Source organism: Halorientalis sp. IM1011 (assembly GCF_001989615.1).
GTDB lineage: Archaea > Halobacteriota > Halobacteria > Halobacteriales > Haloarculaceae > Halorientalis.
This window is the reverse complement of the sequence record NZ_CP019067.1, coordinates 1-55700: the sequence shown is the minus strand read 5'-3', so window position 1 is coordinate 55700 and position 55700 is coordinate 1. Positions and strand designations below refer to the sequence as shown.

52 protein-coding genes, 2 tRNA genes and 7 pseudogenes are annotated in these 55700 nt (G+C 61.8%); 21 read left to right on the top strand and 40 right to left on the bottom strand.

Annotation, left to right across the window (positions count from 1 at the left end; genetic code table 11):
• Window positions 1-61 precede the first annotated feature (61 nt).
• A complete protein-coding gene (locus BV210_RS00260) occupies window positions 62-3550 on the bottom strand; it encodes a PAS domain S-box protein (RefSeq protein ID WP_077204701.1) in 3489 nt (1162 codons plus the stop codon).
• A 232-nt stretch (window positions 3551-3782) separates the two neighbouring features.
• Between BV210_RS00260 and BV210_RS20120 the strand changes: the two genes are divergently transcribed.
• On the top strand, window positions 3783-3935 hold the full coding sequence (locus BV210_RS20120) for a hypothetical protein (RefSeq protein WP_172824863.1): 153 nt from the start codon (window positions 3783-3785) through the stop codon (window positions 3933-3935).
• Here BV210_RS20120 and BV210_RS00255 read toward each other — a convergent pair.
• The 3 genes from BV210_RS00255 to BV210_RS00245 form a co-directional block, all read right to left on the bottom strand.
• Window positions 3929-4390 (bottom strand): DUF5799 family protein, encoded by a 462-nt coding sequence (locus BV210_RS00255; RefSeq protein ID WP_077204700.1) that lies wholly within the window; start codon window positions 4388-4390, stop codon window positions 3929-3931. The two genes, BV210_RS20120 and BV210_RS00255, sit on opposite strands and share 7 nt — an antisense overlap.
• A 316-nt stretch (window positions 4391-4706) precedes the next feature.
• Entirely contained in the window at window positions 4707-5432 is a 726-nt protein-coding gene (locus tag BV210_RS00250) for a metal-dependent hydrolase (RefSeq protein ID WP_077204699.1), read from the bottom strand.
• A gap of 62 nt (window positions 5433-5494) precedes the next feature.
• Window positions 5495-5737: a hypothetical protein gene (locus BV210_RS00245; RefSeq protein ID WP_077204698.1), complete on the bottom strand. Its 243-nt coding sequence runs from the start codon at window positions 5735-5737 to the stop codon at window positions 5495-5497.
• A gap of 62 nt (window positions 5738-5799) precedes the next feature.
• Between BV210_RS00245 and BV210_RS00240 the strand changes: the two genes are divergently transcribed.
• Both BV210_RS00240 and BV210_RS00235 read left to right on the top strand, forming a co-directional pair.
• Window positions 5800-6573 carry a fumarylacetoacetate hydrolase family protein gene (locus BV210_RS00240; RefSeq protein ID WP_077204697.1) on the top strand — a complete coding sequence of 258 codons (774 nt, stop codon included), beginning with the start codon at window positions 5800-5802 and terminating at the stop codon, window positions 6571-6573.
• Window positions 6574-6672: 99 nt separating this feature from the next.
• Window positions 6673-8313 (top strand): GMC family oxidoreductase, encoded by a 1641-nt coding sequence (locus BV210_RS00235; protein ID WP_253741575.1) that lies wholly within the window; start codon window positions 6673-6675, stop codon window positions 8311-8313.
• A gap of 26 nt (window positions 8314-8339) precedes the next feature.
• On the opposite strand, the gene BV210_RS00230 is transcribed toward BV210_RS00235, so the two are convergent.
• Entirely contained in the window at window positions 8340-8798 is a 459-nt protein-coding gene (locus tag BV210_RS00230; protein WP_077204696.1) for a CopD family protein, read from the bottom strand.
• A 93-nt stretch (window positions 8799-8891) separates the two neighbouring features.
• Here BV210_RS00230 and hisC point away from each other — a divergent pair, with 93 nt between their 5' ends.
• The 4 genes from hisC to BV210_RS00210 all read left to right on the top strand — a co-directional run bounded on the left by hisC (window position 8892) and on the right by BV210_RS00210 (window position 11771).
• Window positions 8892-10010, top strand: coding sequence for a histidinol-phosphate transaminase (gene hisC, locus BV210_RS00225; protein WP_077204695.1), 1119 nt, complete (start codon window positions 8892-8894; stop codon window positions 10008-10010).
• Complete coding sequence (locus BV210_RS00220) at window positions 10007-10513, top strand: adenylate kinase family protein (protein ID WP_077204694.1); 507 nt, start codon at window positions 10007-10009, stop codon at window positions 10511-10513. Before hisC ends, BV210_RS00220 begins: the two co-directional genes overlap by 4 nt.
• Window positions 10510-11136 carry a CDP-alcohol phosphatidyltransferase family protein gene (locus BV210_RS00215; RefSeq protein WP_077204693.1) on the top strand — a complete coding sequence of 209 codons (627 nt, stop codon included), beginning with the start codon at window positions 10510-10512 and terminating at the stop codon, window positions 11134-11136. The genes BV210_RS00220 and BV210_RS00215 overlap by 4 nt, the downstream gene beginning before the upstream one ends.
• A 74-nt stretch (window positions 11137-11210) precedes the next feature.
• Entirely contained in the window at window positions 11211-11771 is a 561-nt protein-coding gene (locus BV210_RS00210; RefSeq protein WP_077204692.1) for a multiprotein bridging factor aMBF1, read from the top strand.
• Here BV210_RS00210 and BV210_RS00205 read toward each other — a convergent pair.
• Window positions 11768-12343, bottom strand: coding sequence for a response regulator (locus tag BV210_RS00205; protein WP_253741572.1), 576 nt, complete (start codon window positions 12341-12343; stop codon window positions 11768-11770). The two genes, BV210_RS00210 and BV210_RS00205, sit on opposite strands and share 4 nt — an antisense overlap.
• Window positions 12344-12436: 93 nt before the next feature.
• Here BV210_RS00205 and tpiA point away from each other — a divergent pair, with 93 nt between their 5' ends.
• Entirely contained in the window at window positions 12437-13084 is a 648-nt protein-coding gene (tpiA, locus tag BV210_RS00200) for a triose-phosphate isomerase (protein ID WP_077204691.1), read from the top strand.
• Window positions 13085-13188: 104 nt separating this feature from the next.
• On the top strand, window positions 13189-13899 hold the full coding sequence (locus tag BV210_RS00195) for a class I SAM-dependent methyltransferase (protein WP_077204690.1): 711 nt from the start codon (window positions 13189-13191) through the stop codon (window positions 13897-13899).
• A gap of 13 nt (window positions 13900-13912) precedes the next feature.
• Here BV210_RS00195 and BV210_RS00190 read toward each other — a convergent pair whose 3' ends face one another.
• A complete protein-coding gene (locus BV210_RS00190; RefSeq protein ID WP_077204689.1) occupies window positions 13913-15769 on the bottom strand; it encodes an ATP-binding protein in 1857 nt (618 codons plus the stop codon).
• A 139-nt stretch (window positions 15770-15908) separates the two neighbouring features.
• On the opposite strand from BV210_RS00190, the gene BV210_RS00185 reads away from it, so the two are divergent.
• Window positions 15909-16328, top strand: coding sequence for a hypothetical protein (locus BV210_RS00185; RefSeq protein ID WP_077204688.1), 420 nt, complete (start codon window positions 15909-15911; stop codon window positions 16326-16328).
• A 31-nt stretch (window positions 16329-16359) separates the two neighbouring features.
• On the opposite strand, the gene BV210_RS00180 is transcribed toward BV210_RS00185, so the two are convergent.
• Window positions 16360-16977: a bifunctional 2-polyprenyl-6-hydroxyphenol methylase/3-demethylubiquinol 3-O-methyltransferase UbiG gene (locus tag BV210_RS00180; RefSeq protein ID WP_077204687.1), complete on the bottom strand. Its 618-nt coding sequence runs from the start codon at window positions 16975-16977 to the stop codon at window positions 16360-16362.
• A gap of 47 nt (window positions 16978-17024) precedes the next feature.
• The gene (gene dinB, locus BV210_RS00175) at window positions 17025-18308 is read right to left on the bottom strand and encodes a DNA polymerase IV (protein ID WP_077204686.1); all 1284 of its coding nucleotides are present in this window, start codon (window positions 18306-18308) and stop codon (window positions 17025-17027) included.
• A 22-nt stretch (window positions 18309-18330) separates the two neighbouring features.
• On the opposite strand from dinB, the gene BV210_RS00170 reads away from it, so the two are divergent.
• Complete coding sequence (locus BV210_RS00170; protein ID WP_077204685.1) at window positions 18331-19392, top strand: site-specific integrase; 1062 nt, start codon at window positions 18331-18333, stop codon at window positions 19390-19392.
• Between the two features lie 47 nt (window positions 19393-19439).
• Here BV210_RS00170 and BV210_RS19610 read toward each other — a convergent pair whose 3' ends face one another.
• Window positions 19440-19838 carry a hypothetical protein gene (locus BV210_RS19610; protein ID WP_157525736.1) on the bottom strand — a complete coding sequence of 133 codons (399 nt, stop codon included), beginning with the start codon at window positions 19836-19838 and terminating at the stop codon, window positions 19440-19442.
• Window positions 19839-20065: 227 nt separating this feature from the next.
• Here BV210_RS19610 and BV210_RS19605 point away from each other — a divergent pair, with 227 nt between their 5' ends.
• Complete coding sequence (locus BV210_RS19605) at window positions 20066-20713, top strand: hypothetical protein (RefSeq protein ID WP_157525734.1); 648 nt, start codon at window positions 20066-20068, stop codon at window positions 20711-20713.
• Here the strand turns inward: BV210_RS19605 and BV210_RS19600 are convergent, their stop codons facing one another.
• Window positions 20714-23158: a hypothetical protein gene (locus BV210_RS19600; protein WP_172824862.1), complete on the bottom strand. Its 2445-nt coding sequence runs from the start codon at window positions 23156-23158 to the stop codon at window positions 20714-20716.
• Window positions 23159-23617: 459 nt separating this feature from the next.
• On the opposite strand from BV210_RS19600, the gene BV210_RS19595 reads away from it, so the two are divergent.
• Together BV210_RS19595 and BV210_RS19590 are read left to right on the top strand one after the other, a co-directional pair.
• A complete protein-coding gene (locus tag BV210_RS19595; RefSeq protein WP_157525730.1) occupies window positions 23618-23761 on the top strand; it encodes a hypothetical protein in 144 nt (47 codons plus the stop codon).
• A gap of 194 nt (window positions 23762-23955) precedes the next feature.
• The gene (locus BV210_RS19590) at window positions 23956-24420 is read left to right on the top strand and encodes a hypothetical protein (RefSeq protein ID WP_157525728.1); all 465 of its coding nucleotides are present in this window, start codon (window positions 23956-23958) and stop codon (window positions 24418-24420) included.
• 729 nt (window positions 24421-25149) lie between these two features.
• Here BV210_RS19590 and BV210_RS00155 read toward each other — a convergent pair.
• Both BV210_RS00155 and BV210_RS20725 read right to left on the bottom strand, forming a co-directional pair.
• On the bottom strand, window positions 25150-25461 hold the full coding sequence (locus BV210_RS00155) for a hypothetical protein (RefSeq protein WP_077204682.1): 312 nt from the start codon (window positions 25459-25461) through the stop codon (window positions 25150-25152).
• 279 nt (window positions 25462-25740) lie between these two features.
• Window positions 25741-25869, bottom strand: a complete 129-nt coding sequence (locus tag BV210_RS20725) for a hypothetical protein (protein ID WP_256385543.1) — start codon at window positions 25867-25869, stop codon at window positions 25741-25743.
• A gap of 679 nt (window positions 25870-26548) precedes the next feature.
• Here BV210_RS20725 and BV210_RS00150 point away from each other — a divergent pair.
• A complete protein-coding gene (locus tag BV210_RS00150) occupies window positions 26549-27952 on the top strand; it encodes a hypothetical protein (RefSeq protein WP_077204681.1) in 1404 nt (467 codons plus the stop codon).
• Between the two features lie 129 nt (window positions 27953-28081).
• Here the strand turns inward: BV210_RS00150 and BV210_RS00145 are convergent, their stop codons facing one another.
• The 8 genes from BV210_RS00145 to BV210_RS00115 form a co-directional block, all read right to left on the bottom strand.
• Entirely contained in the window at window positions 28082-28810 is a 729-nt protein-coding gene (locus BV210_RS00145; RefSeq protein ID WP_077204680.1) for a restriction endonuclease, read from the bottom strand.
• A 138-nt stretch (window positions 28811-28948) separates the two neighbouring features.
• Window positions 28949-29353, bottom strand: a complete 405-nt coding sequence (locus BV210_RS00140) for a hypothetical protein (protein WP_157525726.1) — start codon at window positions 29351-29353, stop codon at window positions 28949-28951.
• A gap of 166 nt (window positions 29354-29519) precedes the next feature.
• A complete protein-coding gene (locus BV210_RS00135) occupies window positions 29520-30593 on the bottom strand; it encodes a hypothetical protein (protein ID WP_084802526.1) in 1074 nt (357 codons plus the stop codon).
• A gap of 9 nt (window positions 30594-30602) precedes the next feature.
• The gene (locus BV210_RS19585; protein ID WP_157525724.1) at window positions 30603-31241 is read right to left on the bottom strand and encodes a hypothetical protein; all 639 of its coding nucleotides are present in this window, start codon (window positions 31239-31241) and stop codon (window positions 30603-30605) included.
• 1194 nt (window positions 31242-32435) lie between these two features.
• A complete protein-coding gene (locus BV210_RS19580; RefSeq protein WP_157525722.1) occupies window positions 32436-33512 on the bottom strand; it encodes a hypothetical protein in 1077 nt (358 codons plus the stop codon).
• Window positions 33513-33800: 288 nt separating this feature from the next.
• Window positions 33801-33938: a hypothetical protein gene (locus tag BV210_RS19575; protein WP_157525720.1), complete on the bottom strand. Its 138-nt coding sequence runs from the start codon at window positions 33936-33938 to the stop codon at window positions 33801-33803.
• Window positions 33939-33999: 61 nt separating this feature from the next.
• Window positions 34000-35640 carry an FAD-binding oxidoreductase gene (locus tag BV210_RS00120; RefSeq protein WP_077204675.1) on the bottom strand — a complete coding sequence of 547 codons (1641 nt, stop codon included), beginning with the start codon at window positions 35638-35640 and terminating at the stop codon, window positions 34000-34002.
• A gap of 242 nt (window positions 35641-35882) precedes the next feature.
• Window positions 35883-36716 carry a rhomboid family intramembrane serine protease gene (locus BV210_RS00115; protein ID WP_077204674.1) on the bottom strand — a complete coding sequence of 278 codons (834 nt, stop codon included), beginning with the start codon at window positions 36714-36716 and terminating at the stop codon, window positions 35883-35885.
• 148 nt (window positions 36717-36864) lie between these two features.
• Between BV210_RS00115 and BV210_RS00110 the strand changes: the two genes are divergently transcribed.
• On the top strand, window positions 36865-39117 hold the full coding sequence (locus tag BV210_RS00110) for an NADP-dependent malic enzyme (RefSeq protein ID WP_077204673.1): 2253 nt from the start codon (window positions 36865-36867) through the stop codon (window positions 39115-39117).
• Window positions 39118-39175: 58 nt separating this feature from the next.
• The gene (locus BV210_RS00105) at window positions 39176-39544 is read left to right on the top strand and encodes a DUF2237 family protein (protein ID WP_084802525.1); all 369 of its coding nucleotides are present in this window, start codon (window positions 39176-39178) and stop codon (window positions 39542-39544) included.
• Between the two features lie 34 nt (window positions 39545-39578).
• Here the strand turns inward: BV210_RS00105 and BV210_RS19570 are convergent.
• The 3 genes from BV210_RS19570 to BV210_RS00095 form a co-directional block, all read right to left on the bottom strand.
• Window positions 39579-39756 (bottom strand) — tRNA-Trp (locus tag BV210_RS19570).
• A 45-nt stretch (window positions 39757-39801) separates the two neighbouring features.
• Window positions 39802-40029: a DUF5795 family protein gene (locus BV210_RS00100; RefSeq protein ID WP_077204672.1), complete on the bottom strand. Its 228-nt coding sequence runs from the start codon at window positions 40027-40029 to the stop codon at window positions 39802-39804.
• 49 nt (window positions 40030-40078) lie between these two features.
• Window positions 40079-40924, bottom strand: a complete 846-nt coding sequence (locus tag BV210_RS00095; protein WP_077204671.1) for a DUF5794 domain-containing protein — start codon at window positions 40922-40924, stop codon at window positions 40079-40081.
• A 443-nt stretch (window positions 40925-41367) separates the two neighbouring features.
• On the opposite strand from BV210_RS00095, the gene guaB reads away from it, so the two are divergent.
• On the top strand, window positions 41368-42849 hold the full coding sequence (guaB, locus tag BV210_RS00090; protein ID WP_077204670.1) for an IMP dehydrogenase: 1482 nt from the start codon (window positions 41368-41370) through the stop codon (window positions 42847-42849).
• A 27-nt stretch (window positions 42850-42876) separates the two neighbouring features.
• Here guaB and BV210_RS20720 read toward each other — a convergent pair whose 3' ends face one another.
• From BV210_RS20720 to BV210_RS00080, 3 genes are all read right to left on the bottom strand, one after another.
• A complete protein-coding gene (locus BV210_RS20720; RefSeq protein ID WP_256385541.1) occupies window positions 42877-43002 on the bottom strand; it encodes a hypothetical protein in 126 nt (41 codons plus the stop codon).
• 50 nt (window positions 43003-43052) lie between these two features.
• Entirely contained in the window at window positions 43053-44366 is a 1314-nt protein-coding gene (locus BV210_RS00085; protein WP_077204669.1) for a sorbosone dehydrogenase family protein, read from the bottom strand.
• A gap of 354 nt (window positions 44367-44720) precedes the next feature.
• Window positions 44721-44794 (bottom strand) — tRNA-Lys (locus BV210_RS00080).
• 135 nt (window positions 44795-44929) lie between these two features.
• Here BV210_RS00080 and BV210_RS00075 point away from each other — a divergent pair.
• A pseudogene (locus BV210_RS00075) lies at window positions 44930-46383 on the top strand (DHH family phosphoesterase).
• 18 nt (window positions 46384-46401) lie between these two features.
• Here BV210_RS00075 and BV210_RS00070 read toward each other — a convergent pair.
• The 11 genes and pseudogenes from BV210_RS00070 to BV210_RS00025 form a co-directional block, all read right to left on the bottom strand.
• Window positions 46402-46698, bottom strand: coding sequence for a PRC-barrel domain-containing protein (locus BV210_RS00070; protein ID WP_077204668.1), 297 nt, complete (start codon window positions 46696-46698; stop codon window positions 46402-46404).
• Window positions 46699-47358: 660 nt separating this feature from the next.
• A pseudogene (locus tag BV210_RS00065) lies at window positions 47359-48697 on the bottom strand (metallophosphoesterase).
• Between the two features lie 64 nt (window positions 48698-48761).
• Window positions 48762-49280, bottom strand: coding sequence for a heterodisulfide reductase-related iron-sulfur binding cluster (locus tag BV210_RS20860; RefSeq protein ID WP_077204667.1), 519 nt, complete (start codon window positions 49278-49280; stop codon window positions 48762-48764).
• Window positions 49277-49585 carry a hypothetical protein gene (locus BV210_RS20855; RefSeq protein ID WP_077204666.1) on the bottom strand — a complete coding sequence of 103 codons (309 nt, stop codon included), beginning with the start codon at window positions 49583-49585 and terminating at the stop codon, window positions 49277-49279. The genes BV210_RS20860 and BV210_RS20855 overlap by 4 nt, the downstream gene beginning before the upstream one ends.
• Before the next feature lie 269 nt (window positions 49586-49854).
• Window positions 49855-50094, bottom strand: a complete 240-nt coding sequence (locus tag BV210_RS20850; RefSeq protein ID WP_371340834.1) for a hypothetical protein — start codon at window positions 50092-50094, stop codon at window positions 49855-49857.
• Between the two features lie 97 nt (window positions 50095-50191).
• A pseudogene (locus BV210_RS20845) lies at window positions 50192-50572 on the bottom strand (LUD domain-containing protein); the annotation flags it as partial.
• 49 nt (window positions 50573-50621) lie between these two features.
• Window positions 50622-50954: a hypothetical protein gene (locus tag BV210_RS20840; RefSeq protein ID WP_077204664.1), complete on the bottom strand. Its 333-nt coding sequence runs from the start codon at window positions 50952-50954 to the stop codon at window positions 50622-50624.
• Window positions 50951-51448 (bottom strand): LUD domain-containing protein, encoded by a 498-nt coding sequence (locus BV210_RS00040; RefSeq protein WP_077204663.1) that lies wholly within the window; start codon window positions 51446-51448, stop codon window positions 50951-50953. Before BV210_RS00040 ends, BV210_RS20840 begins: the two co-directional genes overlap by 4 nt.
• 84 nt (window positions 51449-51532) lie before the next feature.
• Window positions 51533-52517: pseudogene (locus BV210_RS00035) on the bottom strand (ArsA family ATPase).
• Window positions 52518-52547: 30 nt separating this feature from the next.
• Window positions 52548-52843 (bottom strand): annotated as a pseudogene (locus tag BV210_RS00030) (hypothetical protein).
• A gap of 82 nt (window positions 52844-52925) precedes the next feature.
• Complete coding sequence (locus BV210_RS00025) at window positions 52926-53162, bottom strand: hypothetical protein (protein WP_077204662.1); 237 nt, start codon at window positions 53160-53162, stop codon at window positions 52926-52928.
• Window positions 53163-53410: 248 nt separating this feature from the next.
• Here BV210_RS00025 and BV210_RS20715 point away from each other — a divergent pair, with 248 nt between their 5' ends.
• Window positions 53411-53536: a hypothetical protein gene (locus BV210_RS20715; protein WP_256385542.1), complete on the top strand. Its 126-nt coding sequence runs from the start codon at window positions 53411-53413 to the stop codon at window positions 53534-53536.
• Here the strand turns inward: BV210_RS20715 and BV210_RS00015 are convergent, their stop codons facing one another.
• Entirely contained in the window at window positions 53537-53716 is a 180-nt protein-coding gene (locus tag BV210_RS00015; RefSeq protein ID WP_253741569.1) for a hypothetical protein, read from the bottom strand. It abuts the gene before it with no gap.
• A 151-nt stretch (window positions 53717-53867) separates the two neighbouring features.
• Here BV210_RS00015 and BV210_RS00010 point away from each other — a divergent pair.
• Window positions 53868-54534, top strand: a pseudogene (locus tag BV210_RS00010) (hypothetical protein).
• Between the two features lie 25 nt (window positions 54535-54559).
• On the opposite strand, the pseudogene BV210_RS20835 reads toward BV210_RS00010, so the two are convergent.
• A pseudogene (locus tag BV210_RS20835) lies at window positions 54560-55683 on the bottom strand (carbon starvation protein A); the annotation flags it as partial.
• Between the last annotated feature and the right edge of the window lie 17 nt (window positions 55684-55700).

The window sequence follows — 55700 nt, the reverse complement described above, 5'->3', positions numbered from 1 at the left end:
GGGGCGTTATCAGTATAACCCGGCCGGGAGAACCGTCTGTTCGAGGATTTCCGGGAGCTACTCATCGATCCAGAGCAGCGCCGTCCACGTCGGTTCCGGAGAGCAACCAGTCGAAGACCGCTCGCTGAGCGACCCTGAGATGTCGGTTCACCGCAGGCTGTGAGACCCCGAGCGTGTCCGCGATATCCTGTCCAGTACTCTCCCGGGGCCGCTCGAAGTATCCGCTCAGGTAAGCCGTCGACAGGACCTCGCGCTGGCGCTCGGTCAGATCGCTCAGCACGTCGCAACGCAGTTGGTCCGCGCTGTGTAATTCGCGGCTCACGTCTTTGCGGGCGATCAGTTCCGTCGTCGGGTACGAGGCCCGGACGGCGTCGACCAGTTCCCGGACGTGAATGTCGTGGGGCACGTCGACGAACAGCTCCATCCCCCCGTCGTCGACGGTGAGATCCCGCGGGAGCCCGCCGTGTTCCAGCAACGTTCCGAGGACGGTCTCGTCGGCGAACTCGATCTCGTACACCTCGCTGTCGCCGTCCCCCACGCGACTGTAGTCGGCGACGGCGACGGTCTCGTTCAGGGCGGTCTCGACGGCCGCCGGGTCGGCGTCGGCGATCGTGAGGAACGCGCGGAGCCCGTCGGCAGTCCAGGTGTTGATGCCTTCGAGCCGGATGGTACAGTCGAGACGGCGACGCAGTGAGACCAGGGGACTCGTCTCGTCGTCGAGGTGGAGTTTGAGCCTGATGGCGTCGTCGCCGAGGAGCGACTGTTTGGTCTCGATGCCGTTGATGGCGTTGGCGATCGTCTCGCCGAGTTCCGCGAACACGGGCCGCTCGGTCTCCCCGAACGCGTCACTGTTCTCGGCGTACACCGCCAGCACGCCGTAGGTGTAGTTCTCGTAGGCGAGCGGGACGGCCACGACCGACCGGAAGTCCCGCCGCAACGCCGCCTGTCGCCACGGCTCCTCGCGCAGGTGTTCCGACACGGGCGAGACGATCACTGACTCGCCCCCGTCCAGCGCGCGGTAGCTCGGTTCCCGCCCGTCCGTCCCGAGCGTGTCGAGGTACTCGCTGCCCTCGCCCGCCCAGGTTCGGGGCTCGACGTCCTCGGTCGCTGGATCGAACTGGCCGATCCAGGCGAACCGGTAGGACCCTTCCGTGACGAGTCGTTCGCAGACGGATTCCTCGATCTCGGCTCGCGTGGTCCCGTCGACCAGCGCCTCGTCGACGCCCCGTAGCACCTCGTTGATCTTCACCTGTCGTTTCAGCCGGCGGTTCTGTCGTTCGAGTTCGGCGTCCCGTGCCCGGAGGTCGGCCTCGCCCTCGACGCGGTCGAGGGCGGCCTCGGCCGAGGTGGCGAACAGTTCGAGGACGTGTCGGATGTCGCCGTCGAGCCCCGTCGGGTCCGGCGAGAGCGCCACCAGCAACGCGTGATCTCCGAGCGGGACGGCCATCCCGCTCCCGATGTCGTCGGTCAGCGACGCCAGTTCAGTGGTGTCGAACACGACGGTCTCCCCGTCGAGGAAGGCGGACCAGATCGTCGTGCCACGGGTGTCGGGGTCCGGGAGGCGCTCGGACGGGAACCGATCGGAGAACTCCGTCGTCGCAGCGGTCCGGGCGAGGTCGCCCCGGTCGTCGTCGAGCAAGAAGACACCCACGTCGGCCTCCGTCAGCACGTCCGCGACCGCAGTGACGACCCGTTCGCACACCTCCGGTCTCGACTCGGCGTCGATGAGTTCGCGAGTCGACGCCTGCAGCGTCGTGAGCAACTGTTCGCGCTCCTCGCGCTCGATGGTATCCAGTGCGTACCCCAGAGTATCGCCGAGTTCGCCCAGCACCGTCTTCTCGCGCTCGTCGAACGCGTTCGGCCGAGCCGCGAACACCGACAGCAGGCCGTAAATCCGGTCCTCGAACGTGATCGGGATGACCGCCAGCGACCGTGCGCCACACTCGAAGGCGGCGGACTCCCAGGCGTCGAGCCGATCGCTCGCCCTGAGATTCCCGACGACCTCGACCCCCCGGGTGCGGATCGCCTCCCGCCCCAGTTCGTCTGGGGCGGATCCCAGGGCTTCCACCACGTCGAGTCGGTCGTGGTCGCCAGCCCCCGTCCGCGGAACGAGGGTGTCGGTCGTCGGGTCGTAGCCCGTGACGATCGCGAATCGGTAGGCCTCCGAGGCGGCCAGTCGATCACAGACGACGTGTTCGGCCTCCTCGCGGCTCCGGGCGCGGATCAGCGCCTGATCGATGTCGCGGATGACGGCGTTGATGCGGTTTAGCTCGTCGAGTTCGTCGCGCTGGCGCTCGATCTGTCGCTCGCGGGCCACACGGTCCGACACGTCTCGGCCCATCCCCGCCACGCCGATCAGTTCGCCGTCGTCGTCGACGACCGGGCCGCCACTGAACTCGTGAGGGATCCGCTCGCCGTCGCTGGTCGCCAGATCCGCCTCCACGTGTTCGATCCGACGGTTCGAGACGACCGTGCCGAGGGTGTCCCTGACACGCTCGCGTTCATCGGGGGCGAGGAACTGGAGTGGGTTCATTTCCTGAATCTCGTCCTCGCCGTACCCGGTGACCTCCGGCACGTAATCGTTCCACCGGAGGAACTCGCCGTTCTCGTCGAAGGCATAGAGCAGGTCGGGAACGGCCTCGAAGATGGCCTCGACGAGAGCCCGTTCCTCTCTAAGCTGGCGCTCGCGCTCCCGTCGTTCGCGCACGTCGCGGATGACGCCGACGTTGCCCAGGAACTCGCCGTCGCTCTCGATGATCGCGAGCCGGTTCTCGCAGGGGATCTCCTCCCCCTCGGCCGTCACGACCGTCTGTTCCAGCGTGCCGACGTGTCGGTCGTCGTCACGCAGGAGGTCCTGAATCAACTGGCGGCCGCGTTCGATGTCTTCCTCCGGGAGGGCGATCGAGACGTGCCGGCCCACCAGATACTCCCGCGGGTACCCGGTCAGTTCTTCACCGGCGTCGTTGACCGCGACGAACCGGCCGTCGGGGTCCATCAGGTAAATCCCGTCTTCGACCGTGTTGAAGATGGTCTCGTATCGCTGTCGATCCGCCTGTGTCGGCGCGTTCGACCCTCCGAGTACGAGACTGCCGTCGTGCTGTCTCGGTACCGTTTGCCCGCCGAGCAGTTCGGTTTCGGCGAGCGACGGCGTCGCAGCCGTATCGCGGTCGCCCCCGCGGACGGAGTCATTCTGTTTCATCTCTGCCAGCAACTCCGGGCCGTCCGGGCCGACGAGTCGTGGCACCGTCTCGGACGTGACGACGCCGGTCGCGCCGGCTTCGAACAGCGCGTCGTCGGTCTCGCTACGCTCCTCGACGACAGCGACGACCGGCGTCTCGGGAACCTCATCGCTGATTCGCTCGACCAGGGTCTCGACCGATTCATCGGTCGCGTTCGCGACCAGTACCGCGATCACACCGTCGGCGATCGCGTCGCGGGCCGCGGTCTCGTCGTCGACGCGTCGGACCGGGGCGGCTCCCCGTTCCTCGATGGTGGTCGGGACTGGCCGCTCGGAGTCGGCGACTAATAGGATCGGATCACGGTCGGTCATGTGAAAGTCGCTCGTCGCTGATGGACCCTGGGGACAGCTATACAAACGCTTGCCTGATCCGGGTATCAAGCGTGAACACGCCGTATCGAGCCCGTGAACAGGCCGATACCGGTCCGCAAGGACGTGGGACAATTACCGGCGAGACGGGCCGGTGATTACACCGACGTCTCCGCGGCTCTGGCTCCCGCGGCGACGTGGAACTTAACTAACTGGGGGCTGTCCATGTAGGTGTATGCCGAACGTGGACCTCGACGAGGAGACGATCGAGCGACTGGACGGCCTCCGGGTGGACGACGAGAGCTACGACGAAGTAGTCAACGAGCTCATCAACATCTACCAGGCCGAAGAACTGACGCTATTCCGGGGTAGCGACGAGGACTACTGACCCGACTCGGCGGCCGCCGCCCGGATCGCGCTCCACTTGCCCGTCTCTTCGAGGTGAGCCTGTAACTCCGCGGCGTACTCGTCGGCCAACCGCTCGGCCGCCGCCAGTCGCTCCTCGTCGAGATCGTCGTCTTCGTCGCTCCCGAGTCCGAGCGCGTCTTTGATCCCACCGAACATACCGCCGCCAGTGTCACCGACGGAGCCGCCGGGGCCGCCCGGTCCGGCCATCGGGTGGTCGTCCATCGAGTCGAGTTCGGGGATTACCGAGGGGAGGGCGCTCGTGTCGGCGACGAGCGTCGCCGCCTCTTGGTCGGTCGGGTTCTCGATATCGAACTCGATCGCTGTCATGACCATCCCCCACTGCTGGCGGGAGAATTGCGACGATTCGACGCGGTCGGTAAACTGCTGGTCGACCGTCATCCGGTCGCCGACGATCCGGTCGGTCCAGTGGTCCATGTCCCGACTGTAACGGCCGACTGGCTTCAGCGTTGTTACCACTGACACGGCGGGTCCGAAGAAACGGCGTCCGCGGCGGACGATGCGTGTCGGTGCCACCCCCACGTGGCAACTGGGTCCCCACCCATGGTGCGTCGTCCGACAGGACGGAGCCTGTAACACGGTGCCCCTCGGTCGCTGGTCCCACCCCCGACCGAAGATGCAATTACAACACTCGCCCCATCCCCACTGATAGTGTCGCCGGTTATGGACGGTCGTTTAATACAGTGGGTGTCGTTGGCACGCCGCCCGAAAACGAGTCGCCGGTCCGTCGCCGTCAGGTGCCCAGGTCGAACGACTCGTCGCCGTCGAGGACGTGGACCTCCGCGTCACTGCCGGTCGCGGCCACCTCGTCGACGAATCGGTCGGGGTCCATCTCGATGGGCGGGAACGTGTCGTAGTGCATCGGGAAGGCGTGGTCGACGTCGAGCCAGTCGACGGCGATGGCGGCCTGCATGGGCCCCATTGTGAAGTGATCGCCGACGGGCAGCGCCGCGGCGTCTGGTTCGAGGTACGGACCGATGACCTCGCGCATCTCGGTCATCAGGCCGGTGTCGCCGGCGTGGTAGAACGTCGTCGAATCCTCGTCTTCGATCTGTGTCGGGACGGTGTCGCTGATGACGTAGCCCGCGCAGTTGCCGCCACTGGGGGCGACGAAGCCTTCGCCCATGCCGTTGGTGTGGTCGGCGCGGTGCATCGTCACGTAGGCGTCGCCGAACTCGACGGTGCCGCCGAGGTTGAACCCGACCACGTCGTCCTCGGCGAAGTCGTGTTCGCCCGAGAGGTGGCCGACGACCTCGGGCGTCCCCGCCAGCGTCGCGTCGGTGAACGCGCCCACGTCGGCGACGTGGTCGTCGTGGCCGTGCGTGACGAGTACCACGTCCGGGTCGAAGTCCCCGGCTTCGGCGTCGGTCTTGGGGTTGTCGAAGAACGGGTCGATCAGGATGTCGGTGTCACCGACCGAAACGTGCCAGGTCGCGTGACCGTGCCATGTGAGTTCCATTGCGTCCGGAGGGTTCGGCCGAAGCCCACTTAACGCTACAGGAGCCTGCAGATCGGACCGCCTCAGTCCCGGAGGTAGCGGTACGTGCCGGCGATCACGACGGCCAGGATGGCCGCCCCCAGTGTGAACCCGGCGAACGCCCCATCTGTGGCGATCACCGTCACATCGGGTGTCGCCGTCTCCGTCACCGTTCCGTCGTCGGGCGTCTGCCCTCCCGGGTCGTCCGTCACGGTGGCAGCCGTCGCCGATGCGGTCGGTGACAGCACTACGACGATCACCAGCAGGTAGAGGGTCCCTCGAAACACGCGAGGAGGTACGGGATGGGCGCTTGTAAACGCTTATCAGGCGGCGATGCGATTCGCGGGACATGAAACGCGTACGCTTCCGGGATTCCGCGGGCAACGTGCGTGGAGGTCGCTGGACCGTCGAGGACGGCGAGGAGGTGGTGACGGCCGCGGCCGGACCGTACGGACGCATCTCCTTCGGCGACGAGACCTTCGCGCCCGACGATGTCGACATTCTCCCGCCCTGTGAACCCACCAAGATCGTCTGTGTCGGCCTCAACTACGCCGATCACGCCGCCGAACAGGACAAGGAGGTCCCGGATCGCCCTCTCCTCTTCCTCAAACCGCCCAACACGGTCACGAGCCACAACCAGGAGGTCACGCTTCCGTCAGGCAAGGAGCGCATCGACCACGAGGCCGAACTCGCCGTCGTCATCGGCGAGCGCTGCAAGGGCGTCAGCGCCGACGCGGCCATGGACTACGTCTCCGGCTTCACCTGTCTCAACGACCTCTCGAACCGCGACGACCAGCGGGTCGAACAGAACTGGGTCCGCGGGAAGGCCTTCGACGACGCCGCCCCGATCGGCCCGCTCGTCGCGACCCCGGAGCACGTCCCCGAGGACGCGACCATCGAGTGTCGCGTCAACGGCGAACTCCGCCAGCAGTCATCCCGCGACCAGTTCATCTTCTCCGTGCCCGAACTGATCGAGGAGATCACGACCTACATGACCCTGGAACCCGGTGACGTGATCTCTACCGGCACCCCCGCCGGTGTCGGCCCGCTCGCCGACGGCGACGAAGTCGAAGTCGAGATCGAGGGTATCGGCACACTCCGCAATACCGTCCACATTCCATGATTCGTCCGTTCTTCCGCCATTTTCGAACCTGTCCAGCCGCCGGTATCACCACTCCGACACCAGAAGTCCTAAGTTTAGGCTAACCTAATCCCGGGCGAGATGAGTGACGCGGTGGACCGGTCGCCGAGCGAGCGGGTCGACGTGTGCGTCGTCGGGGCGGGTCCGGCCGGCGCGCTCGCCGCCCACCGACTCGCGGAGCGAGGCCACGAAGTCGTCGTGCTGGAGGCGGGACCGCGGTTCGACTTCGAGTCACGGCTCGACCGGATGGAGCGAGCCATCAGACCCGCCCACTCCGATACCGAGGTCTGGGACATGGGCGGTGAACGCGACGCCTACAGGAGCAGTGGCGAGCTGTTCTATCCCCTCAACAGCGCTCGCGTAAAGGGGATCGGGGGCTCGACGCTGCACTGGCAGGGGATGGTGATGCGCCACCACGAGGCGGACTTCGAGCGCCGAACCCGGGACGGCGTCGCCGCCGACTGGCCAATCGGCTACGACGACCTCGAACCCTACTACGCCGACGCCGAGACGGAACTGGGCGTCGCGGGGGCCTCGGACAACCCCTTCGCGCCGCCGCGGGAGGAACCCCACCCGTTGCCCGCGTTCGAGCCCTCATACAGCGACTCGCTGTTCGCCGAGGCCTGCGAGCGACTGGGCGTCACGATGCACTCGGTGCCCAACGCACGCAACTCGGAGGGCTACGACGATCGGAGCGCTTGCGTCGGCTACGGCACCTGCAAACCCGTCTGTCCCTCCGGCGCGAAGTACAGCGCCGACGTGCACGTCCGGAAGGCCGAGGACGCTGGCGCTCGCGTGATCGACCGCGCACCGGCACAGGAACTCGTCACCGACGACACTGGGCAAGTGGCGGCCGCTCGCTACGCCACGCCCGACGGCGAGACTCACAGACAGACGGCCCGCGAGTTCGTCGTCGCCTGCGGCGGTATCGAAACTCCCAGACTCCTGCTCATGTCCCGGTCGTCCGATCATCCGGAGGGCCTGGCCAACAGTTCCGGACTCGTCGGCCGATACTTCACCGAACACCTCTTCTGTGGGGCCGGCGGCCTGCTCGACGAGCGGACCCGCCAGAACCACGTCGGGTTCATCACAAGCGAGTGCCACCAGTTCTACGACGACCCCGGACGGGCCACGTCGGGGACGGCGGGCGGAATCCCCGCCAGCGACGACGACCTCGGCCCGATCAAACTGGAGTTCCTGAACTACGCCGGTCCCTCGCCCGTCGAGATGGCGCTGGGAGCCGACGAGTTCGGCGACGACCTGCTCGACTCACTGCAGGGTGCCTACGGCAACAACATCGCCATGGGCGGGCTCGTGGGACAGTTGCCCAGGGAGGAAAACCGGATCACGCTCGACACCTCCACCACCGACGACCACGGCAACCCCGTGCCCGACATCACGTGGTCGCTGGACGCCCGAACGAAGCGGACGATCCGGCGGGCCAACGAGATCCAGCACGCGATCCTGGAGGAACTGGGCGTCGACATCGGCTGGACGGTCGGCCCGGAAAACACCGGGCCGGCCTTCCACCACATGGGGACGACCCGGATGGGAACCGACCCGTCCGAGAGCGTGGTGAACCCACAGCTACGGACCCACGACGTGCCCAACCTCTCGGTGGCGTCGAGCAGCGTGTTCGTCACGCCCGGGGCGCTGAACCCCACGCTCACCATTGCGGCGCTGTCGCTGAAGTGTGCGGAGCACGTCGACGAACGGCTGTGAGAAGTGCGGCGGTGCGACCGCGTACTTCAGATGCCGCCGCCCAGAAGCAGGCCGGCGACGACGAGCAGGCCCAGCGCGGCCACGGAGGCCGCGAGGAAGAAGGGGCGGGCGTCGTTCGCGGGTTCGCGGAGTTTCCGTTCCGCCAGGCCGGAGCTGATCTTGCTGGTACCGATCTCGACTAGCGCGGCCAGTGCCAGCCAGAGGGCGATCATCGTGAGGACCAGGTGCCCGTTCGACGATCCCGTGAGCGTCTCGACGGTGTAGATTCGGCCGGCGAGGTGGCCGCCGGTCAGGAACAGGAGGAGCGCACAGGCCCGCGAGAGCGTGAGCAGGCGGCTCGTGATGTCGGCGAAGGGGTCGGTGTCGATGCTGCCTTCCCGGGCCACCGGGAGGACGCCGTAGGTCATGAACAGGACGCTGCCGGTCCACAGGCCGGCGAACAGCATGTGGAGTACGTACCCGATAGTCAGGTCGATTGACGCCATACCCGAGTGCTGGTGGCAACACCTCTTGAAACTGGTGAGTTTCGGCCGGCTCGTTCAAGCAGACTTAAGAATCGGGGTCCGCTTCCCCCGGACATGGAACCACGGGACCTGTCGGACCACTCCGTCTACCGGGCGGGACGGGGGATCGAAGAGGTCGCCCGGGATCTGGGACTCGATCCCGACGACCTGGTCAAGCTCTCCTCGAACGAGAACGTACTGGGTCCCAGCCCGAAGGCTGCCGCCGCGATCCGCGAGCACGCCGACGCGGTACACCAGTACCCCAAGACTTCACATACAGACCTGATCGAGCGTCTGGCCGACGACTGGGCCGTCGAACCCGAGCAGGTCTGGCTGGCCAACGGCGGGGACGGCGTCCTCGATTGCCTCTCTCGAGCACTCCTGCGCCCGGGCGACCGCGTGCTGGTCCCGAGACCCGGCTTCGCTTACTACGCCATGAGCGCCCGCTACCACCACGGCGAGGTGGCGACCTACCGACTCCCGAAGGCCGAGGACTTCGCCCAGACCGCCGACAACGTCCTCGACGCCTACGACGGCGAGCGGATCGTCGTCGTCACGAGCCCCCACAACCCGACGGGGTCGACCATGCCGCTGTCCGACGTGGAACGGCTGGCCGAGGCGACCGACGAGGAGACGCTCGTCCTCGTCGACGAGGCCTACGGCGAGTTCGCGGACGTCGAGAGCGCGGTGGGGCTGGTCCGCGAACGCGACGACGTGGCCGTCCTCCGGACGTTCTCGAAGGCCTACGGGCTGGCGGGGCTACGACTGGGTTACGGCCTCGTCCCCGAGGACTGGGCCGACGCCTACGCCCGCGTCCACACGCCCTTCGACACCGGCGAACTCTCCTGCCGAGCGGGGCTTGCCGCGCTCGACGACGACGAACACATCGACAGAACCGTCGAGATGGTCGAACAGGCGAGGGAGTACCTCTACGACAATCTCGACGCTCGGACCTGGGAGAGCCACGGAAACTTCGTGCTGGCGGAGGTTGGGGACAGCGAGGGACGCAGTCCCTCCGGCGGGCGGTCGGAGACCGCGAGCGGCGAAGCAGTCACCGATGCCGCCCAGCGCGAGGGGATCATCGTCCGGGACTGTTCGAGTTTCGGCCTGCCCGACTGCGTGCGGATCACCTGCGGCACCGCCGAGCAGATGGAACGAGCGGTCGACGTGCTGAACGAGGTGATCGACGCGTGAGAGTCGCGGTCACCGGCACCCCGGGCACGGGCAAGACCACGGCCACGGAACTTGTCGACACCGACCTCGAACTCGTCCACCTCAACGACGTGATCCGCGACGAAGACCTCGCGACGGGGCGTGACGAGGACCGCGACAGCCTCGTCGCTGACCTCGACGCCGTGGACGACTGGCTCGACGACCGGGACGACCTGCTGATCGACTCGCATCTGGCTCACCGGTTCGACGCGGATCGGGTCGTCGTCCTTCGGTGTCACCCCGAGGAACTGGAGCGGCGGCTGGAAGAGCGGGGTGAGCCACGGGCCAAGGCCGAGGAGAACGCCGAGAGCGAGGCCCTGGACGTGATCCTCGCGGAGGCGGTCGAGCGCCACGGCGAGGAGTCGGTCTACGAGATCGACGCGACCGACAGCGATCCCGAGAGTATCGCCCGCGAAATCGAGCGTGTGATCGACGGCGAGCGCGAACCGAGTGCCGGAACTGTCTCGTTCATCGACTACCTATGACGCTGGATAGATTCCGGCCGCTGGCCGATCGCGTGCTGACGCCGTTCGTGACCGCCAGCTCCAGGCTGGGCCTGACGCCCGACGCAGTGAGCGTGATCGCCTTCTTCCTCGCGGGTGCCGCCGGCGGGGCGTTCTACCTCGGCGGTGGCGGCCGCACTGGCCCGGGCGATCCGATCTGGTACCTCGCCGGCGCGCTGTTCGTGTTCCTGAACGGCTGGCTGGACTTGCTCGACGGCGCGCTGGCCCGACGGCTGGGGACGGACTCGCGGGCAGGCGACCTGCTCGATCACGTCCTCGACCGCTACGCCGACATCCTGATGATCGTCGGACTGGCGGCGGGCGTCGACCGCTACCCGCTCGGACTGGCGGCCGTCACGGGTGTGTTGATGACATCCTATCTGGGCACCCAGTCGCAAGCTGTCGGGTTGGACCGTGTGTACGGAGGACTGCTCGGCCGGGCCGACCGGCTGGCGCTGATCGGCGTGATCGGGCTGTACTCGTTCGTCATCCCGGCGGAACTCTACGGGTTCACCGCGGTCGGCTGGCTGCTGGTCGTCTTCGCCGTGGTCGGGCACTTCACGGCGCTCCAGCGGTTCGTCGGGGCGTTCCGGTCACTCTCCTGACGCTTGCGCTGTCGGCTGGATCGTCCGTGTCGCCTGGCGTACGATTTATACGCGGGCGTGGCGAAGGCCCTTCCATGGTCCAGTGTGAGATGTGCGGGGCCGAGACGTCCTCGCCGAACACGGTGAAAGTCGAAGGCGCAGAACTCGACGTCTGTGACGACTGTGCCGACTTCGGCACCGAGGTCCGCACGCAGGAGAGTTCGAGCTCGTCCACGAAGTACTCGACGAGCAGTTCCTCCGGGTCGGGGTCGGGAAGCTCGGGATCCAGCGGGAGTTCTAGCTCTGGTACGAGTGCTTCGTCCGGTGGCGGTGGCGGCGGTGGCAGTCGCCGCGACATGTTCGACCAGATGGACGAGGTGGCCCAGGACTACGACCAGCGCATCCGGGAGGCCCGGGAAGCGGCCGGGCTGAACCAGGAGGAACTGGCCAGCCAGCTCAACGAGAAGGCAAGCCTCATCCGCAAACTCGAACGCGGCGACACGCTCCCCAGCGACTCGGTGCAACAGAAACTCGAGAGTGAACTCGACATCGTCCTCACGGAGGGCGGCGGCAGCGCCGACGACACGGAGTGGTCCGGCGGCTCCAGCGAGGGTGAATACACGCTGGGCGACGTCGTCCAGCGAAAGGACTCCTAGATGTGACGCTGGACGTCCTTGAGCGAGAGGTCCTCGCCGATCTCGTCTAACTCCGCTTCGAGTCCCTCGATCTCTCCGGTGAGTCGCTCGAAGCGGTCGCTTCGATCCAGTTCCGCGGTGCTTTTCTCGACTTTGAGGACGTTGCGCTTCAGTTTCTTCGAGGTGAGTTGCTGGTGTTTCTCGCTGTACTCCGAGAGTTTGAGCAGCCGTTCGACCACGTCGAGCAGATCCGCTCGGGAGACGGGCTTGACGAGGTAGTCGTCACAGCCCATGTCGATGATGTCGAAACCGGGGTTGACCGCGGTCACCATGGCGACCCGGCAATCACAGCCGTTCTCGTTGATCTCGGCGAGTACCTTGTCCCCCGAGAGGTCCGGCATCCTGCGGTCGAGCAGCGCCACGTCGATGCTCTGGGTCTCGTCGCGGAGGACTTCGACCGCCGCCTCGCCGCCGTAGGCCGTCACCACCTCGTAGTCCTCGGCGAGGTAGTCGGTGTAGAGATCAGCGAGGTGCTGTTCGTCCTCCGCGACCAGCACCGTCGCCGCCGAAGTTGCCGATGACACGTCTATCACTGCATGGATACCGGGCCGTGGCCCTTAAAACGGGCCTCCGGCTCACCGTGTCGAACTCCCACCCTTTATGCCCGCCGCGGTCGCCCTCCCGCTATGTTCGTCCTCGTCAACCTGAAGGCGTACCCGTGTGACCCCGTCGCGGTCGCGACCGCGGCCCACGAGGTCAGCGAGGCCACGGGCGTCCGTATCGCCATCGCACCGCAGGCCGCCCACATCGACGCCGTCGCCGACACCGGCGTCGAGACGTGGGCCCAACACGTTAGCCCCGTCGACCACGGCAGCCATACCGGCTCGACGCTGGCCGAGGCCGCCGCCGACGCCGGCGCGGTCGGCACCCTGTTGAACCACTCAGAGAACAGGCTGAAACTCGCCGACATCGACGCCAGCCTGTCGGCGGCCGACCGCGCCGACTTCGAGACCATCGTCTGCGCGAACAACCCCGATCAGATCGCCGCCGCCGCGGCACTCGGCCCCGACGCCGTCGCCGTCGAACCCCCGGAACTGATCGGGACCGGCACACCCGTCAGCACTGCCGACCCCGACATCGTTCGGGACGCCGTGGACGCGGCCGCGGACGTGGACGACTCCGTAGACGTGCTCTGTGGGGCCGGCATCTCGACCGGCGAGGACCTCGCAGCCGCGAAGGACCTCGGCGCGACGGGCGTCCTGCTCGCGAGCGGCGTCGCGAAGGCCGACGATCCGAAGGCGGCCCTGGAAGATCTGGTGGAACCGGTCGCCTGACCGCGTCACCACCTTCTCGACGCTTCCGGGCGATCACGATGCCGTCGTCCGATCGCCAGCGCCGGATCCCACACCGATTTGTCTGTCCGCCCCGACCCGCAACCATGACGAGTGCGTTCGGACGGGCGCTGCTCGATCACTACCGCGGCGATCGCGAGACGCCGCTCCGCCAGCGCGACGGCGAGGAGACGAAGGTCCACCCCATAGACGACTTCTACTTCGGCGAGTTCCCGGACGAACCGGCCGCCGACTGGGTCGAATCGTGGCTCGACGGCCCCCTGCTGGACATCGGTGCCGGAGCGGGCCGCGACGCGCTGTACTTCCAGGACCAGTTCGAGACCGTCGCCATCGACGTGGACCCCGACCTGGTGACGCTCGTGGACGAGCGCGGCGTCGCGGACGCACGACAGGGCGACATGTTCGCCCTGCGGGAGGCGTTCGATCGCGACCGGTTTCGTTCGGTCCTCTGTATCGGCACCCAACTCGGCCTGGCGTCCTCGATGCACGGCCTGCGCTCGTTGCTGGGGGATCTCGCACACGTCACGACGGCAGACGGGACGGCGGTCGTGGACGGCTACGACCCCGAGTTCGAGGGTGCTGGGGAGATGCTGGGGTTCCGCGACGATCCGACGCCCGGCCTCGCGTTCCGCGTGGTTAGCTACGAGTACGACGGCACGGTCGATCCGACGCTCCTCTTCCGGCTCGTGAGTCCGGATCGGCTCCGCGAGGCGACGGCGGGGACCGGGTGGCGCGTCGCCGACGTACGGCGGCCTCACGACAACTACTACTATCGGGCGGCGCTGGAGAAACAGTAGTCCGAAGTGGCCGTTACTTCACGAACCCGTCCTCGACGGCCGCCACGAGCGCGTCGCGTGCGTCGGCATCGGGTTCGCCGGGATACTCGGCCTCGATCAGGTCAGCCAGCCGGTAATCGTAGTAGCCACGGCCGACGTGTTCGATGTAACCGTGCGTCCGCAGAGTGCGGTTGTGCGCGTACGCGCTGGTGCGGTCGCCGTCGCCGCCGCCGGCGAAGTGGGCGTCGAGGGGTTTCGCGGGCCCTTCCTTCCGGTAGTACCGCAACATGCCGACCGTCTTCTGGGGCATGGCCTCGATGGCCCGGCGTAACTGCTCGACGAGTTCCTCTCCCTCCGGTGGTACCTCACCGGGCCAGGCGTCGACGGACACGGACGCGTCGGTCTCGGTGTCGACCGTCGCATCCTCGTCGCCGACCGCGGCCATCGCGGCCGCAACGTCACCGTCGTCGGCGTTCTCGCCGTCGCCGTTCCGGCTGACACTCCCGCCCACCGTGTCGATTTCGCCGGGCGGGCTCTCGAAGAACGAGGTGGCGGCCGTTGCCGGGTCCGACTCTGGGTCGTCGCCGGGTGCTGTCGTCGCGCCGCCGTCGGTCGTCGCGGCTCCATCCCCTTCGGTGGTGGCCCCGGCCGCGTCTCCGAAATCCGATATCGGCTGGAGATCAGGGTCGTCGGCGTCGGCACTGTCGGCCGATTTCTCGGCGGACGTAGCATCCGCTGTGGACTGTTCAGGTCCGTTCCCCTCGTCTACCGACGGGTCGCCGGTCGCGAGCTGGCGCTGTTGGCGCATCCGCTCTTGTTCCGTTCGACCGGGATTGACGCCCTTGACCGTGTCGAGCAGTGCGTCGACGAACTGGTCTGCCATCCGGGACATGTCGCGGGCGTCCTGCAACTCCTTTTCCAGTTCGGCGATCCGGGAGTTCTTCTCGTCGAGTTGCTCGCGGAGTTCCTTGATGCGGTCCTCGGTGCGCTCTTTCTCCTCGCTGATCTCCTCCAGTTCCGACACGAGGTCGGAACTCACCGACTTGAGGTCGGGCCGATCCACGTCCTCCAGCCCGGGGGTCGCGCCGGCGTCGAAGGTCTTCTTGCGGTGGAACTGCACGCGCTGGACTCGTTCGGTCCAGTCGTTCATCATGAACGCCTCGCCGTCGTCCAGATCCTCGACGGCCTCGGCGTACTCGTTGCCGAGGATGCGGCTGACCACTTTCGTGTCGTTGTTCCAGGTCAGGCGGTGCCAGACCAGCCAGTCACACTGCGTGATGAAGTCTTTCTTCACGTCCGCCGGCCGCTGACTGATGCCGACCATCCCGAGGCCGTGTTTCCGGCCACGCTTTGCGATCTTGATCAGCATCTTCCCGGCTTCCGTGACCGAGCCCTTCTCGGGGATCCACTCGTGGACCTCCTCGACGAGCATCAGGAAGGGCTGTTTCAGCTTCTTCTCCTTGGCGAACAGCTGTTTCGAGACCTCGGTCAGCAGCGTCTCGGCCTCGTCCTCGTCGAGGAACGAGGACACGTCGAGGATGATGGGGACGTTCTGTTCGAGCGCCAGCGAGGCGATCTTGCCGGCGTGTTCGGTCGTCACCTGGATGTCACACTCCTCGTCGGCCCCGACGTGGAGGATCTCGTACTCCTCTTTGAGCCCGTAGTACTCCCCGTCGATGTCGACGATGAGGATGCCGAAGCCGGCGTCGAGCAGGTTCTCCGCGATGACGCTCGCGGAATTGGACTTGCCAGACCCGGATTTCCCGGTGACGAACCCGCGGCCCGTCAGCACTTCGACGACCGGCAGGTCGACGGCTTGCTCGGGCGTCTCGCCCACCGGCGGGCCATCGCTCAACTCCGCGACTGTGATGCTCTCTTTCTCGTCTCCCATCGCTTGTCGGATCCTATACCCCCGACGACATAATTATCCGTCAGCCAGCCGTCAGACACATTCCGCCCGCCGACACAGTGGGAACCCATATATCCGAGGCTCGCAAAGGGATTTGCGGAACAGCGAGATCGCTCTCACCATGCGACGCCACGGAACCACCGTCGAGGACGACACCGTCTACGTCGAAACCGACGACGGACGGCTGGAGGTCGGCGCGCTCGACCGCATCGTCGACGCGGTCGGCGGCCACGCCTGGACCATCGAGTACTCCGACTGGGAGAAGGAGTACTACGACGACCTCGACACCGACGACGAGGGGATGATCGTCGACGTGGTGGACATGACCGAAGCCATGACCCACGGCGAATCGTTCGTGGAGATGTTGCGGACCCACCCCTCGGATCCCCCCACTGCGACCGGAAATTCGGGAGACGACGATACCGACGACGAATCCGGTCCAGACGGTGACCCGGAGATCGAGGGCGACGCCGACCTCTCGCCACGGATGGGTCTGTTCGTCGGCAAACTGCTCGAAAACCTGGAGAGCGGACTGGACTGAGCGCTGGCCAACCGACGGGCCCGAGATTCCTTCAGATAACCCGGAACACGCGGATCGTGTCCCGCTCGGTCGGTTCCCGGATCAACTGGGCGAATCCTCGCTCGGAGAAGACCGATTTCCAGTCGCGGTGGTACAGCGGGAACTCGTCGTCCACGTAGCTCACGTCGGTCTCGCCGCGACCCCGGTTCGGACTGTTACCCTCGTTCTCGGCCGTCACGAGCAGATCGGTGGTGAGCCGCTGGAACTCGTCGAACACCCACACGTCGTCGGGGTGGACGTGCTGGAGCGTCTCTACGGTGTAGATCGCGTCGAAGGCCCCGTCGTCGAACTCCGGGAGCAAGTCCTCGAGCGCGCCAGTGTGGAAGGTTCCTTTCTCCGCGAGTCGCGGGTAGTGGTCGGCCATCACGTCGAAGGCGTCGTCGTTGATGTCGACGCCGGTGAGGTTCTCGAAGCCTGTGCGGCGGAGGTGTTCGAGGTGGCGGCCACAGCCACAGCCGACTTCGAGGATTCGCGCGTCGTCGCTGCAGTAGTGAGCGAGCACGTCGCCGAGCGTCTCGCTCACCTCGTTGGGGCCGATCTCGGCGTAGTAGGTAGGCGAGTACTTCTCGGACCGCTCGGCCCAGTCCTGGCGTACGTCCTCCGGATCCATGTATCGGTCCAGCGGGGGACGCGTAATCAATCGACTGATAGCGCCCGCTACTGGAACTCGCCCAGCGAGGTCTGCCCCTGCGGGTCGCCGTCCTCGGGCTCGTCCCGACCGTCCGCCTCGAACTCGCCCAGCGAGCGATTCTCCCGCGAGTCGCCCCCGCTCGGTTCGGCGTCCTCGAAGCCGTCGAGGCTGGCCTGTTGTGCGTCGGAGAAGTCCAGATTCGAGACGCGGACGCCGACCTTCCGCACGTCGTCGTCGCTGAACTCCGCCAGCAGATCCAGCGCCACCTCCTCGACGAGGTCGGCGTCTTCGACGGGTCCCGGCAGCGACTCGGCGCGAGTGTGCACGTCGAACGGCGGTGTGACGACCTTGATACCGATGGTCCGATAGAGCGCGTCCTTCCGGCGGGCGCGCTCGGCCACGTCGCCGGCCAGCGCCCGAACGCGGTCGCGTTTGCGCTCGGGGTCGTCGGTCGCGTCGGTGAACGCCGACTCCCGGGAGAGACTCTTGGGTTTCCCGACGGGTTCCACTGGTCTATCGTCTTCGCCGCGGGCGTACGACCGGATCTCGCGGCCGCGCTCGCCGAACCGCTCCCCGAGGCGGTCCGGATCGGCTTCGGCGAGGTCGCCCGCAGTCTCGACGCCCATGGATCGGAGTTCCCGGGCCGTGACTGGCCCGACGTTGTGGACCTCCTCGACGTCGAGGGGGGCCAGGAACTCCCGGACGTCGCCGGGTTCGACGACGACGAGCCCGTCGGGTTTGTCGTGGTCGCTGGCGATCTTGGCCGCGCTCATCGCCGGCGCGATGCCAACGCTGGCGACGACGCCGACCTCGTCTTCGATGCGGTCCCTGAGACGCTGTCCGAACTCGTCGGCGGATTCCCAGTCCACAGTTTCCGTCACGTCGAGGTAGGCCTCGTCGATGCTGACCTCCCGGACCGTGTCGGCGGTGTCGTGGAGAATCTCCTTGACCTCGCTCGCGACCGACTCGTAGTAGTCCAGGTCGACGGTGCGGTAGTACCCCGCCTCGTCGGGGTCGGGGGCGTCGTCGTCAGTTGCGTCCGCGTCGGCATGACGGGGCAGCCGCTCCAGGGCCTGCGAGATGGCCATGGCGCTCTCGACGCCGAACTCGCGGGCCTCGTAGCTGGCCGTCGCGACCGCGCCGTGGGGCTCGCCGGACTCGTAGCCCATCCCGACGACGAGAGGCTCCCCCTCCAGTTCGGGCTCGCGAAGGCGTTCGCAGGCGGCGTAGAAACAGTCCATGTCGACGTGGCAGATCACCTGCTCCCGTCGATCTCCGCGCGTCTCCTGCGTGAATTCATCGAGCGTCATTCCTGGGGATCAGTGACCGACCATGACGGAACTCCAACCCATCGAACCACGAGAAGCATTGGAAATGTACTGCCAAGACATTGACGGTGACCTCTCACCCAATTCACTGGAACAGAAGCGATACCAACTTGGATTCTTCGTCGACTGGTGTGAGGGGAAAGATCGTACCAGTGCTGGGAGATCAGGGGATGAACCACCGTCGGAAACAGAGCCTCGAATCGAGAATCTAAACAACATCACTGGGCGGGATTTCACTCGATTCAAGAACTGGCGTGGAGAGGACATCAACAAAGTAACGCTCCGAACGAATCTCTCGGCCCTTCGGACGTTCATGCGGTTCTGTGTGAAGATCGATGCTGTAGCTCCCTCCATTCCCGACAAGGTCAACGTTCCACAGTTAGCTAACGGCGAGAACGAGCGCGAGAGTCTGCTTGGACCTGAACGGGCTGAACGGATACTGGAGTACCTTCGGACGTTCCACTACGCCTCACTCCGTCACGTTGTTTTCGAGTTGCAGTGGCGGACAGGTGTTCGGATGTCTGCACTCCATTCTCTCGATACCGATGACGTATACAGTGACGAGCAACGGATCGAACTGGTGCATCGACCCGAAGAGGGGACTCGCCTGAAAAACGGCGCTGATGGTGAGCGTATCGTAGCCATTGATGAATACACTGCTGGGATGCTTGAGGACTACATTGACTACCGCCGTATCCCCAGAAATGACGACTATGGACGTGAACCTCTTTTGACATCATCCCACGGTCGGATGTCGAAGGGGCATCTGAACAAGCAAGTATACCGTTACTCTGCACCCTGTGAGTACGGTGCTGACTGTCCTGCTGGGCGTGATCCACAGGAGTGTGAGTATGCAGGGTCCTTCGAGGACTTCGTCGCCTGTCCTCACAATGTGCGTCCCCACGATGTGAGGAGAGGAAGCATCACACACTACCTGCGTAACGATGTTCCTGAGAAAGCCGTCAGTGACCGCATGAACGTCTCCTTAAAAACCCTCGATCGGCACTACGACAAACGGTCTGACGAAGAAAAGGCAGAACAACGGCGTGAGTACTTCTCCGAATAGAATCAGGTAGGAGAATCCCAGTTGAGTTTAAATAGACATTCTGTTATTTATTTAAATGAAGTGGGTTCATACTCCCCTTCTACAGAGTTGACAAATCGCCGCACGTATTGATGGACAGTCCCCCGTTCAACCCTCATTTTATCAGCTATTATATTAGAATCTTCACAATATACAGAGTAGAAATAAACTGCCATTGCAGGTTTTCCATGAACGGCGATCTCAACGGGTAGGCAGTCTTTTGCGCCTCTTGAAATCAATTCGGGGCTGAATTTGGCAGCAAGTGTTGCTAAGGGTTTCGCTCTTCTGAACCTATTCCGTCGCCATCCCCCAGATGAGCAGGAAACAACCATTCCTAAATTCTCAAACCCATCATATGTTGTCTTTCTAACTAACTCTATCTTCACCTCATTTATTTCATAGAGGTTTTGTACTTTGTGTCTCTCCATATAAAGTAGACAATCTGTGTTACGGCCGTCGGGATTAATACTTACCGTCTCTTCACTTCCAGTTACGTTCGCAAGATATACGGGATTCAGCCCGTGAGCGGACTGCTGAATAGAGTAACAGCCCATAGAGATATCTGTCGCTTGCGAACGTGTTAGTCGAAAACCAGGGCGTTGGCCCATCAAGCACAAGCGCCCTGTTGCAACCCATCGGCCACCGAGATAGCCCGATGCCCGAAGGGTTGGTTGACCCTTTGTACTGGGTCAACCTGACTTCTTCGGTCGGGAAGCTCGGTGGGCTACCAGTAGAGACATCCATGTCCACAGAGAAACGCGATTCCGACCGAAACGACGTACAGCCCGTGACTGAGCCAGCACCGACACCGCTCATTTCAGCCGCCCAGTTCTCCCTCGATCAGTTTCCTCTGCATCACGTAGAGCAAAATCGATTCTATCCACTTCGGGAATACGCTGTCCGTATTGCAGACACTACCAGCGGGACAACAGAGAATCACCTAACAGGACTCATTGGTGAGGACGCCATCGCACACCACCTTGGTATCGAACAACGGTTGAACACCGAAGTGTACGCCGATGGTGGGGATGGTGGTGTCGATCTCACCTATCGAGGGGCCACTATCGACGTGAAAACAGTCGGTCGACACCGCTCGAATCCTGCCCTCACTGTCGATGCCTACGAACCTCTGACTGCTGACTACTACGTGTTAGCAAGTCGTATCGGAAAGGTGGATTGTCGATTGATAGGCTACGCTCCACGGTGGTTCGTCGCGAACGCACCGATTCAGCAATATCATGGAAAAGAGTACCATATCGTTGATCAGGATTATTTGTTCCCGATACCCACTGTACGGGGTTAACTATTCACCATTGTGCTGATTCAGATAGAAGGCAACGCCGTTTTGCTCTGGACTACTTATTTTGGCGCGGTAAGTAATCTCAACTTTGACGTTGTCCCGAATATTTACGTCTTCTGGGACATCCTCCTGACCCCAACCCTGAACCTGTTCACCAGGGGTTGCAGACACAGTTATTGGAAGCCGATCTACTTCTTCGATGTACTCGAAATCAGTATCGAATAGCACAACCACAACACAGTCCGTCATACTATCTTCTTCTATGGGGACTCCAGCAAATTCAGGACAATACTCTGCGGGATTTCCTGCATTCCTCACAAATCGTTCATCATCTCGAAGTTCGCTAAGAGCGTCTACTTGCTCTAATACCAAACATTCAACACTTTCGTGGGATATTAGCTCTTCCAGTAAGTCAGGTAACTCAGATAAAGAATTGATTGTTCGCTCATCAAATTGTAGTTGTTCTATGACGAAATTGTGATATTCTTCCATAATATTTGGGAAATTGGTCTGGTAAAATGTTGATATATCGTCATCGACGAACAAACCACGTTGCCAAGTCCCTTCCAGCGAAAATTCGTTGGCTTCGTTGACTGAAGATGCGGTTTGAATGGTTCCGACTTGATTCAGGGCTTTACGAAAACCACATGACTCCAGTTGCGAATTGATATTGTCGGCTAAGCTCTCAACTTTATTGGAGGACACTTCTTGTTCCCTGATCCACTCTTTATGATCTTCTTTGCTGGCCTCCTTCACACTTTCAAAATAGCTAATTAAGACTCTCACTCGCCCTTCTATTGTAGGACCTGTATCAAGAAACTCTTCAAGTGGGTAGTCAGTGGTATAGGATTCAAGCTGTTTGATTATTTTATCAAGACGATTCTGTGGACGATGATATTCAAGGACTGGTGAATTCTTTGGATCACGGTTACTGAGATTAGAGATCTCATTCGAATCTACTGCCCAAACAAGTGTTGCACAATAAAACTGAAGCAGCCAGGTATTTGCAGCCATACCTGTCATGACCGCCCCATGACTTGTGTCCAGTTCATGTTCAAGATTCCATCGCTCCCAATAACCCAGTGGATTATCCTCAGAAACTATATTAAAGAAGATCTCCGTAAGTTGTCGATGATTTCCGAAGTCGTCCTCGACAAACTCTTCAAACACCCTCAGGAAAAACTCCCCACTGATATCATCCTCACGGTATAATTTGAATGCCCAACCATATGTTGCAAATCTCAATTTATCAATTGCTTCTCTGTACTCATCAGCAATGTCCTGTTTCTGTTGGTTCAGTTCTTCATCGGCATCTACTTCACCATTTATTGCATCATTTGGTATCTGTCTGGCGTACCTACCCCGTCGAAATTGAAGTGGACTCTCAGACATCTCATACAGCGCACTCAGGGCGTAAATTTCCTCATTTTGAACCGCTGTTCTCCAGAAAGAGGTCTGCGTCTGAAACCAACAGTTCAGGGATTCTGATGTTGATTCTAACTCCTTTTTTGATGCAGCGTCTTCGAATGACGACAGAATACCAGCTTGGGCATTCCTATAGCGGGTAATCAATACGTCAATATCTTGATTCCGTTGTTTGGTAGTAGTCATTTGACCAAACAGAGTAGCAAATCCCTCAAGAGCCCTGCGCGGTATTTCCTCATCCACCTTCTCGTTTGAGATAGTCAGATACAATCCATACCATGAGCCAATCACTTCTTTTTCTAATTCAAAATCATCCTCCTTGACACATCTACGATGGAGCGAAAGATATCGTGTTTCAATGAATGTCCAGACTTGTGGTAATACTTCAGAACCGTCTTTGGTCAGGTCTTCGACCAGGTCTTCAACTTGATCCAATTTTTCTCGAAGTCGTTTGGGATGATTTTGGTCGATTTCTCGCTGTGCTGCATTGAAGAAATGACGTAGATATGAATCATACCGTTCTGTTCCTTCGCCATATTTGTTTTGACGGGCAGCTTTCGCAAACTCCATCACTTTATGATCAAGTGTGTTGTGGAGGAGTAAGTCAAAAACTCTCCAAAAGCTACGGACCGCCACAATCATACTGACGACCAACAATAACCACGAAACCGTTCCAATCTCTGAAGTGACTACATCCGATTCCGTAGTCAATAATCCAATCCCGATCAAAACGTTTGCTGACAAAAAGAATGTGATTGTCTCAATTGATCGAAGCTCATCAGCTAATTCTGAAATAATTTCTGCATTTGTGGATAATCCACGAACTGATTGCCAAGCAAAAGAAAGCGCAACAAGACTGAATGTGAAAACAGTAGCGTGAATTGCCCAGAGAGTGCGCAAATCGCTCTTTTCAAACTCATATGTTAGATAGTCTGGCAGAATACCAACGACCGATGGTCCTATAAGATACCCAAGTGCTGCTGTTGCCAAAGATATGGCCATTCCAATACTGATCCCAGTCACTCTTGAATAGCGGCCTGCAATTATCCGCTGAATAGCGACATACAGAATACGAGCTATCCTAACAGATGGGACTCTCATTTAATGACAGTAGCCATGATTCAGACATATTTCAGTATTGTGGATACTTGGGATCAATAACCCATTCGATATGCCATAATTTTTACTTCGACTTCTAAAGATATTCAGATTAGTGAGGATGTAACGAGAGGTCGGTTCGGGGCAGTTGCTCGGCTGTCAGATGCAAAGCATCGTGACAGCCTCCGCTTGCCTGCCCTCGAACGCGACACGCTCGGCCCCGAAACCTTGGGGACGGAGGTGGGGCAAATCACCCAACTTTGGGATGAACCGTGGGCCGAGATTTATTAGTAACCCTTCCCTCTGAAGATATGTGGTTCACGTCGGGGCCACCAGCCAATCCACGACGGTTCTCGACGTGACCACACATGGAGAGCTGTCGCTATGACCAAAGACGATGATACTCCCGAGGAGGAAACAGAACGGGAGTCTGACGATGAGGCAGAATCCACCCTGATGGATCTGCGAGCGGTGAAGTTGGTACTCGAAGTCACAGTGTTGCTGGCGCGGCTGCTCAGGGTGTTGTAACACTGGTGGAGGTTCCGACCATCGCAGTCGGGGCCACCAGCCAATCCAAGTAGTAGTAGTAAACCCAGCCTATTAAATTGCCCTCCATTCTGGTATTGGCTCAGGGCACGCAAGAGTCTCTACCATATCTCTCCTTCTCTGTTCGCAATGGACTGAGGGAAAATATGAATTAACCACCGCCCTTGCCCTGCAATATGACTCCAGATGAATCAGAGAATACCGATTTATTGTTGACTCGCTATGACCAAATAAGTCAAGAGCATAACCACTACAACACTGTAATCCACAGAACATTCTATCTCAGCCTTGTCTTCCTAAGTGCCTTCCTTGGGCTTTTCCTCCAAGAAAGCACAGATGAATCAAGAACTGTTCTGTGTTTTTTCGTCGGGGTGGTTTTCTTCTCGTTAGGACTCTGGACACGGACATATCAGAATGGGCGGAGACAATCTGAAAACCTACAAAATGCAATTGTTTCCGAACTTACAGCCAAAGACTACAATTTCGATGAGATCGATGGAATTGAGTCGCTATTTCCCAGTGGAGAGAGTCGAAAAAAGTGGGAACGAAATAGGATTAAAGATACTGGACTGCTCGGGTACTACGCCGTAGTTGCCTTCCTCTCAATAGTGCTTACCATACTCCAAGTTACGGTTCTCTGAAAGAGTCGAGACCGATTGTCCTCAGTCGCTGAATGTCGCCTTTCCTTCTCGATAGCAGGGCCAGCAGGGGCAGCCGTCAGGTAGTTTGGAACAATCACAGTCGTCGTTCTCAGTATCTGCACTCTCGACATCTTTCTCTTGGGAGGTGGCCAACGTAGTACCACCGTCGGTTATTGCCTGAGTGGTACTTGTGACGGTGTCAGTAACGACTGACGGACCTTCGACGTGGTCACCCAACTGCGGATCGATGGCGTCAGTGTTGACCCAGTCAGGAACCTCATGGACCCCAGTGGCGAAGGCCACCCGTCGCTCGTGTTTACACGACTCGTCATCATCGAGGTTATGTTGACTGTCGGGACAGCTGCATCGTCCTTGTCGTGAGTCGACTTTGTAGGAGCTTCCCGACTCACTGACGACGGTGTAGATGTCTCCACCTTCAGGGAGAGCCGACATACATTCAGTTAGTGCGCGAACGGTACGGTCTTCCAGGTCGTGAGGTTCTTGAACCTCAGTGGCGTACTCGGTCATGGGTTGCCTCAACCCACTGCGTCCCGCTCCAACGGGGCGCTTTCTGCAAAGCGCGAACACGCAGCGAGTTACTTCTACGTAGATATGCCACCCCCTTAGTTGTGGTGGTTCATATCAGGATTAAAGTACTCTATACAGCACCGCTGTTAGTCGGTTACGATTAGAATGAACAGAAAGCGTATGTATATATTACTGCTGACCCTACCGCTTTTCTTCCCGCGCTGAGACAACGTCGACAGACTTCACGTCCTTCGTCTCAATGTCTCCCTTTATGTGGAACTGAACGAACCCCTCTATGTCGTCACTGAACCAGATAGAATGTTCGACTGTAACTGAGAGAGTCCGTCCGTCGCGTTGTCTACGGACCGAGCGGCGTTTCCCAGCGAACAGGAAGGTCTGAATCGTCGTGGCCGTTATCGGGACATCGTGGTGGTTCTCCGTCTCAAATCGATCATCAGACTGGGGATCGAGGGACCGAGCGTTACGGATTATCTCATCGGCCATCTGCTGCATGTTCGACCGTTCCCAGCGACGATCAGCAAAAGGCTCCTCACTGGGCGCAGTGGTCTTACTGCCGTCGTTCGTTTGTGAACTGTGCTTCGCCGTGGCGGAACTTTCATGCTCCGCAGACTGCATTTTACTCATGGGTTGCCTCAACCCACTGACGGGCCTGCTCCAACAGGCGCGTCTTTTCAGACGCAATCCGTCGGTGAGTTACTACCACGTTGCATCTCTACCACCATAATACCTGGAATAATGATACTTTCATATACCACCAAACTGAACAGCAGGTTACCCCTCTTCGGTGTTTAGTTCGTCAAGCAGTTTCTGAGCATACTTCGCAAGTTCCCCATCCATCTGAACTATCACTTCAAGATGTTCTTCGGTGAGTTCACAGTCGGATAAATCAAGGTCTGACATTCTACTACCCATACTGCGGCAAACACGATAAAACTCTCAATATTTACACTTTCAAATAGTCCAAACTGAAACGACATGGTAAGTACTCTGTAGACACCCCGCACCCCCATATGGTTCATTAGATGACGACTGAGGAATGCGTCACATGGGGAGGGGATCGGGGGGTCCGCCCGTTTCGGCATCTACTCACGTGGTTATACCCCCCTGTGGGTTATCTGTCACAAGACAGATTCTCGACCCCGATCCTGCTATCTCTCAGAATTTTTCAGATACAGCCCACACATTACAGGGGGACGGGTGTCACTACCAGTTCGATAGGGATACTCCCGACGTGGTCACAAACATGGCATAGATGTGCGTATGCGCATTAGTTATAATCTGGCCAATGAGAGGAATCTTTAACAGTAGGGTACATTCAAGACACTAAAGGGCAACGTTTTTGTGGTTGGGGCGTGAACACAATACATGCTCTCGGGAGCAACTGCTACGGTTAGGATTGGGGAATGTCTGTCCTCCTCACTTGATGAAGTGTCCCGTCACTATCGTGAGAAGTTGGGTGGGTATGGTGGTCGAGGAGCTGTCCTATGGCATTTGACTCATTCCTACATCGAACAGTACGAGGAGGACTTTGAACGAGTGAGTGACGGACGGTATCGCTTCGTTGGAGGGGAGAATAACGATGCCTGAGTTTCAGGAACCCGATGGTGAGTGTAATCCACCTGCCAAAGTCTACCTCGATGGACAGCGAGTCCCGATCATCGAGGATGGGGCACGAGTGGAATGGCGCAAGGAGGGGCCACTATCCCAGCAATTCGTTGCAGATGTCTATGTCCCACTCGAAGACTCGTATGGACAGGACTGGACAGACGTGTACATGGATGCCCAGTACGGTATCTGTGATATCGAGGTCCTTCACTGGGGAAAAGAAGCACACGCCTCCGAAGCCAGTGGTATTGTCGCAGGCATTGGCTCAGGGCAGAGTGGGCCGCTTGAAGCTCGCCTTCGAGTTGTTGACCCTGCCCTGCTGATGAAGGAGTTTCCCGTTCAAAAACAAGATCGGTTCACGAAACAGACGAGTCTAAAGACCGTTCTCGAACGGCTGGCTACCTCGTTTGAAGAACGCAACCCCACATACGACTCGATACCGCTTGTTCTCTCTGATGGGATCGAAATCACACCTGCTGACTCTGATGAAGTTGCAGATGATGGGACAGATCAAGCCGCTGGTGGGGGTGTGATGCAGATTTATGAAGACTACGTCGAACCAGCATTGAATACTGTCTTCGATGACGCTGTCACGACAAACGAGGAGGAAAGCCAAGAGCCAGACAAAGTGTTGATTAACAAAAACTTTGAGACCTATACGAAATCGCTGGCTGACGTAGCTGCATACGTCGAAAATATCGCAAATATTCGACTACGGTTCGGTCCACCTGAATCGACGAACCAGTCCAGCCGTCGTCTGGTGATCGAACCACCCCAACAGCAGTACGCATACAAGCCCAAGCACAACGACGGAACACTCGACCTGCTTGAGAACGACTTGCTGGCAGAGATCAACCCGATAAACACACTGGAAGTGGTTGGTGGCCGAACCGTCGTCAATACAGACAGTGATGGTAGCGATGGTGGCCAGTTCTCACAGTCTGGTGGGTTGGTCAGTAGTACAGATCGTGTCAGAACTAATCTCGAATCAGTGAAAGCGATCGCCAAAGTCCGCCACGAACCCACCTACGAAATCGCTGGCCAAGAGGTCACGACACAGGTGGAAAAAGCCGAAATCCGTGAAGTAGGGCAATTGGTGAATGCTGCAAAGCAGGAATTAAAACAGCGTATGGATCAGGCAGGACATGGGAACGCCACGTTCACACTGAGTCCCTATCTCAGTCCCTACGACATTCTCCAACTGCCCTTCCAGTGTAGCTCTGACACTGTCTTCCAGTACGAAATCGAACGATTGACCCATCATGCTGGACCAACCCAACGGGGTGAGAATGGGCTTGCTCGAACAGAGGTTCAATGCTCGTTCGCCACTCGTGATGAAGACATCACAGTCGTCAACAGTGGGACGAAGGAAATCTAAGTACGTTCTTAGTCCTCACGAGTAACAACGAAGGGGATTGGTCGTCTTTCTCTTTCTTCCCTCAGGAAACGTGATTAGCGGGCACTAAGGGTATGCTAACAGCTCTGCTGTCTTTCCCTTTGACTACGTTCAATCGACAAATCTCATTTTTATAAGTTTGCCAGAAAGTGTCATTGCCACAAAAAATGAAAGACCCACCAACCACTCTACACCCTTGTTGATCATAGAAAATGCAAGAACCAGAAAGAACATCTGCAAAACAAATACCACTAAATAAATTGTGAGACTTTTCGACGACCCATCTTCTCCAGACTCTGTCTGCTTATTAGGTATTTGCTTGTTTGTGTTTGTTCCTGCCTCGCTCAACTCTTTTTCCTCAACTGGTCCATCCCGTACATTTTGAGGGTTTTCCCAGTCAAATTCCTGCTCCTGTGACTCCCCCTCGTCCGCCATCAGATCGGATAGCACACCAGTCTCCTGTATCATCCGACACAGTTGATAGCCGTCGACAGTCTTCATGTCAAGATCGTTGGCGAGGCGTTCTGCCTGTGTCGTAAACTCGCTCGTCGTCACAATCACAACAACATCTACTGCGTCAGACTGTTGGTAGAGAGTAGCATACTTCCGAACTTCCTCGCTCCCAACTTTGTTTCCATCAGAGTATCGTTTCACCTGGATGAATTGTATCTGTTCGATGGGATTGCGCTTCCTGGCGACAACGTCGATCCCCCGATCATTACTTTTGCTCTGTACATCAGTCTCGAATCCAGATTCATTCCAGACTGCCGCGACCAACTTCTCGAAATCGTATGGATCGATAGACTGAAGATAGGTTCTTAGATCGACAGTACCTGACATTGGTGGCAATAGAACCTACCGTCCATTATACATTTGCCACTGGCACAATTGGAATGGAGAACCACAGGCATCGCATAGTGAGCAGGGCGAGAAGAAAGAGAAAACTGTCCCCTATCTATGCCTATTCTCCTTCAAAGGTTATCCGTCGTTGAGTGTCAGCACCGTTTTGCCCTCAGTGTCGTATCCATCCTTGTTGGTCGTGGTGTCGTCATTGTCCTCAGTGTCCTCCTCCTCGTTCTCGTCGTCGCCGTCGTCCTCAGGGTCCACTACCTCAAAGACGGTGTCTAAACGGAACTTAATCCGTTTCTTGCCAAAGTCCGTCGTCATACGAGGTCGAGTGATTTCCATCCCAGTTGGATCCTCGATAGCCAGCAGTTCCCGTCCATCGTGACAAATCTTAATCGAGGTCTCTGGGTGCGTAATCAGGTCTGGGAAGTACCCTGGCTTTAGCTCCCTCAGATGGTCGACTTCGTGGAATACAGATTTGTCTTCTGATGGCCCCTCTACCTGTTCTGTCGTGGCTTCGTGAAATTCTTGACTCATATCGTATCTATGTTCGACGGTTTGGTTCTCCGCACTGTGCAACACCCCTTTTTATACCCTGCTAAATCGAGTACTGTACCACCACAGAGGTTTCAGTAGGGTATACTGCTGTATCTTGAAATTGGAAAGTTAACACGGTAGGTATCATAGAGCGAGGGGTGGCCCTCTACACTTTGTCTGCGACAAACGGTTCGTAGTCTACTGGCCTACTGTCGATGTCCACAGTTTCGATCCCGCTGCTGGTGTCGATGTCCTCGGGGTCTGGGTACGTCTCTGTGTTCGTTTCCCGTTCACCGTCGTCGGCCCCATACCAGTCTTGGGACAGTGTCACAAACCGCTGGAACAACTGCTGGTCTGGTCGCCACTGTCTGATCCCACTCGCCCACAGTAGGGCATAGAACCGTAGTGGTCCCCTGTTGGCTTGGAGAACGTTCGGGACGTTCCCCTTACGGTCTGAGTCCTCGTCATGGGGTGCGAGGCCTGCAAGATACTTTGTAACCTCTCGTGGTAGTGGGGTTGTTGGGTGTGAACCCTTGGGGTCAGATGGATACTTTCGGCGCTCTGGGTCGTGTCGTACCTCGACGGCGTCACTGTGGTTTCTGGGTTGTGCTTGTTCGACGGCGTCCAGGTGGGCATCGACGGCGGGATAGATGTCCGTCTCGCAGAGGACGGCGTCGGGGTCGTTGACCCAGAGGGCGTCATGGATGTGTGGATACCCGTTACCATGGGGTTCCAGCACTGACAAACGAGCATACTGCAAGCCGTGGTTTTCCTCGATGTGTCTCTGATATGCCCGATAGACATTCCTATCACCAGCCAGCAGGTCGCTCAGGAAGTCGGCAGGCGGTTGGGGTTGTCCATCCTCTCCGAATGGTCTGGCACGACGAACAACATGGACAGTAGTTAGGTCTCCACCCCAGAGCTGTCCAGCCGCTCGATCAACACCCAGTGTTCTGCCGTATCTGTCAAGTGACGCCCGTTCAGTAAACCTGTGGCTATTCGGTCGAACACCCCTCTCGTCAGCCCACGTGTTCGCTGCCTTGTGCTGTCGCCAGACGTAATCCTTGAACGCCTCAACCACCGCGTCCCACTGTTTTGATCGGTTTTTGATAGTCACTGTTTCAGATCGTAGGTTGGTTCCAGAACGAACCGACAGGTATTGCTCCTCGATGCTATCAGCGGTTGTGTCTGGAAGGACCCGTTGCTCCTCGGGGTCGATGAACGGCGATTCTGAGGGCATTGCGTGTCCTCAGTCAGCATTGAGAGGGCTGTCCTCGTGGACTTCTTCAACTCCTTCAATATCGACCCACCACTGACCCCACTGATCGAGACGTTCGAAGAACTCTGGCGTTTCTTCGTCCTCTGGCTCCCCATACAGGAAGTCGAACAATGTCGTGTTCGGGAGGGCACCTCTCTCATTGCCGTGTCGCTTTCGGTGGTCTTCGGTGCTGCGAATGGCGAGATTCTCTACAATATTGAGTTTGATGGGGGATTTCAACAGGTGGTCAACTTCGCTATCTTCGTCAAAGATCAAACCAAGATCAGCAATAGCAAGTGCGACAATCTGACTCTCATAGAGGTAAACTGTCCCACCGTCGCCATCGGGAATGTGATACTGCACACGTCCATCCTCCCGAACAATCCGTGAGATTGAACGATCCCGTTCATGCATGGGAAGGCGAGCTTCGACATCCAGTTTATCCATCCAGTATTGGATATTCTGTTGGGTCGTGTCCAGTTCCTCCGCTACCTGTTCTTGGGACAGATCATGCTCATGGTAGAGTTGTCGCAGTACTGCGGGGTCTTTCCACGGCTCTGCACCGTGTTCAAATGTACTCCGTTCAAAGTCTATACTACCGTCGCCATTTTCGTCGGGTTCGCCGTTCATGCTGACTCTCCCGACCGCCAACAGCGCCACTTGTCGGAGCGCCCCACAAGAGGACGCAATCATTAATAGGAGCAAGGGCTTACGGAGAAATACGAGGTTTCCAAACTCGTACTAAAACCCGCGCCAACGGGTTCCCCATTTTCCTATCTTCTCGTCGGATAGATATACGTAGCCCATCTGACGAGAGGCGTGAATCGGCCGTTAGTCTCCCGTAATAGCGCGAGGCGGAAAAATCCTTCGACTGTACACTACCAACATCAAAAGAGAAGACAAACGTCCATATTCAACGCCTTCTTTCTTCACAACCTATCACTATTGAATTGCACTCTAAATATCGAACGCCTCTCCGACTTTTTCTAGAGACAGGTGTATTGGGCCGTATCCAAAACAAACCGACTCACGGGTATCATATTGTTATCAGGCAGTGTAGCGATGGCCGTCAGTCTCTCCACTATCCACTCTATATACTCTACGAGCATGGTCCCTCACAGGTCTCAGGCTTGATTAGCAAGGCAGATGCAAAACTCTCAACGGTTTCAATCGAAACCAAGATCATTCCGTCTCGACTCACGATCAATTCGTTCTCTGACCCTCATATCGGACTGTGTAAGAATACTGCCACTGAATAATATTTCACTCCCACTATGTTAAGAGCCTGTTCAGGGCCTCTACGTATGGAATCGCAGCAAAGGGTTTATGCACTTGCCACTCGAACGGGATAGTAACTGGTTACCACCCGCAAGCCAATTGCGTCAGGAAGCTCCATGCCGTCGAGTGGTCTGTAATACCCACATGGAACGAGGCAGTATCTGGGCCATGTGACCGATCACATAGCACACTGATCGGTTGCTATCAGTGTAAATCCACACATTCCCTGCACGAGTGGCTCTTTCCCCATAAACTATCAGGGAAGATACTGGATGTGAACGGACACTAATCCTCTGTACAGGGCGGAAACAGGAAACTGTCAGTACACATCTGATAGGTTATGACACTACAATTGGTATACACCATTACCAATACCCTATCCCTATTCTTGATGCTGTTTTAGGGGGAGAGTCTATTTTTTACAGCAACAGCACACTATGACACTAAAGACTACTGTAGTAGTGTAATACTGTCTGTGTTAGATAGTATACTTAGAAGGCGCTGGGGTGGAGAGGGTGATCTCGCTTGGATTGTTCCTTTACAGATTCAGCAGGTACTCAGATTATCTGCTGCATTCTCGAACAGTTTCTTAGGACTCAGTGAGGGAATAGCCCCGTCGATACTGATGTTTGTCTCATTTTCGAAGCGTTGTGTTCCCTCCTCGACAAGTCCTCCTACTTTCTCACCAATCCCCTTCTCAGACGGTTTCTGATCAGATGTTTCCTTACCAGTCCCACATTGCTTAATTGCTGACTTGGAGTATTCCTGCCCTTGAGCCGCCATCACTGCGGTCATATTGACATTATCCACCTGTACGCTCAGATTTCCTCTATCCTGATTTTCTCGCAGATATCCCATCACACCAGATGGTGCCCCTCGAAGTCCCCAGTGGATCTCACTCATTGCCAGGGCATAACATCGGTTACCGCAAAGTTGGCGAATCCGATAGAGGCCAACCGTATTCGACACTATTCTGGTGCCAGTAAAAGCTGGTTGATAGAATACTCCCATTTGCACCATGGTGAATTCAACACCGAAGTAGAGTGAACTGGTGTAGAAGTCCTCCATCGTCGCATTTGTTGGGTTTTCTTTGACAGCACACCCGTCTTCAACCATCTTGTTGTAGCTGGCTGCCAGCGGTGCGTATTTGGCTACGTCACCTGCGGCCTGGCGAATCTCGTTCGTTGCTGACCGATCAAGACGGTCGTTGAAGTGTTCGTTGATGATCTGAACACCAAAGTCTGCCCGTCGTGAGAGACTCTCGACCTTGGATGCATTATCAGCAGTTTCACTGAAGTTGATTGTCTCACTGAATTGCTGATTGTAGTTGCACAGTTTCGTTGCAGCCTCAATTGTCTCTGTTTGGCGTGCAGACTGTGTTGAGGGCAGTTTTTCAAAATAGTTTGATGTCGTTGCCTCGACCTGCTTTTCCTCTTGAGAAGAGAGTTTGACCGTTTCCACATCAGTAGTCTGTGGTCCTTGCGTTGGGTTTTGTCCTGCTGTGTTCACTGGGCCACCTCCACCACCCATCATTTGTGGCGATGAGCCTCCGCAAAAAGCAAGACTCATTCCGACTATCGCTACTGCAAAGGCGATGGCAATCTTTCCCACCTCTTCAGACATTCTTTACTACTGTTGTGACAAAGGAGATTTTAAGCCTGAGGGGACCAGAGTGAAAGTGTAAGCATCCCGTGTCGGTTCACAGTTGACGCCAGGCGGGTTTTGACGGACACGTACTGCAACCAGTACTGATTTTATTCACCCCCATCTACACATCGATAGATCCCCTTACGGGATGCCAGTCTCGCAGATTCACGCACCGCGCACGTCGACACCCACCCGACTCAGGTGGCAATTCGACGACCGTGTCAACTACCTGAGGATCGAGGAAGGAGCGTTCGCAATCGCTCGTCAGGCAAAGCGGCCTGACGAGAGATAAGGGAATTGGGCATGACAATTCCCGCAGGCGGCGTAGAAACAGTCCATGTCGACGTGGCAGATCACCTGCTCCGGCGACTCGTCGTCGACGCCCGGCAGCCGCCCGTCCATACGCCGGGATTCGGACCGGCCCCACCTAAGTCTCTCGCCCGGCCGATGTGTGGGCGCGGTGTCACTCCACGTCGAGCAACGCGCCGGGATTCATGATGCCTTCGGGGTCGAGACGGTCCTTGGCGGCGCGCAACGCCTCCCGGAACTCGTCGGGGGACTCCTCCTCGTACCACTCCCGATGCGTCCGGCCGACTGCGTGGTGGTGGGTGATCGTCCCGCCGTACTCCTCGATCACGTCCGAGGCCGTCGCCTTGATCTCGCGCCACTGTTCGAGTTCCCGCCCCACGTCGGCCGGGGCCAGCAGGGTGTAGTAGGGCGCTGGCCCGTCCGGGTAGACGTGGGTGAACCGACAGGAGAGAAAGCCTGCGCCGCACTCCTCTTCCATGACCTCGGTCACCTGCTCGGTGATCTCCTCGTGAAGGCGGTCGAACTGGTCCCACGTCACCGCCGTCTCGAAGGTGTCGACGATCACACCCAGACTCACCAGGGCGTTGAACTTGTAGGGTGCCTCGAAGAAGGCCGACCGCCAGTCGTCCGCCTCGTCGTCGCGGTCGTCGCTGCCTTGCTCCCCGTCGTCCTCGCGATGGGGCCCCTCGTAGCTCGGACCGCTCGAAACCGTCCCGCCGCGGTCCTCGGCGATCTCGATGGCCCGTGCGAGGTCGTCGTCGACGGGGTGGTCGACGGACTCGAAGCCCAGCACGAGGACGTGGCTGCCGTCCATCGCCACCTCGTTCATCATCGCTTCTCGACTATCGAGCAGCCGGCAGTTCGCCGGGTAGAGCCGCGCCTGGGCGATTTCGCGGATCGCGTCGACTGCCGCCTCGAAGCCCGAGAAGCGGACTGTGGCGCGAGCGCGGTACGGGGGGCGAGGCTGGACGCGGAGCCATCCTTCCGTGATCACGCCCAGTGTGCCCTCAGATCCGAGGACCAGTCGGTCCGGGTCGGGGCCGGCACCCGAGGCGGGGAGGCGGCGGCTCTCGAACTCGCCGGAAGGGGTGAGCATCCGGACGTTCTCGACGAAGTCGTCGATGTGGGTGTAGACGGTGGCGAAGTGACCGCCGGCGCGGGTCGCGATCCACCCGCCCAGCGTCGAGAACTCGTAGGACTGTGGGTAGTGTCTGAGCTGGAGGTCGTGCTCGCGGAGCTGATCGTTGATCTGCGGGCCGGTCGCCCCGGCCTGAATCTTCGCCGTGCGTGAGTGGTCGTCGGCCTCCAGCACGCGATCCATCGCCCGGAGGTCGAGTGAGAGCACGCCGGCGTAGCCCGATCCGTCGCCATCGGGGTCACACTCGACGCCGGCGACGACGCTGGTGCCGCCGCCGTAGGGGACGACCGCGACCCGCTCCTCGGTCGCCCAGTCGAGGATGTCACGGATCTCGGCTTCCGTTTCGGGTTCGGCCACCACGTCAGGCGCGGACGCGAAGTCGCCGTGGAATCCACGGACGAGGTCGCGGTAGCCGCTGCCGTAGGTGTGGCGGATCCGGTCCTCCGTCGCCGTCGAGCAGACGTCGGTGAGGTGGTCTGGGACCGACACGGCCGACTCGGGGATCGACACGTCCGAGAGGGTCGGCGGGTCGAGTCGCGGGCGTTCTGGGAACCCGAGCATCGTCTCCATCCGTGTCGCGAGTTCGTCGCGCTCGGCCTCGTCGGGGAACTTCTCTGTGTAGCCCCAGCCCCAGAAACTCAGGTCGCTGTCGGACATCACCGTACCTGTGTCTAACCGTCTCAAAAGTGTTGGGCCGAAGTGCTGGGTGTATCAGGGTAGGGGTACCGAAAAACCGGATCCCGGAACGAGAGTCGGCTGGCCAGCCATCTGCCGGGAGTCCCGATCGTGCGCCGATGCCAATTCCCGAGCGGATACGACGGTCGTTCCCGTCGGGAACCCCCAGCGAACTGGGGTTCCATACCCACGTTAGACAGTAACACACATAACTGTTTCGCCGGTCACCCCACTCGGGTGTACCACGCGGTCACTGCTGCCCCGCCGATGCCGTAGAGGAAGCCGGCGGCGTGTGCGAAGATGTTCGTGACCGTCCCGTCCTCGACGATCTCCGGTGGGAACAGGACGGAGACGAAACTCACCAGCAGGATCACGACGAGCGCAGTCTGTAGTATCTGGAGGAGTTCGACCCGTGACGGGGACCGTGAGAGTATCAGTGGACCTGTCGACGCCCGGCCGATCCCTACCAGGCAGGCCCCCCAGCCGACGACGAAGAGACCGCCGACGGGGAGTGTCACGTTCCCGACGTAGATGAGGTACACCTCGAACAGGAGCAAGAGCCAGATGGCGAGTCCGATGTAGCCAGCCACGCGGTAGTCGTACAGCCGGGTCAGCGCCGCGAGCAGGGTGACGAAGACGAAGCCGGCGAAGCCCGCACCGACGCCCGAGAACCCGCGGCTCACCGGCTCGATACCGGGGTAGAGCAGTCCGATGATGGCGTAGCTGGTGAGGCTCACCAGGACGGGGAAGACGAGTACGAAGCAGGCGAAGGTCACGCGGAACCATCGCCGGTTCCCGATCTGGACGCAGAGGCCGTAGGCCACCAGGGCCGCGGCGACGTAGCCCGCCACGTTGCTCAGCAGGTGCATCAGATCGAGGTGGACGAACGCGCTGGTGTACAGCGAGACGGGGTCGACCGACTCGTGTCGGAAAGCCAGTCGCGTCTTGATCGAGGGCGGAAGCGCGACGTGGACCCAGACGAGCAGGGCCGCGACGGCCCCGATCATGCCCAGGTCGCGGACGACCGTTCGAGACCGGGCGACGGTGACACCACCCATCGACTCGGACCAGGGACGCCAGCGGCGAATAAGTCCCGGTTGCGGTGACCGATCGTGGTTCAGACTCGGATGGAAGTGCCCAATCGGTGTGGCATCTGCCCGCGCGGCCCGGGCACGATTTTTGTCCGCGCGGTGACTGGCCTCATGTATGGGACTGGACGAGGACGCACTGGAGTACCACCGGACCGATCCGCCCGGGAAGATCGAGACGGAGACGACCAAACCGACCAACACGCAACGCGATCTGAGCCTCGCGTATTCGCCGGGCGTCGCCGCCCCCTGCCGCGAGATCGACGACGACCCCACCGAGGCCTACACCTACACCGCCAAGGGCAACCTCGTCGGCGTCGTCTCGAACGGCTCCGCCGTGCTCGGACTGGGCGACATCGGCGCACAGGCCTCCAAACCCGTGATGGAAGGCAAGGGCGTCCTGTTCAAGCGCTTCGCGGACATCGACGTGTTCGACGTGGAGTACGACTTCGACGAGCCCGACGCGTTCGTCGAGGCCGTCGCCGGCATGGAGCCGACCTTCGGCGGGATCAATCTGGAGGACATCAAAGCGCCGGAGTGTTTCGAGATCGAGGAGCGCCTCCGCGAACGCATGTCGATCCCCGTCTTCCACGACGATCAACACGGGACCGCCATCATCACCGGCGCGGCCCTGCTGAACGCCACCCACATCCTCGAGAAGGACATCGAGGATCTCGACATCACTTTCGCCGGCGCGGGGGCCGCCGCGACCGCGACCGCTCGCTTCTACGTCTCGCTGGGCGTCCCCCGCGAGCAGATCACGATTGCGGACGAACACGGGATCATCACGACCGAGCGCGACGACCTCGACGAGTTCGTCGAGCCCTTCGCCAGCCAACCCGAGGAGCGCGGCGACCTCGCCGACGCCATGGCCGGCGCGGACGTGTTCGTCGGCCTCTCGGTCGGCGGCATCGTCTCCCAGGAGATGGTCCGGTCGATGGCCGAGAACCCAGTCGTCTTCGCCATGGCCAATCCCGATCCCGAGATCGACTACGCGTCGGCCAAGGCGGCCCGCGACGACACCGTGATCGTCGCGACCGGCCGCTCGGACTACCCGAATCAGGTGAACAACGTCCTCGGGTTCCCCTTCATCTTCCGGGGCGCGCTAGACGTCCGCGCGACCGAGATCAACGAGGCGATGAAAGTCGCCGCGGCCGAGGCCATCGCCCGCCTCGCACGGACCGACGTGCCCGACGCGGTCAGGAAGGCCTACGACGACGAACCGCTCCAGTTCGGCCCCGACTACATCATCCCGAAACCGCTGGACTCGCGCGTCCTGTTCGAGGTGGCCACCGCCGTCGCCAGCGCCGCGATGGACAGCGGTGCGGCACGTCGCGACCTCGACCTCGACTCCTACCGCGAACGGCTCGAGGCCCGCCTCGGCAAGTCGAGGGAGATGATGCGGGTCGTCCTCAACCGCGCGACGAACGCACCGAAACGGGTCGTTCTCGCGGAGGGCGACGACGAGAAGATCGTTCGCGCTGGCCATCAGCTCGCCGCCGAAGGGATCGCCGAACCCATCCTCGTCGGCGACCGCGAAGTGATCTGGCGGTCCATCGACGACCTCGGACTGGACTTCGATCCCGTCGTCGTCGACCCGGAGGAAGACCAGCTCGATCCCTACGCCGAGCGGTTGTACGAACTCCGGAAGCGCAACGGGATTACGCGGACCGAGGCCGCCGACCTCGTCGAGGACGACAACTACCTCGCCAGCGTCATGGTCGAGATGGGCGACGCCGACGTGATGTTGACCGGCCTCACCCACAACTATCCCTCGGCGCTCAAGCCACCGCTGCAGGTCGTGGGTACCGCCGACGACGCCGACTACGCCGCCGGCGTCTACATGCTCACGTTCAAGAACCGCGTCGTCTTCGTCGCCGACGCCACCGTCAACCAGAACCCCGACGCCGACGTGCTCGAAGAGGTCACGCGCCACACCGCCGACCTCGCCCGCCGGTTCGACGTGGACCCCCGCGCCGCCCTGCTCTCCTACTCGGACTTCGGCTCGGTCGACAACGAAGGGACGCGCAAGCCCCGCGAGGCCGCCCAGCGGCTCCGGGCCGACCCCGACGTTGATTTTCCCGTCGACGGCGAGATGCAGGCCGACACCGCCGTCGTCGAGGACCTGCTGACCGAGGACTACGAGTTCTCCGACCTCGACGGCCCCGCGAACGTCCTCGTCTTCCCCAATCTGGAAGCTGGCAACATCGGCTACAAACTCCTCCAGCGTCTGGGTGGAGCCGAAGCTATCGGTCCGATGCTCGTCGGTATGGACAAGCCCGTCCACGTCCTCCAGCGCGGCGACGAGGTCAATGATATTGTCAATCTGGCGGCGGTGGCGGTCGTGGACGCTCAGGAGAACGGCTACTGACGACCCGCTTTCCGTTGTCGGTGGACACCTCTTTCCGCCGTCCGCCACAATCGGTGGTATGACCGACGAGCAGAACGTCCTCGGGATGGAGCTAGAGACCTGCAGCGACGACCCGGCGACCGGTTTCGAGCGGGACGGCTGCTGTCGCCCCCACCCCGCCGACGCCGGCCGGCACGAGATCTGTGCCGTCGTCACCGAGGAGTTTCTCGAGTTCAGCGCGTCCCGCGGGAACGACCTCGTGACGCCCCGTCCGGAACTGAACTTCCCCGGACTGGAACCCGGCGACCGCTGGTGTCTCTGCGTCGGTCGCTGGCTCGAAGCCGAGGACGAGGGCGTCGCCCCGCCCGTCGTGTTAGAAGCGACGAGCGAGGAGGTACTGGAGGACGTTATGTTTACGACGCTGAATCAGTACGAGTACGAGGAGTGAACGCGGAGCTCCCGGATATCGGTTCGTCAGGAAGTGGGGTCGGAGAGATTTGAACTCCCGATCGACTGATATCTCCGGTCGCGCCTCGGAACTCCAGAGGGTCATCAGCGCGGGCGGTGATCAGCCGTCCGCTCAGTATATCAGTCTGGAGTTTCGTCACCGGGCGCGGTGCCTCTGGAGTCAGTCGCCATGCCGGACTTGGCCACGACCCCGCATCACCTGCTTGGATGAGTCTCCCTAAAGGGATTTCGATTCGATCAGTCCCGGTCCGTGTCGGACCAGTCACAGTCCTGGCACTTCTGGCCGGTGACGAACTCGGTGACGGAGGGCATGTAGCCCACTTCGAGGACGTTACCGCCGCATTCGGGGCAGTCCCGGTCGGCGTCCTCGATCGCTTCTGCGTCCATCACGCTCTCCCCTTCGATGAGCTCTGCCAGTTTGCCGGGCGTGACCATCCGGCCCTGAACGACGCGGTTGTCGGCCATACCCACACTCGCGGGGTCACGTCCCTAAGCTTTCCCTTCCCGGGAACGCTCACAACCAGGGCGCGTGGTCTTCCTCCGCGACGGTGTCGGCGCTCGCCGGGCCGACGGGCTCGTAGTCGTCGTCATCGTCTTCGCCCTCGTCGTCCGACCGGAGGTCCGCCACCGCGTCCTGGGGATCGAACGCGAACAGGAAGGTCATCCCAAGTACCGCGAGTGCCAGCGGCGCGTCGCCGGGCACCAGACCGAACAGACCCAGCGGGAGGACACCGAGGGCAACGGCGCTCCCGAACCGGAACCGGTCGATGTCGACGATGCCCCGCAGCCACGGGCCGAAGAGGGCCAGGTGGAGCGCGAAGACGACGGCGACGAGCGCCGCGGCGGCCGCTCGCAGCATCAGGTCGGGGTCGAGCTGGACGACCAGCCCCGCACCCGAGGGATCTACGCTGGCCACCAGCCCGAGTGCGATGATGATCGCCGGGCGGGGCAGGTAGTCACCGATCCGGGCGCTGGCGGTCTGGGCCGCCACGGCGAGGATGACGAGGCCGGCGAACCGCTCGAACACCGCGAGGTCGAGGAACCCGGCGATGGTCGGGGCCAGCGCCGCCTCGACCACGGCACCGACGACCACGACGCTCCCGACGAGCAGGATGGATTTCGCCTGCTCTCTGGGGGAGCCGTCCATGTCCGCGAGGATGACCGCGACGGTCGCGCTCCCGCCGAAGATCAGCAGCCCGACCTCGAGGATGCCGGTCGGGTCGGACAGCGCACCCGCGAGGACGAGCGCGGGGAAGATGCCGTCCAGCAGGGGCAGACACATGACGGTCGCGAGCAGGCGCGTCGCACCACCCACGCGCTGCTCGATACGGAGTGCGACCGGGTGCTGAGACTGGCTCATTCAGTGCGAACGGCCCTCTCCCGTGGCCATCGGGTGGTGTACACGATATACCGGGGCGCGTCGGCGAGGTTCGCCGTCGCCGCCCGCTTTGGCCGTATTCTCCGCCGTATTGAATGTGCGACCGTCGCAAAATGTAAAGTCGCCACCCGCAACTGCGGACGGCTCGCTCGCGACACGCACGTTCGATCGACTGGCGGAGTCCATACCCGTAACAAGTGTTGACGGAGCCATAAACGTTGTGTGGTATCCGATCCCACGCCACAGGAATCGTCCACTATTCTCGCATAACTCTGATTGAACGTTGCACGAACTGGCAATTTGCAATGCCTTCACACACTTCCGGCCAGTGAAAACGTGGTGGGAACTGTTCAGGTGTGGTGTGAACTACATCCTGGGGCGAGCCGTCTCGCAACGTTTTTCCCCGGGCCGGTGTCACGCTTTACATGGCGAACGACAACGAGTTCTTCTCGGAGAAACTCCGGGTTCCGGAGGCGCTGACGTTCGACGACGTACTCCTGCGACCGAAGGAGAGTCGCGTCGAACCGGACGAGGCGGACACGGCGACGCGGGTGTCGAAAAACGTCGAGCTCACCGTGCCAGTTCTCTCGGCCGCGATGGACACCGTCACCGAGAGCGACATGGCTATCGCAATGGCCCGGCAGGGCGGACTGGGGGTCCTCCACCAGAACATGACCGTCGACGAGATGGTCACCGAAGTCGAGCGCATCAAACGCGCCGACGAACTGATCATCCGCGACGTGGTTACGGCCAACCCGGACCAGACGGTCCAGGATGTCGACGAGATGATGGAGCGGGCGGGCGTCTCCGGCGCCCCGGTCGTCGACGAGGACGACGAAGTGCTGGGGATCATCTCCGGCACCGACATCCGGCCGTACCTGGAGGTCGGCGAGCGCGACGAGGTGGGCGAGGCTATGACCGACGAGGTCATCACGGCCCCCGAGGACGTGACCGCCCGCGAAGCGCTCGAACTGATGTACGACCACAAGATCGAGCGCGTCCCCATCGTCGACGATGCGGACCGGCTCGTCGGACTGGTGACGATGCAGGGCATCCTCCAGCGCCGCCAGTACGACGACGCCGCCCGCGACGAGAACGGCAAACTCCGCGCCGGCGTCGCCGTCGGTCCCCACGACACCGAACGCGCGACTGCCGCCGACGCCGCCGGTGCCGACGTGCTCTTCATCGACTGCGCTCACGCCCACAACCGCAACGTCATCGAGAGCGCCCGCGACATCAAAGACCGCGTCGAGGCCGACGTGGTCGTCGGCAACATCGGCACCCGCGAGGCCGCCGAAGCCGTCGTCGACTTCGCCGACGGCGTCAAGGTGGGCATCGGCCCCGGGTCGATCTGTACTACCCGCGTCGTCACCGGGTCCGGGATGCCCCAGATCACCGCCGTCGCGCAGGTCGCCGACGTGGCCAGCCAGCAGGACGTGCCCGTCATCGCCGACGGCGGCATCCGCTACTCCGGGGACGCGATCAAGGCAATCGCGGCCGGCGCGGACGCCGTGATGCTCGGCTCCTACTTCGCCGGCACCGACGAGGCACCGGGCCGAGTCATCACGATGAACGGCAAGAAGTACAAGCAGTACCGCGGCATGGGAAGCGTCGGCGCGATGCAGTCCGGCGGGGGCGAACGCTACCTCAAGGAGGAAGACGAAGACGAGGAGTTCGTCCCCGAGGGCGTCGAGGCCGCCACGCCGTATCAGGGCCCCCTCGAAGACGAACTTCACCAGCTCGTCGGCGGCATGCAAAGCGGGATGGGCTACGTCGGCGCCGAGACCATCCCGGAGTTCAAAGAGCGCGCGGAGTTCGTTCGCGTCTCCTCGGCCGGCCAGCAGGAGAGTCACCCCCACGACGTGGTCATCACCGACGAAGCGCCGAACTACAGCCCCGAAGAGTAGCCGGCCTTCCCGGCCAGAAACCGACGGTCAGAGTCCTTTGCCGATGGTCTCGCACGCGGGACTGCAGTAGGTGTTGGCTGCCGCGTTCGAGCTCGGGTGTGCGCTGAACTCCTCGCCGCAGTTCCCACAGGTGTAACTACCGAAGTCTGACATCGTCGGAACGTGACGAGGGCACCACAAGTATTCTTCGCTGGCGAGTCGAATCAGACCGCCACGAGCCGATGGACGGCGCCGGAACTCCCCTGTGGCCCGCCGCTGTCGGTCGTCAGCACGTACAGCTCGCCGTCGGTATCGCGACCGAACGCCAGCAGATACTGCCCGGGACCCTCGCCGCTCCCGGTCACCAGTTCTACTCGCGACAGGTTCCAGAGCCCACCGTCGTCGGGTTCACTGGCGGTGAAGATCGTCCCCTCCGCCTGATAATCGCCGAATACGTACCGCTCGGAGAGTGGTCCGATGCCGCCAGTGTAGTAGTAACCACCGATGACAGAGATCCCACTGACACCGTTACCTTCGTGGGAATATTCGAGTATCGGATCTTCCAGCGGTTCTCCGTCGTCGGTCTCGGTGGGACAGTTCGCCGGCGGCGACCCCGGATCGTCCGTGCTGAAACAGTGGGCCCCTTCCCGGACGTTCCACCCGTAGTTGCCGCCCCGCTCGACGACGTTGACCTCCTCGAACCGATTCTGCCCCACGTCCGCGACGAAGAACCGTCCGTCGGTGAAGGAGAACCGCCAGGGGTTGCGAAAGCCCCAGGCGTACTGTTCGGCAAGGCCGTCTCGCCCGACCAGTGGGTTGTCGTCGGGGATCCCGTACGCCCGCCCGTTCCCGCCCGCACCCTCGCGCACGTCGATCCGGAGGATACTCCCCAGGAGGTTCTCGGTCATGTCTTGCCCGTTGCCGCCGTCGTTACGGTCGTACCAGTCCGAGACGTGGCCCTGTCCCACGTCGTTGCCGCCACCGCCGTCACCGACCCCGACGTAGAGGAATCCGTCCGGCCCGAAGGTGACCGATCCGGCGTTGTGGTTCGCCTGTGGCTCGGGAATCTCCAGCACGATTCGCTCGCTCGACGGATCCGCCCGCAGGTTCTCGTCCACCGCGAACGACGACAGGACGAACGTGTGACTGTATCCGTCGGGCATCTCCGACCGGAGCGGGGCACTGTACCGGACGAACAGTCGCCGCCGCTCAGCGAAGTTCGGTCCCGTCGCAATCCCCAACAGTCCACGCTCGTCGTAGCCGGGATTCAGCTCGACCATTCGATCTGTGAGGTCCAGTACTGGCTCTTCGCGCCGCCCGTCCGAATCCACCGGATACACCTGTCCTGTCTGGTCGGCGATCAGAAAGCGACCGTCTCCGACCGTCTCCATCCCCAGTGGCGCGGTAAATCCGGCCGCTACCTGCTCGGTCCCGACCGACTCCGACGGCTGCGTGTTGCTCTCCAAGAACGAACACCCCGCCAGTGCCCCACCAACCGCGGCCGCACCCACCCGGAGCAGATCCCGTCTGCGTGTCATGGCTCACGGTATGGCCGGCTCTCTGATAGGGGTTCGTGCCGGCGACCGTACCGAACGAGGTAGACGGGCTGAACGGGATTTGAACCACGTCCACTGTCAAGCATCCGCGCGAGCTACGCGAGCGCGGTTCACGGGACTCGCGTGGAGCGCGAGTCCCGCTTTTTTCGCCCACGTTTTTTGGCGGGGGTTGAGCCGCGAGCCTCCGGCTCGGGGCGATGCCCCCGTGAAAAAAGGTGGACGGGCCGAAAGGGATTTGAACCACGTCCACTTCGGTCGCTTCGCTCCCTCGTGGCCTACTTCAAATCCTTTCTCACGTGATTCGGCGTCGCTCGGAGTGAGCGACGCCAAGAATAACGGGCCGAAAGGGATTTGAACCCTTGACCGACGGCTTAAGAGGCCGTCGCTCTGCCGGACTGAGCTATCGGCCCTCGCGGCGACTGAATCTTACGGGGTGGTATTGAAATACGTTTCCTTTCCGTGGTCGGGCGGTCTGCGATCCAACCAGTTCGACGACGTGACGGGAAGGTGTGTTATAAGTAGCTCCCGGTCCGAGCGCCTGTACCATGAGCAGCGCCATTACGATGGCCTCGATGTCTACGTATGCGATTCTTGGCTGTGGGAGTGTGGGGCACGCGGTCGCCGAAGAACTGGAGACGGAAGGCAAAGACGTCCTCATCCTCGACAAAGACGAAGGCCGCGTCGAGGCACTCCGCGACCAGGACCTCGACGCACGCACCGCCGACATCCGCGAAGCGTCGACCGCCGAGACCATCGACGACCGGGACGTCCTTCTGATCCTCTCCTCTGACGTCGAGGCCAACATGGCCGCCGTCGAGAACGTCCGCGAACGCGACGGCGAACAGTTCATCGTCGCCCGTGCGTCCGACCCCGTCTCCGCGGACGAACTCACCGAAGCCGGTGCCGACGTGGTCATCAACCCTCCGCCGTCATCGCCGACTCCGCGCTCCGCGCGCTGGAGACCGGCGAACTGGAGTACAAGGCCACTCAGCTCGCCGACGTCATCGAAGCCACCGACGAGCGCATGGCCATCCTCATCCACCGGAGTCCCGACCCCGACTCCATCGCCAGCGCCGCCGCGCTCCAGTTGATCGCCGACAGCCTCGACGTCGAAGCCGACATCATCTATCAGGGCGAGATCGGCCATCAGGAGAACCGCGCGTTCGTCAACCTGCTCGGGATCGAACTCCAGCAGCGGACAGACGTGGATCTCGACGACTACGACACCTTCGCCGTCGTCGACCACGCCAAGGGCGGCGAGCCAGAGGTCGATCACGAGGTCGACGTGGTCATCGACCACTTCGAGCCCGAACACGACCACGACGCCGACTTCGTCGACGTCCGCCCCAACGTCTCCGCCACCTCGACCATCCTCACCAAGTACATCCAGGAACTCGACCTGAGCCTCGACGGGAACGTCGCGACCGCCCTCCTCTACGGCATCCGCGCCGAGACGCTCGATTTCAAACGCGACACCACGCCCGCCGATCTGACTGCCGCGGCCTACCTCTATCCGTTCGCCGACCACGACACGCTCGAACAGGTCGAATCCCCCTCGATGTCACCCGAGACGCTGGACGTGCTCGCCGAGGCCATCCGCAACCGCGAGGTCAAGGGCTCGCATCTCATCTCCAACGCCGGGTTCATCCGCGACCGCGACGCGCTCTCACAGGCCGCCCAGCACCTCCTGAATCTGGAGGGCATCACCACGACCGCCGTGTTCGCGCTGGCCGACGACACGATCTATCTGGCCGCTCGCTCGAAGGACATCCGGATGGACATCGGCGCAGTGCTAGAGGACGCTTTCGAGGACATCGGCGAGACCGCCGGCCACTCGACGGACGCCAGCGCAGAGATTCCGCTGGGCATCTTCACCGGGATCGAGACCAACGAGGACAACCGCGACACCCTGCTGGAACTCACCGAACAGGCCGTCAAGCAAAAACTCTTCCAGGCGATGGGCGTCGACGGGAGCGAAGGCGGTAGTAACGGGAGCTAAAGGGAGAGAGACTGCAACTCAGGCCGTGATCTCTTCTTCCTGCTCTTCTTCGGGCGTCCGGAGCCGTTCGATGATGTCGCTGACGAGCACCACGTCCCCGACTGCCTGCACCCAGTCGTAGGGGAGGATGACGCCGCGGTTGCCGCGGGCGCGCTCGCCGAAGAGGTCGTGATTGATCTCGTGGAGGGCCAGCCCCGTGACCTGCACGTCGTCGAGATCGAGCCGCACGTCCTCGACTTCACCGACGAAGACACCGTTGCTCGAATACACTTCTCGCCCCACCAGTGCGGTAATTTCCTGCGTTGGTCCGTCCATACGAAACCCCAGCACAGCCTCCCTCTTAACTTTTGGCAGGTGTCTGACGAGCGTCAGCCGAGGCGATGCCAGAACCCGCCGCTCGCGGCGTGACCGATGGACATACGACGCTTCGGCCCGCAGTAGACCTACCCCGTGACAGACGACAGGTCGCCCTCGATCACGGATCTCTACTACGCCGTGGAGACGGCACTGGTCGCACCCGGTATCGTCAGCCACGAGGCCGCCACCTGCTCGCCTGCCGGCTGACTGGCGTCGGGGTCGTCGGGTCGTCCATCCTGAACCCCTTCGCCGCCGACGCGTATCTCGACCACGAGCCCGTCACGTCGTTCCCGGTCGATCTGCTGATCGCTGTCGCACCCCTCCCGGTCAACACGGGCCTCGCGCTCGCCGCGTTCGCGCTCGCGTCCGCTGCCGGAACACCGCTCGTTGCGATACCGTGTTACTGGTCGGCGCGTGTTTCGCGTTGACCGCGTTCCCGAGCATCGGTGACACCGAGACACTGCTAGCGACGGCCGGTGACCTCCCGGGCCCGCTCCAGCCGCTGGGGTACTGTTGGCTACGCCGGTCAGGCTGTTCACTGTGATCCCAGGGTCTGCTGGCGTCGCAGGATTCGTCTGGATACTCGTCCTCCTCGGAGTGACGTAGCCCAGCCCTCCCCTACTCGGCCGCTTCCGGGGTCGCTTCGGTCCCGTCCGTCCCTTTGTTCGGGACGACCGTCCGATCCGGGAGGTCGGTGTCCGGTTTCCGACCCACAGTGAGCAACCGTTCGGTCAGCGTGAGTTCCTCGGGACTCGGACTTGCCTTCTGGATCTCCTCGTACTCGACGGCGACGGCGTCCGATTCGGCGGCGATCCGGATCGCACAGAGCTGGTAGGACGGGTAGAAAATGGTGGAAGGACGCCGATGATACCGTCACGGCGGTGGAGGCGCTTGAGCCACGTGCCGCTGTTGGCCAGCACACCGCCGTCCACCTCCTTGATTCCGGGACGGTGGGTGTGACCGTAGCAGAAGACGGCGGTCTCGGGGTTCGCATCGAAGATCTCGCGGGCGGCTTCCTCGTACGGGCCTTCGGCGTCGACCGTGATCGAGGTCTCGAAGACCCGAATCGTTCGATGGTCTTGCGTACGTCCCGTCGAAGGAAGTACAGCGGGACACCCACGAGCAGGAGCAGGCCGGCGATGGTCACGTTGACCGCGAGCAGGAACCAGAGAGCGGTCCAGCCCTGCCGAACTGGCCGAGGAACGTGGTTCCCCATTCGATCGGGGCCGACCAGATCCCGGCCACCGACAGGCCCGCCAGCACTGCGAGGACGGCGCTGATGTTGAACAGGAGCAGGAAGGGGACCAGCGCGTACCGCAGGAGCGGGTTCATCTCCAGGTAGAAGTACTTCGAGAGCAGCCACACCGGCATCCGTTCGGTCGGCGTGACCGCCTGCACGTCCTTCAGCCAGTTGTACCGCCCGCGGTCCGAGAGCTGGCCCGCCCGACTCGTCACGAGCGTGTTGTAGTAGTACCCAGCGGCGAGGCGTGTGGATTCCCCCAGTCGTCGATCCGGTTGTTCGGGTCCCGCTGGTGCCCGTGTTCGAAGTACACGACGCTGTCGCCGACCCGTCGCGTGACGGACTGGTCCTGGACGAGGTCGACGTTGTACTCGGCGAATCGCTCGACGTACTCGTCGTAGGCGGCGAGTTCGTGGTCGTGGTTGCCCGGCACCAGCGTAATCGCGATATTTTCGCCGGTCACGCGCAACTGTTCGAACAGCCGCGGGTACGTCTCGACCAGCAGGTCGAACTTCGCCGTCCCCTCGACCGTCGTCATCTCCCAGAGGCCGAAGGCGTCGCCGTTGATCACGAGTTCGGCGTCCTCGTCGGTTCGCTCCAGGCGTTCGAGAAAGTCCAGTAGTTCCGCCAGAAAGTCGACCTCGCCCAGTGCTCGTCACCCCCGATGTGGAGGTCGCTGATCACGTAGTAGACCCGGTCGTCGGCGTCGGGAGGCACTGCAACTGTCTCACGAACCCACCCTCAAAGGCCTTGTTCTTCGAGCGGTCGCGTGCGACGCGGGCTACCGTGGTGCGATCAGTTCGATCGGATGGGGCACCTCGCGCTCGTAGAGCACGTCGAGTTGCTCCTGACAGGAGGTGCCGCTGGCGGTCAGCGTCGCCCCCTCGACCTCGCCGAGGTCGTCCCGGAGGTGGTCGCCCACGTCCATGCTGACCTCGTAGTACTCGCTCTTGTAGCCGAAACTCCCCGCCATCCCGCAACACTCCACGTCGGAGGTGCGGACGCTATACCCCAGATCCGACAGGACGGACTCCGTGTACTCGTCGACGCCCATCGTCCGCTGCTGGCAGTGGCTGTGGTAGGCGATGTCGGCGTCGCCGTCGTCGCCCGGCGCGTCTAGCCCCTCCGCGTCGGCTCCGTTGTCCAGCAAGCCGTAGACGTACTCCATCACGTCGTAGCTGTTCTCGGACAGTCGTTCAGCAGAGCGCTCGGGCAGGAGTTTCCCGTAGTCCCGGCGGAACATCGCCAGGTCGCTGGGCTCTATCACCACCACGTCCCGCCCGTCGTCGACGTGGGTCACCAGCGCGCGTGGACCGACTCGGCCCGCTCGCGGGCCGTCTCGATCATCCCCTGAGACAGTGGGGCCCGCCCGCTCTCCGGGACGGCGGGGACGTGAACCCGGACGCCGAGGGATTCCAGCGTCCGGATCGCGGCCTTTCCGCGTTCGGGGTCGAAGTAGTCCGTGTACACGTCGGGGTACAGCACCACGTCCCGGTCGGGGTCGGTCACCTGCGCGCCTCGGGCCCCGTACCACTCCCGAAGCGTCTCCTCGGCAAACTCGGGGAGGTCGCGGCGCGGGTCGACGCCGAAGGCCTGCTCCAGCACCCACTTCCCCGGACGGCTCCCGGCGACGGTGTGACCAGGCCGGGCGCGAGCGAACCGGTTTTCGCCAGCGTCCCGATATGCCGAACAGTCGCTTCTGGAGGTCCAGCCCGGCGGGTTCCTCGTCGGGTGTCAGCCCCTCGACGAGGAAGTCGAACTCGTCTCCCTCGGCCTCGCGGTTGATCCGATCGCGGACGACCGTGTTGATCCACGGGATGTCGATCTCGACCGGACACTTCGGTTCACAGCGCGAACAGCCGGTACAGAGGTCGTCATCTCGTCTGCACTCTGGAGCCGTGGACCCCGGCCTCCCAGCCGGTGCCGATGCCGCCGGTGTAGGTCTCCCCGCCGAAGCCGTGGCCGCCGACCGCCTGGAAGTTCGAGCAGGCGTTCGAGCAGGCCCCACACCGGATGCAGTACAGCGTCTCCCGGAGGTCGTCGTCCTCGCGCATCCCCATCCGGCCGTTGTCCAGCAGGACGAGGTGGAACTCCCGCTCGTCGGCCGGCCGCATCTCGTCGGCCTCGAAGGTCCGGGATCGGGGAGTCGACGGGCGGCGAGAGCAGGGAGACGTACGAGGTGATGTCCTGTCCTGTGCCGGTCTTGGCGATCAGCTCGGTGAACGGCTGGAGGTCCGCGAGGCTGGGGACGAGCTTCTCGATTCCCGCGACGGCGACGTGGGGGTCCGGCGTCACCGCCGTCTTCCGGGCGTTGCCCTCGTTCGTGACGAGCATCAGCGTCCCCGACTCAGCGACGACGAAGTTCGCGCCCGTCATGCCCACGTCGGCCTCGCGGATGTGCTCGCCCACCCGTCGCGGGCGAACTCGGTGAGTTCGTTGGGGTCGCCGGTGAGGTCCGCCTCGAGGTCGAACTCGCTGTTGAACAGCTCGGCGATGTCCTCGGGCGAGCGGTGCATCGCCGGCCCGATCAGGTGGGACGGTGCTTCGTCCCGCGATCTGGATGACGTACTCGCCGAGGTCGGTCTCGACCACCTCGTAGCCCGCGATTCGAGGTGGTCGTTCACGTCGATCTCCTCGGTCGTCATCGACTTGCTCTTGACCAGTTTCTCTGCCTCCGGGTCGGCCATGATCCCCTCGACGATCCGGGTTCGCGGTCCGCGGCCGTCTGGGCGACGTGGACCTGCCGCCGTTTTCCTCGACCGGCCTCGGTGACCTGATCGAGGAGTTCGGGCAGGTTCTCGATGGCCGACTCCTTGATCCCACGGGCCGCGTCGCGCAGGTCCTCGTAGTCGTCGAACCGCTGGATGGCGTAGTCCGAGAGCTGATTCACCGTTCGGGTGTTCTGTGCGACGGCGTCGCCCTCGGTCTCCATCAGTTCCCGCAGGCGGTCGGCGGTGTCGCGGCGAGAGCTCATCGGTCCTCCAGCACGACGACGTGCGTCTCGGAGGGGCCGTGCACACCCTGCACGAGCGTCCCCATGTCGGCCGTCGCGCTCGGACCCGTCGCCAGGATCTGCGTATCCGCTCGGGCGGCGAAGTCCTCGCCGAGTCGCTCGTAGGCCGTCGGCATGTCGGCAACCACGTCGCTGGCCGCGACCACGGCGACGTGGCGGGGCGTGTAGAGGCTGACCAGTTCCTCGCCAGCCGTGCCCGAGGGAATCGCGACTGTCCCATAGTCGGCGATCCCCATCGTCGCCGGCGTGACGCCCGTGGCCGCCGATTCCAGCGCCGACGGGGACGGGTCGGTGTCGATGGAATCCGGCAGCGAAACCCCGTCGTAGGGCAGCGCCGTCCCGATCGCGGGTGATTCGACGGCGTCGGCGATGGCCTCGCCGGCGTCCTCGGCTGTCGTCCGGTGGACCTCCCCCGGAACGGACGACTCGAACGTCGAGAGCGACTCGGTACTCATGGTCGTGGTATCCGGTAGCAGGCACCTAATTGCTTTGCCTCGAATCGCGTGGAACGAGCCCTATCTCCGAGACACCGCCGCTGGCTACCCGGCGTTCACGAACGTCGGATCCTCGGGCGTGACGTCGACGTCGAGTTCTGCAGCCACGTCGTCGAGGAGATCGCCCTGAATCTCCCGGGTTCGCGATTCGATCTCTGCGACCAGGGGCGGGTCGAACCGCTCCCGGACGGTCGCGAGGCGGTCGCGTTCGGTCTCGATCCGATCCCGGAGGTAGCGCGCGCGCCGCGCCCATCCTCGTCGGGGTCGGGCTCGGGCGTGAGCCTGTTCGCGACGAGGCCCCGGACGCCCAGCCCCTCCGCGTCCATGTCCTCGATGGCCCGCTCGGTTTCGTTCACGGACAGCTGGTCGGGGTTCAACACGAGAAAGAAGGTCGCGTCGTTGCGCAGGGCTCCGCCAGCGAACTCGAAGAACGACTTCCGTTCCTGCAGGTGTGCCAGGATGGGATCGCCGTCCATCACGCGCCGGGGTTCCCGGTTCCCGATTGCGGCCTTCTCGAACAGGTCGATGCTCTCCCGGCGCTTGTCCATCAGCCGGTCGATCCACGACTCCAAGAAGTCCGGTAGTGCGAGCAATCGGAGCGTTCCCCCGTCGGCGCGGTGTCGAAGACGATCCTGTCGTAGTCCCCCGCCGATCGCATCACGTCGACGAACCGGTCGAACAGCGCCGCCTCGTAGGCCCCCGGCGTCCGGTGGGCCATCTCGAGTTGCTGGTCGATCTCGTTGACCATCGGCGTGGACACCTGGTCGGAGAGCCGCGTCCGGATCTCGTTGAGGTGGCTGGTCACTTCCGCCTCCGGGTCGATCTCCAGCGCCGACAGCCCCTCGACGCCGTCGACCGGGCGGGGTTCGTCCCCGAACTCCTGTTCGAAGACGTCCGAGACCGAGTGTGCCGGGTCCGTGGAGACCACTAGCGTCTCCACGCCGGCCCGGGCACACTTCAGCGCGTAGGCGGAGGAGACGGTCGTCTTCCCGACACCGCCTTTCCCGCCGAAGAACACGAACGGCTCCACTACGACGCCCCCGCGTGGCGATTCCAGGCATCAGAAGTGGTACCCCTCGGCTTTCCCTTCCAGTGGTGTCTCGCGGTCCCAGAGCCGGCGTTCCCACGCCCGGAACTCGTCTTCGAGGGAGGGGAGCAGTTCGGCCGTGTAGTACGAGACCGGCGACGGGATGCCGAACGCGTCCGGGAAACACGCCAGCATGAACGCGTCTTCGAGGTCTCGGCCTCGTCTTCGATCTTCTCGTAGGCCGGATGTTCGATCATGCCGTGATAGAACCCGTGGATCCACTCCTCGAGGAGTTCCCGGTAGGCGGCGATCCGGTCGGCGAGTGTCATCGTTTCCCACGAACGGGCTCGCGGTGAAAAAGCTGTCCGCGCCGGCCGCCGACCGCAACGAGCCTCGGGTCCACCCGCCCACTCAACACGCACACCCCTCGCCGTGGCTCCGTTCGAACCGCATCGCGTCGCCACACTCGGGACACAGCGGCGTCCCCTCGTCGTCCCGAGCCAGTCCTTCCTCGTCGACTGCGACATCACGGACGCGGACGCTACAACCGTCACACCAGTACGCACCCGCCGACTCCTCACCCGCCGTGTCACGTCCGGCCTTCCTGTCCGGAGAGCGCATCCCGGTGACCGTGTCCATTATTCCCATGGTGCTAACTCTCGTCTATACCGGCTTAGTTCTCTCGGCGTCCGGAGTACACGAGGCGGTCTCTCTGGCACCGTCAGTACCGGGCCCCGTCGATTGCTGCCGAAAAGAGATAAGTGGCGGTCACTCCCTCTGTGGAGCATGGCCGACGAGAATCGCGACGACGCGGACCACGAGGGGTTCGAGGAGGGCGCGAGCGGTTCCAGCGGCGACCCCCGGGTCCTGTTGGCGATGACGCGATCCTCTCGACGTTGTTCGCGCTCGTCGTCACGTGGGGGCTGGCCTTCGTGGGCGCGTACGAGTTCACGCTCGTCAACGTCGCCACCCTGGCGGCCATCCTGTTCGCGGTGACGTACCTGCTGGTGGGTCGAAACTGATCAGCGGCCGTACGTCAGCCGCTCCACGACAGCGTTCAGTCGGGCCGTGGCCCGCCGCGTCCACGCGACCGGCGAGACCCGTCGGATGGACGACTCCGATACCTCGATACGGTCGTCCGCGAACGGGTCCGTGCGGTCGGACTCGCCGTCGGCGTTCGCGGCGTCGACGACGGTCGTCATCGAAACACCGGCCGCAGGCCTCTGTCGGTCGATCGTCGCTCATGATCGTCGCTTGCGCCCACAGGCGCATAACGATGCCGCCGGTTTCCTCGTCGTCTGGACTCGTCGAATCCGGCGACGAACTTTTACCGGCGATGCGATATCAGTGGATATGGAATATCGTGTCGGTGACCCGGACTCCAGTGACGTGGTGGCCGACGGCGGGACGGCCGAGGACGGGTCGGCCGCGGCCGAGGAGTTGCCCGCGGAGATCCGCGAGCAGGTGCCGACGTGGGACGACGAGTATCTCGACCGCGTGAGCGACCGGCTCATGTACAGCTACGACCTCGACCGTGACGTGACCGTCCGTGAGGAGTCCTTCGACCTCCGCGGCGAGTTACGCGTCCGGAACCAGAAGCAGTTCCTCCACCCCGCGTTGAGTTACGCCGACCACGAGAGCCGCGAGCACGTGTTCGCCCGCCGCGTCGACCGCCCGACCGTCGCGGACCTGAACCGACTCGTCGAACTGGGCCACGACCTCGCCGGAGACTGGATCGAGGCCGACGAGGAACACTTCGAGACGAACTTCACGTTCGTCCTCGTCGCCGACGCTATCCCCGAGGACGTGCGGACCCACGTCGACGGATTCCGTGAGCGCACGCTCCTGAAGCTGGGGTACTACGGCCACTACGAAATCCACCTGATCGTAGCCGCCCGAGCGCGAGGCCCTCGTGGCGAGTACGGAAGCGGATCTGGCCGAGGCGTTCACGCTGTGGGAGACGGTCGAGCGAGAGCCCGAAGGATTCTTCTCGCGGCTGGCGAAGCGGTTCTGGACGTAACCGGAAAACGGAAGGACGGGTCCCGTCAGTCGTCGCCGGGTTCGGGGGCAGCGCCGCCGGTGCGGCGCACTTCCGAGATGTTCCGGTAGCCGATCCGGACCAGCGACAGCGCCAGGTAGACGAGGACGAGCGCGAGTACCATCTGGACGACCGACGATATCTGACCGCCGAGCCCCCGTGGCACCGCCCTGAACGAGAGCGTTGAAGAGGTTCTCGTAGAACGCCAGCCACAGCAACGCCAGCACGGTGATCACGACCATGATCGCCATGGGAAAACGCCGGTGCTGACGAGCTGTTTGGATCCCTCCCAGTTGGCGAGCCAGACGGTGCCCGTGAGCAGGGCGAGCGCGGCGAGCAACTGGTTCGCGCCGCCGAACAGCGCCCACAGCGTCGCCCACTCGCCGGAGACGACCAGCGCGTACGCGAGGACGATCTGGACGAGCGGGTTTGGTGTACCGTCCCCGGGCGAACGAGTCGAGGCCGCCGGCGAAGCCGGTCTCGGTCCCGCTGCCCTCCGTACCGACGATCTCCTCCATCATGTAGCGGCCGAGGCGGGCGGCCGTGTCGGTCGAGGTGAGCAGGAAGCTCACGAGCACCAGCGCCATGAAGGGACCGCCGTAGGCGACCGGAATGTTGAAACTCGTCAGGATGGTCGCGCCGCCGGCCGCGAAGTTCGGGAGCGCGCCGCCGATACCGCCGCCCGCCGCGTCGGAGGCGATGCCGGCGACCGCGAGCGTCGACAGCGCCGTCGCGGCCAGCAGCCCTTCACCGAGCATACCGCCGTACCCGATCAGGCGTGCGTCGCTCTCCTTGTTCAACTGTTTCGCCGTCGTCCCCGAGGACACCAGCGAGTGGAACCCGCTGATAGTGCCACAGGCGATAGTGACGAACAGCAGCGGAACAGTGGGTACGGCGACACCGCGTCGACGCCGAGGAAGCCCGTGAACGGCTGGATGCTGTCGGCGACGACGAGCGGCTCCGCCGACGTGCCGAAGATCGTGCCGACGACGATCGCCAGCAGCGCCCCGCCGACGCCCGCGTACAGCAGGAACGACGAGAGTAGTCCCGAGGCTGGAGCAGGATCCAGACGGGGAGCCCGCTGGCCAGCGCTGCGTAGATCAGGATGACCGGCACCCACGCCGCGACGTTCGGTTGCAGGACGGCGT

What these genes read in the sequence shown, in the direction of transcription:
- BV210_RS00260 (WP_077204701.1), bottom strand. Translation starts at nt 3,550, where the DNA reads ATGACCGACCGTGATCCGATCCTATTAGTCGCCGACTCCGAGCGGCCA.
- BV210_RS20120 (WP_172824863.1), top strand. Translation starts at nt 3,783, where the DNA reads ATGCCGAACGTGGACCTCGACGAGGAGACGATCGAGCGACTGGACGGC.
- BV210_RS00255 (WP_077204700.1), bottom strand. Translation starts at nt 4,390, where the DNA reads ATGGACCACTGGACCGACCGGATCGTCGGCGACCGGATGACGGTCGAC.
- BV210_RS00250 (WP_077204699.1), bottom strand. Translation starts at nt 5,432, where the DNA reads ATGGAACTCACATGGCACGGTCACGCGACCTGGCACGTTTCGGTCGGT.
- BV210_RS00240 (WP_077204697.1), top strand. Translation starts at nt 5,800, where the DNA reads ATGAAACGCGTACGCTTCCGGGATTCCGCGGGCAACGTGCGTGGAGGT.
- BV210_RS00235 (WP_253741575.1), top strand. Translation starts at nt 6,673, where the DNA reads ATGAGTGACGCGGTGGACCGGTCGCCGAGCGAGCGGGTCGACGTGTGC.
- BV210_RS00230 (WP_077204696.1), bottom strand. Translation starts at nt 8,798, where the DNA reads ATGGCGTCAATCGACCTGACTATCGGGTACGTACTCCACATGCTGTTC.
- hisC (WP_077204695.1), top strand. Translation starts at nt 8,892, where the DNA reads ATGGAACCACGGGACCTGTCGGACCACTCCGTCTACCGGGCGGGACGG.
- BV210_RS00215 (WP_077204693.1), top strand. Translation starts at nt 10,510, where the DNA reads ATGACGCTGGATAGATTCCGGCCGCTGGCCGATCGCGTGCTGACGCCG.
- BV210_RS00210 (WP_077204692.1), top strand. Translation starts at nt 11,211, where the DNA reads ATGGTCCAGTGTGAGATGTGCGGGGCCGAGACGTCCTCGCCGAACACG.
- tpiA (WP_077204691.1), top strand. Translation starts at nt 12,437, where the DNA reads ATGTTCGTCCTCGTCAACCTGAAGGCGTACCCGTGTGACCCCGTCGCG.
- BV210_RS00195 (WP_077204690.1), top strand. Translation starts at nt 13,189, where the DNA reads ATGACGAGTGCGTTCGGACGGGCGCTGCTCGATCACTACCGCGGCGAT.
- BV210_RS00190 (WP_077204689.1), bottom strand. Translation starts at nt 15,769, where the DNA reads ATGGGAGACGAGAAAGAGAGCATCACAGTCGCGGAGTTGAGCGATGGC.
- BV210_RS00185 (WP_077204688.1), top strand. Translation starts at nt 15,909, where the DNA reads ATGCGACGCCACGGAACCACCGTCGAGGACGACACCGTCTACGTCGAA.
- BV210_RS00180 (WP_077204687.1), bottom strand. Translation starts at nt 16,977, where the DNA reads ATGGATCCGGAGGACGTACGCCAGGACTGGGCCGAGCGGTCCGAGAAG.
- dinB (WP_077204686.1), bottom strand. Translation starts at nt 18,308, where the DNA reads ATGACGCTCGATGAATTCACGCAGGAGACGCGCGGAGATCGACGGGAG.
- BV210_RS00170 (WP_077204685.1), top strand. Translation starts at nt 18,331, where the DNA reads ATGACGGAACTCCAACCCATCGAACCACGAGAAGCATTGGAAATGTAC.
- BV210_RS19610 (WP_157525736.1), bottom strand. Translation starts at nt 19,838, where the DNA reads ATGGAGAGACACAAAGTACAAAACCTCTATGAAATAAATGAGGTGAAG.
- BV210_RS19605 (WP_157525734.1), top strand. Translation starts at nt 20,066, where the DNA reads ATGCCCGAAGGGTTGGTTGACCCTTTGTACTGGGTCAACCTGACTTCT.
- BV210_RS19595 (WP_157525730.1), top strand. Translation starts at nt 23,618, where the DNA reads ATGACCAAAGACGATGATACTCCCGAGGAGGAAACAGAACGGGAGTCT.
- BV210_RS19590 (WP_157525728.1), top strand. Translation starts at nt 23,956, where the DNA reads ATGACTCCAGATGAATCAGAGAATACCGATTTATTGTTGACTCGCTAT.
- BV210_RS00155 (WP_077204682.1), bottom strand. Translation starts at nt 25,461, where the DNA reads ATGCAGCAGATGGCCGATGAGATAATCCGTAACGCTCGGTCCCTCGAT.
- BV210_RS20725 (WP_256385543.1), bottom strand. Translation starts at nt 25,869, where the DNA reads ATGTCAGACCTTGATTTATCCGACTGTGAACTCACCGAAGAACATCTT.
- BV210_RS00150 (WP_077204681.1), top strand. Translation starts at nt 26,549, where the DNA reads ATGCCTGAGTTTCAGGAACCCGATGGTGAGTGTAATCCACCTGCCAAA.
- BV210_RS00145 (WP_077204680.1), bottom strand. Translation starts at nt 28,810, where the DNA reads ATGTCAGGTACTGTCGATCTAAGAACCTATCTTCAGTCTATCGATCCA.
- BV210_RS00140 (WP_157525726.1), bottom strand. Translation starts at nt 29,353, where the DNA reads ATGAGTCAAGAATTTCACGAAGCCACGACAGAACAGGTAGAGGGGCCA.
- BV210_RS00135 (WP_084802526.1), bottom strand. Translation starts at nt 30,593, where the DNA reads ATGCCCTCAGAATCGCCGTTCATCGACCCCGAGGAGCAACGGGTCCTT.
- BV210_RS19585 (WP_157525724.1), bottom strand. Translation starts at nt 31,241, where the DNA reads ATGAACGGCGAACCCGACGAAAATGGCGACGGTAGTATAGACTTTGAA.
- BV210_RS19580 (WP_157525722.1), bottom strand. Translation starts at nt 33,512, where the DNA reads ATGTCTGAAGAGGTGGGAAAGATTGCCATCGCCTTTGCAGTAGCGATA.
- BV210_RS19575 (WP_157525720.1), bottom strand. Translation starts at nt 33,938, where the DNA reads ATGGACGGGCGGCTGCCGGGCGTCGACGACGAGTCGCCGGAGCAGGTG.
- BV210_RS00120 (WP_077204675.1), bottom strand. Translation starts at nt 35,640, where the DNA reads ATGTCCGACAGCGACCTGAGTTTCTGGGGCTGGGGCTACACAGAGAAG.
- BV210_RS00115 (WP_077204674.1), bottom strand. Translation starts at nt 36,716, where the DNA reads ATGGGTGGTGTCACCGTCGCCCGGTCTCGAACGGTCGTCCGCGACCTG.
- BV210_RS00110 (WP_077204673.1), top strand. Translation starts at nt 36,865, where the DNA reads ATGGGACTGGACGAGGACGCACTGGAGTACCACCGGACCGATCCGCCC.
- BV210_RS00105 (WP_084802525.1), top strand. Translation starts at nt 39,176, where the DNA reads ATGACCGACGAGCAGAACGTCCTCGGGATGGAGCTAGAGACCTGCAGC.
- BV210_RS00100 (WP_077204672.1), bottom strand. Translation starts at nt 40,029, where the DNA reads ATGGCCGACAACCGCGTCGTTCAGGGCCGGATGGTCACGCCCGGCAAA.
- BV210_RS00095 (WP_077204671.1), bottom strand. Translation starts at nt 40,924, where the DNA reads ATGAGCCAGTCTCAGCACCCGGTCGCACTCCGTATCGAGCAGCGCGTG.
- guaB (WP_077204670.1), top strand. Translation starts at nt 41,368, where the DNA reads ATGGCGAACGACAACGAGTTCTTCTCGGAGAAACTCCGGGTTCCGGAG.
- BV210_RS20720 (WP_256385541.1), bottom strand. Translation starts at nt 43,002, where the DNA reads ATGTCAGACTTCGGTAGTTACACCTGTGGGAACTGCGGCGAGGAGTTC.
- BV210_RS00085 (WP_077204669.1), bottom strand. Translation starts at nt 44,366, where the DNA reads ATGACACGCAGACGGGATCTGCTCCGGGTGGGTGCGGCCGCGGTTGGT.
- BV210_RS00070 (WP_077204668.1), bottom strand. Translation starts at nt 46,698, where the DNA reads ATGGACGGACCAACGCAGGAAATTACCGCACTGGTGGGGCGAGAAGTG.
- BV210_RS20850 (WP_371340834.1), bottom strand. Translation starts at nt 50,094, where the DNA reads ATGCGGCCGGCCGACGAGCGGGAGTTCCACCTCGTCCTGCTGGACAAC.
- BV210_RS20840 (WP_077204664.1), bottom strand. Translation starts at nt 50,954, where the DNA reads ATGAGCTCTCGCCGCGACACCGCCGACCGCCTGCGGGAACTGATGGAG.
- BV210_RS00040 (WP_077204663.1), bottom strand. Translation starts at nt 51,448, where the DNA reads ATGAGTACCGAGTCGCTCTCGACGTTCGAGTCGTCCGTTCCGGGGGAG.
- BV210_RS00025 (WP_077204662.1), bottom strand. Translation starts at nt 53,162, where the DNA reads ATGGGAATAATGGACACGGTCACCGGGATGCGCTCTCCGGACAGGAAG.
- BV210_RS00015 (WP_253741569.1), bottom strand. Translation starts at nt 53,716, where the DNA reads ATGACGACCGTCGTCGACGCCGCGAACGCCGACGGCGAGTCCGACCGC.